Below are 57,671 nucleotides of genomic sequence, written 5' to 3' on the forward strand. Positions count from 1 at the left end.
AGCACGACACCCAGCTGAAGGTACGTACGAAGGTGTTGAGGCTTGACGCTTATGGTGGGTCGGAAAAAGAGTTGGAAGGTTTCACCACCTTCATCGAGGAAATGGAAGAACGGCTTGGTCCTGAGTTCTGCGAACCGGGCAGTCTGTCATCGCACGCTGACGATATCCGCCGGGGTGTGGATGGCCGTCCCGGCCTCGTGGTTCGGTTGGCGACCGATGCGCTGAGCCAGCAGTGTGGCAAATACCGCTTGGAGTGGGATCTCTATAGTCAGTATCTCAACGAACTGGCGGAATCCTCAAAAAAGGACCTTGCGGAAGAGCGGCGCGCGACGAACAAACCGGTTACCGCGGCAGCCGAGGCGCCGATCAGCAAGAAGACACCATTGTGCGGAAAGGACGTTGCGGCGCCGCAGGGCGAGATGAACGGACCGGTTACCGCGGCAGCCAGCGCACCTAGCAGCAAGAAGGCACCCAAGTCCGGAAAGGCCGAAAAACAGGGGCGTGTCGGAGCAACCAGGAACACCAATGCGCCCAACCACCCCTTCGAGTAACTACGACCTCGTTGTGCCGGTTGGCGTTGGCACCGGTCTTGTCGAGGCTTCTTCCAGTCTCTGGAAGCGGGCAGCCGAGCGCGCGTCCGTCAATTTCGGCGATCTGGTGAGATGGGCGTTTGACGAATGGCCTTCACCGCTCAGCTACCCGCATCGAGTCACAGGTCAACTCGCGCTTCACAGGCGATTCGCTGGTATCGATGGAACACGCGCCGTTGCCGAAGTGTATCTCGGGCCACTGGGAAAACTTGTGGCGTCGGGCCGGATAGAGGCGTGTACGCTTCTTCCGTTCGCTGGGCTTTTGAGTGATGAAAAGCTTCTCCGGAGGTATCGTGCCTGGTGTCCCTTATGTCTCGCGTCAATGCTGTCGGGGCCGGGGGCCTATGAGCCTTTGTTGTGGCGCCTCGATGCTGTCACCGTGTGTCCGGTACACGGAATTGATCTCGTTACGGTTTGCCATGTATGCATGGTGCCGCAACAAGCAGTAGTGGGGTGCTTTTCCAGGGTTGGCTGTTGTAACCGTTGCGGTACGTGGATGGGAGCAGAGGGCGCCGCCCGTGGTCTTCGCCGCGCTGACGAATCCGAGGTGAGGGTGGCACGCGCTATCATGAGCTTGCTGGCATGGACTGCGGAGTTCGAGAGTTACGGTCACGACGGGCATTTTACATTTAAAGAATTATTAAGGATACGGGGAGTGCGCCATCTTTTGATATCGGAGGTTGGCCTTTCGCCGGAAACAGTCTCGGCGTACGCTTACGCATCACAGCTACCAAAGCTGGATTGCCTGGCAACGGTAGCTGCCATTTCGCGACAACCCCTGCATAGGATCATTCTGGGGAAGCTTGGGCCTTGGCGTGGCGGGAAAGCTGCTCACATAGATACATCGACGGTACCTAGGAAACGTGACTGGGTTGCTCTTGAGCGCGAGTTTGAATTGCTTGCAAATAGTGATACCTTCATCAACCAGAAAAATGCCTGTGCGAAATTGGGTATAAGCGTGATGGGCGCGAAAACGCACTTTCCCGATTTGGTCGATCGAATCGTTCAGCGAGGAAAACTCATAAGATCAGAAAGCTTGGAAGCGAGAAAGCTGGCGATGTTAGAAAGAATGCGCGGTGCGTTTAGACAGCTACACGCAGCCGGGATGTATCCGTCAATCGCGAAAATTGTCAAGCTTTCCGGCGTCGACATGTGGAAGCTCAACAAGGTCTACAAAAATGTGATCGAGGAAGAGTGGCTTCGCGTTGGTGGAAGACCAAATTGAGATCTGGGCGACGTCCTTAGATTCTATCTGTCAATCGATTACGGTCGCAATAAGGCCCTCGCATTCATCGGGTGCACGTGCGCCAATCATTTAAATTCGCACCACAAGTCCGCGATCAAAGTTCCGATTTGTGACTCTTCCAAGCCTTCGATTTCGTTTATATCCTGCCGGGTTGGCAACAACCCGGCAGCCGCCCCGCGTGCAATCACAGCGCTCATGTATGTGACCATGAATCCAGAGATCTGCCCATCTCAGCAATCGCTCGAAGTCGCTCGCGAAGATGCAACTGCTTTCCCGCACGCCCTGATAGACCAAGCGACATAGGGTGGGGTGCATGGTGTGTAACCACAACGGCGTTACCATGGAACGGTTGACGAATCTTCGTCTCCAGCCATTCAACTGATTCGCGGTGCGTCCTCCTGATGTAGGCAGCTCTGAGGCTTCTATTTCTGCCATTAAAAATGACCTTTTGGTCGGACGCGTAGCCCTGGCGTAGGTCATCGCAGCTCCCGCCATCCCGTGCGGAGCATGGTCGCTCCACACGTAGCATCCGAGGAAGCGGGACGTGTTCCTGCTGTTCTTGGAGGAAGTGGATGCTCGGTCGCACATACTGTTCCTTCGCATGCCGAAGCGCCACGGCCTAGTCCCGATGATACAACTCATGGTTCCCGTGAACATACACGACGAGGACCGGTCAGTCGGAGAAAAGCCCAGCGACCCTTTCTAGGCGGTCGATATCTGCTGCCAGCACAAGCACGTTGCTTCACCCCATCCAGAAGCACGTCAGGCGTCAGTGCAGTTTCCAGTCGTCCAGACGCTGATCTGGATGCCATTTGCAGAAGCATGCGCTTCTCCTGGCAGTCGCGTGTATGCATCAATTTCTTGCATTTATTATGATCGTGTAATATCGTAAATCAACATTTTATGTTGCAAGATGGGCCGCATGGATATCGAGATGGCCACCGAAGTTGGCGGACGTGCAGAGCAACTCAGTAGCTTCGCGCTGAGATGCGCGGAGCGCCTGTCCGTTCCATTTCGCGACTTCTATCGCGAACTTGTTGCGCCGCTCGTCTATGAAGGACGACGCTTGCCAGACGTGCCGAAAATCCCTCTCCGTGGAACAGTGGACGGCATGCTGCAGGTCGCGGATCTTTGGGCGAAGGCGATGAACTCGCTCATGAACCGCTCAGATCTGCGGCGATTGACGCTTCTGCCGTGGCGTCAATCGCTCGCACCAAGGGCTTTGGTGCGGACACACCGCGCATGGTGTCCTGTCTGTCTTTATGAATTCGCGGGTCAGGGGGGGATGGTGTACGAGCCCCTTGTATGGCGGGTCTGGGATGTGGTCGTTTGCCCGCATCATCGCGTGCATCTTGAGATTGAGTGTCCGTATTGCGGGCGGGGCCGCCAGCCATCATTCGGGAACTGTGCCAGAGTTGGCTGCTGTCGCGGATGCGGAAAGTGGCTAGGGAGAATGATTCCGGAGGAGTCAACGTCTATCGGCGAGATGGACATGTTTCTTTCGCGCACCGTTGAAGATGCATTGTCGCTGTCCAACGTCAGAGACAACATCAATATCATCTCCTCGGACGTGGCAGTTCATGCGCTAAGGGATATCTTTTTTTGCGGTTCCTCTGCGCAGATGGGGCGCGCATTAGGAGTCGCGCAGAGGCAGGTCGGACACTTTGCCGATGGTAGATATCCGGCCCCGCTACAACTGTTCGTTCGTGCAAGCTACGCGACGGGGGCGACCATGGAGCAGATCTTTGTCACTAACAAGTTTGACGTGGGGGCCGGTGTGAGGAAAGAACCGCATTTTGAGGTTAAACAAACCGTCTCGCGACGGCTGCAGTTGGGTGTTGATCTTGTGACGCGGCTTAACGATGCACTTGCAGAGGGGGGGGAGTTGTCAGTAGCTGCAGTAGCGGAGGGGCTGAGTATAACAGCGACGACAGCCTGGAGGCGCGAGCGAGAGTTGGCTTCACGTCTTGCGCAGATGCATGCGGAATATATGCGCATGGAGGCGTTGGCTATGCGAGAAAAATACCAGACCAAAGTTTTCGCATTCGTCGCGGCATGTACGGCACGCGGCATCACACCGACAATACTGCAGGTCGATATGGAGTGCGGAACCGAGGGAAGTGTCTCTAGCTACAGGAAGCGCGAGATCATCAAAGCCGCAATCGCCCGAGCCGCTATGCTGGCGCAACGAACGTAGGTCTAGGGAGTTCGCCACTTTGACCGAAGGGTCGGCCGGCCAAACGCTGGCGGCCGACATGACAGCGCGTGCCTGGCTTCATCAGTCATTGCGGTGCGACGCGCAGTCGATTCGGCCGTGCCTGATGCCCGTGCGGCGTTGATTCAGCGCGATCAACCGAAGACCACTTGCCTTAAGTGGTTTACCGTTTGCGTCCCAACTGCTCGCACATCTCAAACCGAAGACCACTTGCCTTAAGTGGTTTACCGTTTGCGTCCCAACTGCTCGCACATCTCAATCACCCAACGACGGACAAATTCACGATTTTCTGGGTTGAGTTTTTTCAGCATTGCCGCGATCTCAAGCCCGTCGTCTGCCGCACGATTGGTTGTTCCGCGAACAAGGTTGTCAAGCGGAATATCAAAGACATCAGCCAACTGGATCAGTCGCTGAAGTGGTGGCAGCACAGCGCCCCTCTCAAACCGGCTTATCGTTTCCTGCTGCACGCCTATAGCTTGAGCCAACTCTTCCTGAGTGAGCCCCAAGGCTGTGCGTTCTCTCGCAATCGCTTTGCCCAAGCGTTCTTCTACTGTACTGGTGTACTTTGACATTGCCACTCGTTTTGTCTCTTTTCCACATAAAGTGTCGAGCCGCGCGCACTCGTTTGTGAAGGATGCAAGGTGATGTAAAGCGACATGCCATGAATAATTGGCGGCAATGGCAGTCCTAATGCCGACGAGCCCACGCCCCAGATTTGTCTCCGGTGGTGCCTGTGAGCCCCTCCTGGGCGCGGACTGTCGCGATCCGTCCTGATTCGGCGGAACAACGCGTTGCGCTCAAGATTACCCAGCTACCGAACACGAAATGTTCGGGCGCTGGCGGGGGTGCGATTTGATTATTTGGACGCATAGACACTTCCGGGTTCGATACCAGCATCTTTGCGCTTCAGCTCGCTTCTTCGTGTGTTCCTCAACGCCATAGTTCTCAAACGTTCGCATCTCAGTAACCGACGCGTCGGCAGCATTCACTTGCTGGGGCGGAGAAGAGCCCTTGTGCGCTTTGAGTAGCGGGAATATGTCAGGAAAGCAAAATGAAATTTTACAGTAATGTCCTACGCACTGGCATGGTGCGATTCTGCCCTCGGACAGCAAAAAGGAAGCATTTAACTCCGAACTTATAGTTTTATGGTTCCCGCGCCATGAGGCGTGGTTTTATGCTGTCTTAGCTTACTGGCGCATGAGCGCCATCATCGCGCCGAAGCCGACGAACACGCCGCCCGTCACGCGGTTGAACGCCTTTGCCACGCGACGGCTCTTGAGCGTCGCACCGATGCGCGTGCCAAAACTCGCATAGACCAGATACCAGCTCACCTCGCATACCGCGAAGGTCGTCACCAGCACGCCGAACTGGGGCAGCGTGGGACGGCTCGCGTCGATGAACTGCGGCAGCAGTGCGGCTGCGAACAGGATGGCTTTGGGGTTGCTGCCGCCGACGAGGAAGCCGTTGCGAAACAGCGCGCCCGGCGAACGCGAAATACGAGTAGCGGGTGCTTCGGTCATGGCGTCGCTGGCGCCGGCGCTGCTTTCGCTCACCGGCGAGCGCCACGCCTTCACGCCCAGATAGACCAGATAGGCCGCGCCAACGATGCGCAGCGCATTGAACAGGGTCGGCCACGCCTGGAGGACCGCGCCCAGGCCGGCGGCCGAAACGGCCAGCATCAGCACGAGTGCGGAGAGGCAGCCGCCCATGGTCGCGCTCGTGCGGCGCAGGCCGTATTGCGCGCCGTGCGACATGATCAGCAGCATATTGGGGCCAGGAATGGCGCAGACGACGAAGACAGTAGCGAGGAACAGCCACCAGGTATGGAGACTCATAGCGACAACCGGCTTAAAAAGCAAAACCTGAATTATGCCAGCCCTCGTGGACTGAAAGGGCGCAAGCGGTTAAATGATTTTGTATTCGAGACGTAGGCAAGAAGAAAAAAACGAAAGTATCGTAAGTAATTCGAAGCATTATCAACCGTTAACCATTGTCAGTTCTTGAGCGATATGATTGCCGTGCGTACCGCGCGAGCCCAGAATGCATCAACGCCCGCTGCTCTGGGCATGCAGCCTGGATGCAGGCAAGCAGCGCGCGGCAGCAACGGCCTTTAACCAGGCAAAGCCTGGCAATTTCAGGCAAACGCACTGCAATCAACCGGAGGAATCAAATGGGCATTCTTGATGAAGTGGGCAAGGTCGCGGGCGCGATTGCGGCGGTGGAAGCAACGGAAAAGGTCGACGCCGATGCCGGCTTCCTGACCAAGGCGGCCGCGGCGATCGCTGGCTTCGAGGGCGCGGGGGCGCTCGAGAAAATGGTCGAGAAGAAAGAGGACGAGAAGCAGGCCGACGACACCCAGCAAGCCGATGCAGGCGATGCGGCACAGGATTCGCAAACCTGAGTGCAACGCTCGTCGTGATTCCCGCGTGTGCCGCCTGAGTAAGCGGCACACGCGGTCGATAAGCATCGCAGAAAGCTTCTACCGCGGTCCGATGACCGCGGTTTTTTTTCGCCGTTCGAATGCTCCGACCCGGTTCATGCACCCGTTTTGCCGATTGCGTCGAGCCGCGCGAGCACTTCGCCGTTCAGTTCGAGCGTTTGCGCCTGCATGTTCTCGCGCAGATGCGCGAGCGACGACGTGCCCGGGATCAGCAGGATATTGGGCGCGCGATGCAGGAGCCACGCGAGCGCGACCGTCATCGGCGCGACGTCGAGCGACTGCGCGATCTGCGCGAGCGCCGTCGACTGGATCGGCGTGAAGCCGCCGAGCGGAAAGAACGGCACGTAGGCAATGCCACGCGTGGCAAGCGAGTCGATCAGCGCGTCGTCGGCGCGGTTCACCAGGTTGTAGTGGTTCTGCACGCAGACAATCGGGGCAATGCGCCCGGCCTCGTCGATCTGCTTCGCCGTCGCGTTGGAGATGCCGATATGGCGCACGAGGCCGCGTTCCCGCAGCGCGGCGAGCGCTTCCATTTGCTTCTCGAGAGGACCTTCGGCGGGCTTGTGGACGTCGCCCATGATGCGCAGATTGACCACGTCGAGCGTATCCAGACCCAGATTGCGCAAATTGTCCTGCACGGCACGCTCGATATCGGCGGGCTCCTGAGCGGGCAGCCACGCGCCCGTGGCATCGCGCACCGCGCCCACCTTCGTGACGATCGTGAGATCTGCGGCATAGGGATGGAGCGCCTCACGGATGATCTGGTTCGTTACGTGCGGGCCGTAGAAGTCGCTGGTGTCGAGATGGTTCACGCCGAGCGCGAGCGCCTCGCGCAGCACGGCAAGCGCCGCCGCGCGGTCCCTGGGCGGACCGAATACGCCGGGGCCGGCGAGTTGCATGGCGCCGTAGCCCATGCGGTTGACGGTGCGGCCCGCGAACGCGAACGTGCGGGAAGGTTGGCTGGACGATTGGGGCATGTCGTGCTCCTCGTGAACGGATGGCGCCAGTATGGGCGCGTTCGCGTTGTTGGATAATCCCGCCTGATCCGCACGGGTTGTTCGAAATTCCGCACAATGCGTTATGGACCCCTCGCATGGACCCCTCCGCCCGCACCCAAACCGACATGACCCACGAGAACCCTCTGCCCGCGAATCCCTCACCCGCCGCGTTCGAAATGAACGATCTGGCCGCCTTCGCCGCCGTTGCGCGCGCGGGCGGCTTTCGCGACGCGGCGCGCGCGGGTGGCGTCTCGGCTTCGAGCCTGAGCACGGCGGTGCGCCGGCTCGAGGCGAAGCTCGGCCTGCGCCTCCTGAACCGCACCACGCGCAGTGTCGCCCCCACTGAAGCGGGCCAGCGCCTGCTCGAATCGATTACGCCGCTGTTCGCCGAAATGAAAGCCGCGCTCGATGTCCTGAACGGCTATCGCGACCGTCCGGCGGGCGTGCTGCGCCTGAACGTGCCCGCCAATGTGGCGCGCAGCATTCTGCCGCCGATCCTCACGCGGTTCGTGGCTGCGTACCCCGAGATTCGCGTGGAAGTGGTGGTGGAGGATGGCTTCGTCGACGTGCTACAGGCGGGTTGCGACGCGGGCATTCGCTATGACGAGCGGCTCGAGCAGGACATGATCGCGATTCCGATCGGCCGGCGCGTGCAGCGCTTCGCGACGGCGGCGTCGCCCGCGTATCTCGCCGTGCATGGCAGGCCCACGCATCCGCGCGACCTGCTCGGGCACGTTTGTTTGCGCGTGCGTTTTTCGGGAGGCGCGATGGCGGTCTGGGAATACGCGCGCGATGGCGAGACGCTGCGCGTCGACCCGCCCGGCGCGCTCGTGGTGAAACCCGCAGCGGCGCTCGATCTCGCGATGGAGATGGCGTTGCGCGGCGCGGGCGTGATCGCACTATTCGAGGACATGCTCAAGCCGCATTTTGCAAGCGGCGCGCTGGAACCGCTGCTGCCCGACTGGTGGCCGCAGTTTTCCGGGCCGTTTCTCTACTATCCGGGCCGGCGCCATTTGCCCGCGCCGCTTCGGGCGTTTGTCGATTTCCTGAAGGCGGACGACAGCGCGCAAGCTTAGGCGACTTGGTGTGTTTTTGCCGGAGCCGTATCAGGCGAGCGCGTGCGGATAACCCTGCGCGACGAGCCACTGGCGAATCGTGTGGGCGGCGTCGGCATCGAGGGATTTAAGCGCTTCGTGCGCGCTCTCATGTGGATTTTCACGCGCGTTCTCGTGCATGAGCGCCTGAACGATGGGCGCGAGCGGCACGCCCTGGAGATGCCAGACGCCAAGTGGTTGATCGGGGCACACGACGACGTCGGCCTCGGCGATGAGATCGCCGTCGATCACCGGCGCGCGGGCGATGGCAAGCTGGCCGAAATCGGGAACCTGATGCGTGCGCTCGTCGTCCGGCCATTGGCTGCGCGCCTGCCAGAAGGGGGCTGCGCCAAAGCGCTGCTCGAGCGCGTAGACGTCGCGGCCGGTGCGGGCGAAGTGCCTGAACAGGTGCTCGATGCGTTGTTGGTGAAAGCGCAGTGCGAGATCGGCGCGCTCGGGGCGGCTAATGAGCGTGTGAATCACGGCGGGCGCCTGCAAGGCCGATGAGAGCGACTGCAAGATGCCGTTGCCCGCGAGCGGATCGACGGCCATCGCGGCGTCGCCCACACGCAACCAGTTGCGCGCGCCGGCGCGCCCGCACAGCGTGGCTGTGCTGCTGCGCGCATGAAGCCGTGCGTGCGCGCCCGTATCGCTGGCGAAAAACGCGCTCGCGAGCGGCGAGCGCCGCTTGCGAGCGCAGAATGCGAGCAGCTCGTCGCGTTGCGGCAGCTCCGCGCACGCGACGTCGAGTGTCATCTGCCAATAGCAGCGGCCGTCCGGCAGGCGCGCCATCCACGCCCAGCCGTCCTGCAGGCTTTCCACGGCCGAGCCGGTACTAGCGGCAGAGGCGGCCGCGCCTTGCCAGACGTTGAGCAGGCTCAGCGTTTGCGGGCCGCGCGTGGCGTCGCGCATGAGCGGCGCAAGCCGGCCGCGTGCCTCGACGAGAAAGTCGGCATTCAGCGAGAGCGGCCCGTCGGCGGTCTCGATCATCAGGTCGTGCGTGTGCGCCGTGGTTTGTACCGAACGCACCGCGGCCTCCACGATTTCGACGCCTGCTTCACGCAGATCGTCGCGCAGGGCCGCATCGAACGCGTGCCGGTCGACCAGAAAGTCCGCGTTGGCCGTCTGCATGGCGCCGTTCCAGAGCGTGGTGCGCACGCTCGGTCCTTGTGCGCACAGGGCGGCACGCAACAGGCCAGCACGGCGCAGTCCGCCGAGCGCGTGCAGGGAGAGGCTTTCCACAGCGTCGAAACGGCGCCGTTCGCTCACCACGGTGACCGCGTAGCCGAGCGTGGCGAGCGCGCGCGCCACGCTGGCGCCCGCCGGCCCCGCGCCAAGCACGACGATTTGCGGGGCCGTCATGACGCGAGCGGGCGCGGTTCCGCGCAGAGGCTTTCGCCAATTTGATTAGACATGCAAAGCATGTGCAAAGGATCTGGAAGCACGGCTCCGGGAGGAAGAACGTCTTGCATGCTGTCCCCCTTGAGAATGGTTGGAGTTCCGCACCTGGAAAGGTGGCGTGCGCGATAGCGCCCGTTCAATCTCGCACAGAAGCAAGGGCGAATCCATCCGGTGAACAACGCATATTGGAAAATTGACGGGAGTGTTTTCCCTGTGTTTTGACCAGGTTTTACAGTTGCGCATTCACGCTGAATAGGGCGCGAAGCGCATGATCGTTCGTTCGCGTTCGGCTCGGTATGGCATGAGCGCAGCACGATCATTCGTACTGCTGCGTTAGATGGCGTGAGGAGCGTGGCCCCGATCTATCGCCGGGTCAGTTGTTGGCCGAGCCGCCTGTTTCGTCGGCGTTTTCTAGCGCCTTGCGCTCGCGCCGTTCCTCGTTGCCGCGGCGCGCGCGCATGCGCTGGCGCGAGAGGACGTGGATGACCTCGCCCGTGCTGGCATTCTCGGGAATTTCGTTGCGGATCACGTTGGCGACCATTGGCAGGCCCTGGCGCTGGCGTCGCAGCGCGCGGGCAATTGCGCCACGGCAGACCGGTCCGTGGCAATCCCACTCGTCGCGCATTTTTCCGCAGTAACGGCATGTGTCCATGAGTTGCAGTTTAACTGGAATCGCATGACGTTTTAGGGGCACGATTCGGAGCGAAGGCCAGAGTGGACGCGTTCATGCAAGCGCGTCGTTCGGGGCGGTCAAGCCTGCTGCGCAGGCTGATCTCGGCTGCCTCCGCAACTGGCCGCCGTGCCGCACGAAACGATTCTTCGTTGACGACGGCGAGGCGAACGTGCAAGGCGCGCAGGCCGCGGGCTTGCATGCGTGCCGTTTGGTTGATGTCGGAACACTCGCGCAAGACCTGCATCGCTATGGCGCGATTGATGCGTGAGCGGACGCATGAGGATGTGACGGCCATGTGAAAAATGCATTCGGCTCCCGGCGGATAAGATAAGTGCGATCCGCTTGAATGGGGAGTCTGCGATGAAAGGTTATCGAAGCGTGTGCGTTGTGCTATGTGTGGGCTTGGGGCTCGGCGTGGCTGCGCCGGCGCTGTTCGCACAGACGAACGGCCCAGCCGCAAGCGTGCCCGCGCTGGCGCCGATCGTCTACGTGAGCGATTTTGAGCTCGACGCAGGCAGCGCGACAGCCGACCAGAATCCCGTGGATAACGCGCGCCACCTCGCGGGCAGCCTGCTGCCCCGGCCGCTCGCGCGCCGCGACGACTCGCAGGCGCATGCGCGTCAGATCGTCGAGCAGATGGCCAATACGCTGGTCGCGGACTTGCGCAAGGCGGGCGTCGATGCACGGCGCTTGCCCGCCGGCGTCGCGCCGCCCGCGCAGGGCTGGCTCGTGCGTGGCGTATTTCTCGACGTCGACGAAGGCAACCGCTTGCGCCGCACGATGGTGGGCCATGGCGCGGGTGCGGTCGAGATCGATCTGGCGGTTGCCATCGACGATCTCGCGAAGCAGGCGCCCGCGCCGCTTTACCAGGTGATCGAAACGCATTCGAGCGAGAACAAGCACGGTGCTGGCGCGGCCATTGCACTCAATCCCTACGTGGCCGCCGCAAAATTCGTGCTTGCGCGCGGCGATCAGCGCATGAGCGTCGAGCATGCGGCGGGCGAGGTCTCGGACGCCGTGTTGGCGCGCGTGAAACCCGCCCGTTAAGACCGTTTCATGACCGTTGCGCGCGCATCAATTGCGTGCGGGAATCTCCAGTCCGCGCTTGACAGCCGGACGCGCGAGGAACGCGTCGAGCGCACGCGCGACGTGACGGAAATCCTTGAAGCCGACCAGATCGCCGGCCTCGTAGAAGCCGATGAGATTGCGCACCCAGGGGAACGTCGCCATGTCGGCGATCGTATAGTGCTCGCCCATGATCCACTGGCGATTCGCGAGATGCTGATCGAGCACGCCGATGAGGCGGCGCGATTCGGCCACGTAGCGATCGCGCGGGCGCTTGTCCTCGTACTCCTTGCCGGCGAACTTGTGGAAGAAACCCACCTGGCCGAACATCGGCCCGATGCCGCCCATCTGGAACATCAGCCACTGAATCGTCTCGTAGCGCTCGCGGCCTTCGCGCGCGAGAAACTGACCGCATTTGTCGGCGAGGTAGATCAGGATCGCGCCCGACTCGAACAGCGGCAACGGTGCGCCGCCGGGGCCGTTGGGATCTATGATCGCGGGAATCTTGTTGTTCGGATTGAGCGAGAGGAATTCCGGCGAGATCTGGTCATTCGTGTCGAAGCGAACCAGATGCGGCTCGTACGGCAGCCCCGTTTCCTCGAGCATGATCGACACCTTGACGCCGTTGGGCGTGGGCAGCGAATAGAGCTGGATGCGGTCGGGATGTTGCGCGGGCCATTTAGCGTTGATGGGGAAGGCGGAAAGATCGTTCATGCGAAGTCCTGTTGCAAGGCGCCGAGGTGCGGGCGGCGTGGCGGCGCCACGGCGCATGGGCTGTGCCCGGGCGCGAGAATTTAGGGGAAACGCCGCGCGCTTAGCGCTGCGTCCACAACGTGCGGCCCCAGAACGTGAGCGTGCGATCCCACGCGCGCTGCGACCAGACCGGATCGAACTGCGTGTGCGCGATGCGGCCGGGGCCGACGGCGGTCTCGTTCGCGAATCCGTGGTAAGCCAGATAGCGGTGGAACTCGACGTTCACGCCGCCGTCGCGCAGCTTCTTTTCGAGCTCGTCGACGGTCTCGATCTTGAAGAAGCCGTCCTGCGTGCCCCAATGGCCCAGCACCGGCGCGGTGATCTTGCTCGCGTCGAGATATTCGAGCGGCGGAAAGCCGTACCACACCACGACGCCCGCGAGGTCCGGAATCATGTTCGCGGCGAGCAGCGTGAGCGCACCGCCCATGCAGTAGCCGCTCACGCCGACACGATCGGTCAGCGTCTTGAGGTGATCGACCGCGCCACGGATGTCCTGCGAGGCGGCATCGGCGAAATCGAGGCCCGTCATCAGGTGGTGTGCCTCTTCCTCTTCGACGGTGCTCTTGCCGCGGTAGAGGTCGGGCACGAGCGCGTAGTAGCCCGCTTGTGCGAGGCGGTCGGCCACGCCGCGAATCTGGTCGTTCAAGCCCCACCATTCCTGGATCACGACGATGGCGGGCGCGCCCTCGGTCTTCGCGGGCGTGGCGAGATAGCCCTGGAGCGATTGGCCATCGGGGCGATTGAAGCTGATCATGGAGCCGGCGGGGTGTGTCATGGGGTTCCTCGATGTATGGATTGAAATGCGTTGGCGAGCAACGGGCAGCCCGTAGCATAGCGCCTGGCCGTGCGCTTTGCTTGCACGTCCCATCGCACATGCTGGTAGCATACCGGCCTTGCCGCCGCCCTGGCGGCCGACGTTAGACGACTTTGTATGGGACCAGCGTCAGTGCTGAAGCACTCACTCTGGCCGGCACAGGAGAACCCAGTTGAACCTCACCCGTTTCGCGAAAGCGCGCCATGCCACCAAGGCTTTCGATTCCGCCCGCAAGATTCCGGCCGCCGTTATCGATGAACTCAAGGAACTGATCCGCTTCAGCCCCTCTTCGGTGAACTCGCAGCCGTGGCACTTCGTGGTGGCCGAAAGCGACGCGGCGCGTGCGCGCGTGGCGAAGTCCATGCAGCCGGGCTACGCCTATAACGAACCGAAGGTGATGCGCGCTTCGCACGTTCTCGTGTTGTGCGTGCGCACCGACATGGACGAGGCGCATCTGAACGCCGTGCTCGCGCAGGAAGAGGCCGATGGCCGCTTCGCGACCGCCGAGGCGAAAGCGGGCCAGCAGAACACGCGCGCCTTCTACGTGAACCTGCATCGCGAGCGCGCGGATCTGCCGGCGTGGATGGAGAAGCAGGCTTACCTTGCGCTCGGCACGCTGTTGATCGGCGCATCGACGCTCGAAATCGACGCCTGCCCGATGGAAGGCTTCGATGCGAAAGCGCTCGACGAAGAACTCGGGCTGGCCGCGAAGGGACTGACTGCGCTCGTCGTGATCGGCCTTGGCTACCGCAGCGCCGACGATTTCAACGCGAAGCTGCCGAAATCGCGTCTGGCTGCGCAAGCGGTTTTCACCGAGCTGGCGTAAGCGTTCAGCATCGCATGTCGTGCACGGCGGCGTGCGATGTCACGGGCTTGGCGACTGCCCTGGTTTGTTGGGGTTTGCGGGTGCCGTAGCATTGGGCGCGGCGGCGGTATCCACGCTTGCTGCCGCAGTCTGATTGGATGCTGGATTCGCCGCCGCCCGATCGGGATGGCGGGGATCGTGCAGCACGCCCGTCCATCCGCCGCCCAGGTCGCCGATCAGCGCCGCCGCATTGAGCAGCCGCTGCTGCTGCACGTTGAGCGAATTTTGTTGCGTACTCAACTGGGTGGCTTGCGCTGTCACTACCGTGGTGTAGTCGACCGTGCCCGCCTCATACTCATTCAGCGCTATCTGCGCGCCGCGGATCGAATCGCGCACGGCGGCGTCCAGCCGCTCGCTCTGCTGCGCGAGAATGCGCAGCCCCGAGAGATCGTTCTCGACGTTCTGGAACGCCGTGAGCACGGTGCCGCGATAGTTGGCCACCGCCGCATCGTAGCTCGCGCGCGCCGCCGCCACTTCGCCGCTGCGCGCGCCGCCGTCGAAGATCGTCTGCGTTGCGCTCGCGCCGAGCGACCACACATAGTTGCTGATGTGCAGCAGGCCCGAAAGCGGCGCCTGCGTGAAGCCGTCGAACGCCGAAAGCGAGATGTTCGGGTAATACGCGGCCACGGCCACGCCGATGGACGCATTCGCCGAGGCTATCTGGCGCTCCGCCGTGGCGATGTCGGGGCGCCGCTGCAGCAGCGTGGACGGCACGCCAGCGGGAATCGCCGGCAGCACCGGGAGCCGCGCGCTGTGCGGGATCGTCATGTCCTCGGGATTGCGGCCCACCAGCACCGCGATGGCATGCTCGTACTGCGCGCGCGCGACGCCCAGCGCGATCAGGCCGGCCTGGGCGTTCTCCAGCTGCGTGCGTGCCGTGATGAGGTCGGAAGGCGGGATCGTGCCCGCGCTGTCCTGGTTGCTCACCACGCGCAGCGAAGCCTCGTAGGCCGCCACGGTTTGCGTGAGCAGATCGATGTCGGCATCCGTCACGCGCAGGCCGATCACGGCATTGGCGAGCGAAATCTGTTCGGATAGCTGAGCATTGGCGAGCATGGCTTCGCTGGCCTGCGCGGTGGCCGATTGTTCCTCGATCTGGCGGCGCACCTTGCCCCAGAAGTCCGGTTCCCAGCTCACGCTGGCTTCCAGCGAGCCCGAGTTGACAATGAGCGCCCGGTTGCTTTGCGTGGCGCGGGACGAACGCTCACGCGTGGCGGAGCCCGTCACGCCCAGCGCGGGAAAGAGGCTCGCGCGCGCGATGCGCACTTCGGCCAGTGCCTGCTGGTAGTTCGCGTAGCTTTGCCGCACGGTCTGGTTCGAGACGGCCACGAGCGGCTCGAGTTCGTCGAGCAGCGGATCCTGGAACGCGGTCCACCATTCGCCCTTCGGTCCTTCGGCGTCGGCGGGCTCGGCCTGGGTCCAGCCGGGCAGTTCCTTCCATTGCGTGGGCACGGCGACTTGCGGGCGCTGGTAGTCGGGGCCCACCATGCAGCCGCTCGCGAGGAACGTGAGGGATGCGGCCAGCGCAAGCGGCAGCAATCGGCCTGTTGCGCGCATGCGCGGCACGAATTCAAGCGAGGCTTTGCGCCGCCCCCGGCGGTGAATCGTCTTCATGGTGCACTCTCATCGGCCTGGCGGCGGTTCCAGGGCAGGCGCGCGGCCCAGCGTGCGAGGCGTGCGCGCAGGCGGTCGAGGAACAGATAGATCACGGGCGTGGTGTAAAGAGTGAAAAGCTGGGAGAGGAGCAGGCCGCCCATCACGGTCACGCCAAGCGGCTGGCGCAGCGAGGCGCCCTGGCCAATGCCCACGGCAAGCGGTGCCGCGCCCAGCACGGCGGCGAAGGTCGTCATCATGATCGGGCGCAGCCGCACCACGGCGGCTTCGTGAATCGCGTCGCGCGCGTTACGGCCTTCGCTGCGCTGCAACTGGATCGCCACGTCCACCATCATGATGCCGTTCTTCTTCACGATGCCGATCAGCAGGATGATGCCGATCATCGCAATGACCGAGAACGGCGTGCCGAAGATCAGCATCGCCAGAATCGCGCCGATGCCGGCCGAAGGCAGCGTCGAAAGAATCGTGAGCGGGTGGATGGTGTTCTCGTAGAGCACGCCCAGCACGATATAGACCACGCCGAGCGCCGCGAGAATGATCAGCGGCACCGTGCCCATCGATTGCGCGTAGGCCTGCGCCGCGCCCGCGAACTCGCCGTGGATGGAAGCGGGCATGCCGATGTCGCGCTTGGCCTGCTCGATGATCTTGCCCGCCTCGGAGAGCGAGCCGCCCTTGGGCAGGTTGAACGAGATCGTGCCCGCCACCTCGCCGCTCTGGTGATTGACCTGGGTGGCCGTGTGGCCGGTGGTCCAGTTCATGAGCGCGGTGAGGGGCACCATGGTTTCCGCGGCGGTGCTGTTCGCGCTGCCGCTCGAACTGCCTCCCTTGCTGTTGGCGATCGAGTTGTTCTGCACGTTGGCCACGGCGTTGGCGTTGCGTTCATTGGTATTGCTGACGGTGGTGCTGGCGGCGGCGATCGCGCTATAGGGTTTGACGCCCGACATCGTCGTGCCCGGCATTTGCGTGGTGGCCGCGCCGCTCGCGTTGCCTGCCGCCGTGCTCAGGAAGATGTGGTTGAACGACTGCGGATACTGCCAGTACTGCGGCGCCACCTCCATCACCACGAAGTACTGGTTGATGGGGTTGTAGATGGTGGAGACGGCGCGCTGTCCGAACGCGTCATAGAGCACGTTGTCGATCTGGTTCGGATCGAAGCCGTAGCGCTTGGCCGTCGCGCGGTTCACCGTGACATAGGTTTGCAGGCCGTTTTGCTGCAAGTCCGAGTTCACGTCGGTAAGGGTGCCGTGGTGCTTGTTCAGCTCGTCGATGAGCCTGGGCGTCCATTTGAAGAGCGCGTCGGCGTCGTCGCTCGTGAGCGTGTACTGATATTCGGCTGCCGATTGCCGCCCGCCGATCTGCAGATCCTGCTGCGCCTGGAGGAACAGGCGCGCGCCCGACACCGCGTTGAGCTTGGGCCGCAAGCGGTTCACGACTTCGGTGGCGGAAAGCTTGCGTTGCGCGAGCGGCTTGAGCTCGATGAAGACCGTGGCCGAGTTGAGCGCGCGTCCGCCCGTGAAGCCCGCGACCGATTCCACGGCCGGATCTTTCTGCACGATGTCCTGCAATTGCGCGAGCTTCTTTTCCATCGCCGTGAACGAGATGCTCTGGTCGGCGATGATCTGGCCGATCAGGATGCCCGTGTCCTGCTCCGGAAAGAAGGTGCCGGGGAGCAGGCGCGCAAGAAACACATTGCCGACCAGCAAGGCGAACAGGATGAAGATCGTGAGCCGAGCATGATTGAGCGCGACGTCGAGCGTGCGCGAATAGAACTGCTTGAAATGTTCGAACTGCGCGTTGATCCACTGGGCCGAGCGCGAGGGCTTGCGCTCCTTGCGCTCGCGCTCGAGCACATAGGCGCACATGGCCGGCGTGACGGTGAGCGAGACCACGAGCGAAATGACGATCGCGATGGAGAGCGTCATCGCGAACTCATGAAAGAGCAGGCCGACGATGCCCGGCATCAGCAGGATCGGCAGGAACACGGCGATCAGCGATAGGCTCATCGAGAGCACTGTGAAGCCCACTTCGCCCGCGCCGCGCAGCGCGGCTTCCTTGGGATCGAGCCCGGCCTCGATATGGCGCACGATGTTTTCGAGCACCACCACGGCGTCGTCCACCACGAAGCCGGTGCCGATGGTGAGCGCCATCAGCGAGAGCGAGTCGATGCTGTAGCCGAGCAGGTACATCGGCCCGAACGAGCCCACGATGGACAGCGGCAGCGCCACGGCCGGAATGAGCGTCGCGCGCGGCGAGAGCAGGAACACGAACACCACGCCGATCACGAGCAGTACGGCGATAAACAGCGTGCGCTCGGTGTCGGCCACCGAGTCGCGCACCGCCTGGGAGCGGTCGATCGCCACGTTCACCTTGATCGTGCCGGGCAGCGCGGCCTCGATATAGGGCAGGCGCGCCTGGATCTGCTGCACGGTCTTCACGACGTTGCTGCCCGGCATCGGGTAGACGATCACGAGCACCGCCGACTTGCTGTTGAAGAGACCGGCATTGCGGATGTTCTCGTTGGAGTCGTTCACGGCGCCCACGTCGCGCAGATACACGGGCGCGCCGTTGCGGTAGGCGATGACGATGTCGCGAAACGGCGCGGCGTTGCTGATCTGGTCGTTCGATGTCACCACGAAGCGCTGCTCGCCCTGATCGATATGGCCTTTTGCGCTGTTCGCATTGGCCGCGCCGATGGCGGCGCGCACGTCTTCGAGCCCGATGCCGTAGCTATTGAGCTTGCCGGGCTCCAGCTCCACGCGCACCGAAGGCAGCGCGCCGCCGCCCAGCGTGATCTGGCCCACGCCGTCCACCTGCGAGAGCTGCTGCATGATGACCGAATCGGCGGAGTCGTAGAGCTGGGCCTTGGTGAGCGTATCGGAGGTGAGCGCGAGCACCATGATCGGCGCGCTCGCGGGGTTGTACTGCCGGTAGGTGGGGTTGCTGCGCAGCGTGGTGGGCAGATCGGCGCGGGCGGCCTGGATGGCCGCTTCCACGTCGCGCGCCGCGCCGTTGATATCGCGGTTCAGGCCGAACACCACGACGATCAGTGAGGATCCCGTATTGTTGATCGAAGTGAGCTGGCTCACGTCGGCGATGGTGCCCAGGCGCCGTTCGAGCGGCTCGGCGACCGTGGCCGCCATGGTCTCGGGGCTCGCGCCCGCCATATTGGCCTGCACCACGATCACCGGAAAGGCGATGTTGGGCAGCGGCGCCACGGGCAGCCGGAAAAACGCCAGCGTGCCGGCGAGCAGGATCGCGATCGCGAGAAGCGAGGTCGCGACCGGCCGCCGGATGAAGAGCGCCGAGAGATTCACGGCGTGCCCTCGGGCGCGGGCGGTGCGCCGCCGCCATCTGCGCCGCCTGCTTCATCGCCGCTTGTGCCGCGCTTGCGCTTGCGCCCGAAGCGCTCGGCGAGCCGGTCGAAGAACAGATAGATCACGGGCGTCGTAAACAGCGTGAGCAGTTGCGACACCGTCAGCCCGCCGATGATCGCGAGGCCGAGCGGGCGGCGCAGCTCGGAGCCCGTGCCGGTGCCGAGCAGCATCGGCAGCGCGCCGAGCATGGCGGCGAGCGTGGTCATGAGGATCGGCCGGAAGCGCAGCAGCGATGCCTCGAAGATCGCCTCGCGCGGCGGCTTGCCGTGCACGCGTTCGGCTTCGAGCGCGAAGTCCACCATCATGATGGCGTTCTTTTTCACAATGCCGATCAGCAGCACGATGCCGATGATGCCGATCACGTCGAGGTCTTTGCCCGCGATCATCAGCGCGAGCAGCGCCCCGATGCCGGCCGAAGGCAGCGTCGAAAGAATCGTCACCGGATGGACATAGCTCTCGTAGAGCACGCCCAGCACGATATACACGGCCACGATTGCCGCGATCAGCAGATAGATCTCGCTGGAGAGCGAATCTTCGAACGCCTGCGCCGCGCCCTGGAACGACGAGGTGATCGAGGGCGGCAGCTGCACGGCGGCCTCGGCCTTGCGGATGTCGCGCACGGCGGCGGAGAGCGACGCGCCATCGGCGAGATTGAACGAGATCGTGACCGAGGGGAATTGCGCAAGGTGGCTGATCATCAGCGGCGAGCGCGTGATGTCGATCGTCGCGATGCCTTTGAGCGGCACCTGGCCCGAGGCGGCGGTCTGGCTCGGCAGATAGATGTCGCCGATCGATTCCACCGTGGGCAGCGACTCGGGCTTGGCCACGAGAATCACGCGGTACTGGTCCGACTGCTGGAAGATGGTCGAGACGATGCGCTGGCCGAGCGCGTCGTAGAGCGCGTTGTCGATGGTCGCCGCCGTGATGCCGTAGCGCGCCGCGAGCTGGCGGTTCACCTGCACGTTCACGGACAGGCCGTCGGTGTTCAGGTTGCTCGTGACGTCGGCAATCGAGGGAATCTGCTTCATGCGCGCGATGAGGGCCGGCACGTATTGCTCGAACGCCTGCTGGTTCGGTCCGCGCAGCACGAAGTTGTACTGGTTGCGCGAGACCGTGGTGTCGAGCGTGAGATCCTGCTCGGGCTGCAGATAGAGGCGGATGCCCGGTACTTTCGCGACCGACTGCTGGATGCGCCGCGCGATCTCCTCGGCAGTTTCGGCGCGGTCGTCATGCGGCTTCAGGTTGATCAGGAAACGCCCGTTGTTGAGCGTGTTGTTGATGCCGTCGATGCCCACGTACGAGGTGAGCGAAACCACATCGGGGTCCTTGAGAATTTCTTCGGCGAGCGCGGACTGGCGGCGCACCATCGCCTGATACGAGACCGAGTTGTCGGCCACGCTGATGCCCTGGATCACGCCCACGTCCTGCACCGGGAAGAGACCCTTGGGAATCGCCACGTAGAGCAGGCCCGTGAGCACGACCGTGGCCACCGCCACGGCGAGCGTGAGCGTCTGGTGATCGAGCACCCAGCGCAGGCCGCGCTCATAGGCGGCGAGCGTCTTGTTGAAGAGGCCTTCGCTGACGCGCTCGAAGCGGCTCGGATGGCGCTCGGCCTGGGCGCGCAGGATGCGCGCGCACAGCATCGGCACGACGGTGAGCGAGACCACGGCCGAGAGCACGATGGTCACCGCGAGCGTGACCGCGAATTCGCTGAAGAGCCGGCCGATCACGCCGCCCATGAACAGCAGCGGAATCAGCACCGCGATCAGCGAGATCGTGAGGGACAGAATGGTGAAGCCGATCTGCCCCGCGCCCTTGAGGGCCGCCTGCAAGGGTTTGTCGCCTTCTTCCAGATAGCGCACGATGTTCTCGATCATCACGATCGAGTCGTCGACCACGAAGCCCGTGGCGATGATGAGCGCCATCAGCGAGAGGTTGTCGATCGAGTAGCCGAGCTCGTACATGAGCGCGAGCGTGCCGATCAACGAGACCGGCACCGAGATGCTCGGAATGATCGTGGCGGGCAGATTGCGCAGGAACACGAAAATCACGGCCACCACGAGCGCCACGGCGAGCACGAGTTCGAACGCCGCGTCGTTGACCGAGGCCTGGATCGCCCCCACGCTGTTGGAGACCACCGTGACCTTCATGCCGGCGGGCAGCGTGGCTTCGAGCTGCGGCAACTGGCGCATGATCTGGTTGACGGTGGCGATCACGTTCGCGCCCGGCTGGCGCTGCACGTTCAGCACGATGGCGGGCGCTTTGTTGTACCACGCGCCGCGCTCGACATCCTGGGCCGCCGTGGACACGCGCGCGACGTCGCGCATGAACACGGGCGCGCCGTTCTGGTAGGCGATGACCGTGTGTTCGTAATCCTTGGGGTCCGAGATCTGGTCGTTCGAGTTGATCGTGTAGTCGAGCTCGGGACCGTCGAAGTTGCCCTTCGGCGCGCTGATGTTGACGTTGGCGAGCAGCGTGCGCAGATCGTCGATATTCAGGCCGTAGCCGGCAAGCTTTTGCGGGTCGGCTTCCACGCGCACGGCGGGCACGTGGCCGCCCGCCGTGCTCACGAGACCCACGCCCTGCACCTGGGAAATCTTCATCGCGAGCCGGTTGTTGGCCGCGTCCTGCAACTGCGTGAGCGACATCGACTTCGAGGTCAGCGCGAGCGTGAGAATGGGCTGGTCGGCGGGATTCACCTTGGCGTAGGTGGGCGGCGCGGGCAGGCCGCTCGGCAAGTAGCTGTTGGCCGCGTTGATGGCCTGCTGCACGTTCTGCTGCGCCACGTCGAGGTTGAGCGAGAGATCGAACTGCAGCGTGATGACCGAGGCGCCCTCGGAACTGTACGAGACCATCTGCTGCAGGCCCGGAATCTCGCCGAGCTGCACTTCGAGCGGCGCCGTGACCGTGGTGGCCATGACGGTCGGGCTCGCTCCGGGGTAGAAGGTTTGCACCTGGATGGTCGGGTAGTCGACCGAAGGCAGCGACGACACCGGCAGGAACTTCATCGCCAGCAGGCCGACCAGCACCAGCGCGATCATCAGCAACGAAGTCGCGACCGGCCGCAGGATGAAAAGACGCGAAATATTCATCGGCGCAAGGGCGGGGGATCAGGACGCTTCTGAGGCGGGTGCTGCTTGAGAGGCGGCCGGTGGCGCTGCGGCGCCCACGGTGCTCGCGCCCGATGCCGGCGGCAGCGGTCTCGAAAGCGGATGCGCAGGGTTGCCCATGCGCGCCGCGCTCGCGCCGTGCGGCGCGCCAGTTGCACCTGGTTTTGCCTCGGAAGGCTGGATTTTCGCGCCGTCGTTGAGGCGGTCGAGCCCGTCGGTCACCACGCGCTGGCCCGCCGCGAGGCCCGCGACGATCACCGTATGCCGGCCGTCGCCCGGGCCCAGCGTGACCTTGTGGACCGACACGGTGTTGTCGGCATTCACGAGATACACATAGTCGCCGGGTGCGCCGTTTTGCACGGCGGGCGTGGGCACGAGCACGGCGTTTTCCATCGTGTCCACCAGCAGCCGCACGTTTACGAACTCGTTGGGAAACAGCGCCTCGTCGTCGTTGGGCACGCTTGCGCGCAGCGTGACCGTGCCGGTGGCCGTGGCCATCTGGTTGCTGATCGCGTAGAGCATGCCGGTGGCGAGCTCGCGGGTGTTGTCGCTGCTATAGATCGTGACCGGCAGTTTCGCGCCGGCGTTCACGCGCTGGAGCACGCTCGACAGCGCGTTTTGCGGCACCGTGAATTGCACCGTGGTGGGCTTCATCTGCGTGATGACGGCGATGCCGGTCGAGCTCGACGCCGTTACGTAATTGCCCGGATCGACGAGGCGCAAGCCCACGCGCCCCGATACAGGCGCGGTGATGTGGCAGTAGGCGAGATCGAGCTCGAACTGCTTGATGTTGGCGAGATCGGCCTTCACGGCGGCCTCGTCCTGGGCCACAAGGAACTTCTGGTCGGTATAGGTTTGCTCGGCAACCGACTGCTTTTCGTGGAGCTGCGTGTAGCGCGCGAGGTCGGCGCGGGCCTGCGCGAGCGACGCGCGGTCCTTGGCGAGTTGCGCCTCGGCCTGCTCCTTGCTGATTTCATATTGGCGCGGATCGATCTGCGCGAGGAACTGGCCTTTCACGACCTCCTGGCCTTCGCGGTAGCCGACTTGGGTGAGGTAGCCGCTCAGTTGCGGCAGCACCGTGACGGTGGCGACCGGTGTGACGGTGCCGAGCGCGTCGAGCGTCACCGGCATCGAGCCGAGCGTGGCGGGCGCAACGGTCACGACCTGCGCGGGCGCGGCGTGCTCGGGCTTCTTGCCGCGCAGCACGTGCATGACGACGAGCGCGATCAGCACCAGCACGATCAGCGCGAGAATCCAGCGCCCGCGGCGCTTGCGCGGCGGCGGCGCGTCGGGTGCCTTGGACGTGGGCGGCGTGGGGGGAGTTGGGACTTGCGGGGCAGCGGGGTGGTTTGGCGTGTCGCTCATGCCAGTCTCCCAGTGGTGCCGACGGGATGCGCAGCGCGAATGCGGGGGGCATGAGCGGACCGCGGCGCCTGTACCGCGCCGGGCCGGTTATCGTCGGATTGCATACGCATAATCTTGGTTGTTGTGTGCCGCCGATGCTGGGCGCGGTCGGGCTGAGAGGGCCGGACCGCGAAGCCTGGAAACTCGCAGTCTAACCAACTCATGCGTTAATTTATAAACGTCAGGTATTTGAAAGATTTATTGCCATTACAAGGGGCGGATTTTGTCATCCGGCTTTACGTGACATTGAGCGGCTTTACCGGCAGCGGGTTTGCGCGGGGAGCGACAAGCAATGGAAAGCAGCGGCAACATGCAGTGCGCACGCTACCTGGGGATTCTTGCAAAAAGCTTTCGTGCGGTGAGAAGCTCTGCGCTAGCGCAATGGCGGGGGCGCATAGGGTTTCGATCGCGCAGAGCGTGGCGTTGCGGGTCAGCCGGCCGTACCCGCATAGGCCGCTCTCAGCGCGGCGACGTCGAACTTCACCATCGACATCATGGCTTTGGCCACGCGGGCGGCCTTGACCGGGTCGGAATCGGCCATCATGCGCATGAGATCGTCGGGGACGATCTGCCATGCGATGCCGAAGCGGTCTTTCAGCCAGCCGCACTCGAGTGGCGCGCCGCCATCTTCGAGCAGGGCGTTCCAGTACCGGTCGACCTCGGCTTGATCTGCGCAGTCGACCATGAGCGAGATCGAGAGGTTGAACGCCTCGGGCTGCCCGGAGCCCATGGCAATAAAGGGCTGCCCAAAGAGTTCGAAGTCGACTACCTTGGTATCGCCGGCGCTCGTAATCGGCGTGACGCGGACGATGCGCGAGTCCGGGAAGATTGTCGTGTAAAAGGCCGCGGCTTCCTCGACCTGCGCGGCGGAATACCAGAGAAAAGGCGTGATTTTTTGAATCGCCATGACGCATCTCCTGTTGATGTCTGCACCGATGTGCGGGCGGCCGAAAGTAACGCATGTTGCCATCGATAGGGCGAATGCAGGCTAACAAAATAGATACCCGGCGCCGAAAAGTCTCGATTTTTTGCGCCAGTCTGGCGTGATATTCTCGAAGCCCCTTTCCCCAAGGCCAGCCGGTTCGTCATGAAGATCATTCGTAGCAGGCGCCTTACTGCTGACCGCCCTTGGGGCGCGCTCGATATTGCCAATATGCGCGGCATTACCACGAGGCTGCACTGGACGAATGAACCTTATCGATGGCACGTCAACGATGGCGAAGAGGTGTTTGTCGTGCTCGATGGCCGGGTCGACATGCGCTACCGCGAAGCGGGTATCGAGCAATCGGTGATCCTGGAAACAGGCGATATTTTTTATGCGTCCGTTGGGACCGAGCATGTGGCGCATCCGCTTGGCGAGGCGCGCATTCTCGTGGTTGAAACGGAGGGTAGTGTGTAAGGCCGGCGTGGCCTCCGGGCTGGCGGGCAACTATCCGAAAACCCGAGCCCAAACCGCACGAATGCGCCGCGCGCGATCTTCAAGGAGATATGAAGCGATCAGTGCGAGCAGCCCTGAGAGGATTCCCGTCATGATGTGCTCGACAACGGGAATACGGTAGTGGCTTTTGTGCGAGTAGGCATCGCCCAGCGTCGTCAGGCAGCCGACAATGAGTGCATTGCCGTATCGATGCGCGTAGAGTTTTGCAGCCGGCGTGAAAGTTAGCAGTACGGCCAGAATTCCGGTGAGCAGTCCGGTATGGAGGGCAATCGTCCAGTGGGCGAGACTCATGATATTGCCCCAGCTTCCCGGCATGCAGGTCATGCAGGCGCTGGTGGGCTGCCAGAAACGCTGGACGAACAGCCGGGCGCGGCGCTTCCATTCTCCTGACATGATGTGTTCCCCGTTGGGATCCCGTCATCGACATCCTCTTGACGTCACGCCAGCGTACTCTTGAGCTTCAAGGGCTGCATCGAGTGATTCGATGGTGAACGTTGATCGGACGGTGCCAGGCACCCCCCGTCAAACCCACTGGTCGTTCGCAACCGTGCGTTCGCTTGCGGCGTTCTCTCCGGTATTCACAACGCCGCGCGGCTCGATCAGCAGCACTTTCACTTCGCCCTGAGCGCAGGGTTTGTGCTCGACGCCTTTGGGCACGACCGCCATTTGACCGGCGTGCAGCACGATCGAGCCGTCGCCCTGTGGGCCACCGCGAAAATCGATGCGCAGTTCGCCGTCGAGCACGATAAAAGTTTCATCGGTCTCGCTGTGCTGGTGCCAGACGAAGTCGCCCTCGAGCTTGACGACCTTGAATTGGTAGTCGTTCATTTCCGCGACCACCCGCGGCTGCCAGTGGCCCTCGATCAGCGCGATCTTGCCAGCCAGGTCGATCGCTTCGCATTGGCCGCGCGCGGCGGGTGCAGTCTGGGAAGGCGTTGATGCGGACATCGTTCTCTCCGTGCAGGTGTGGATGTCTTGCCGAGAATATGCAACAGCCGCGGCTGCGCCTGCACAAGGCGCGAGCCAGGGCACCGAGAATGCCACATTTGCGCGCCGCGCGCCGCCGCGCTTGCAGCCGCGCTTGAACAGCACCCTCAAACAAAAAAAGCCGCTCCAGAGAGCGGCTTTCGTCCGGAAGGAAGGCGCCGGTTCGAAATCCACGGGCGCGCATCCAGCCTCAATCGTCGAGCAGCGAAAGGTCCCGCACCGCGCCCTTATCCGCCGACATCACCAGCTTGGCATAAGCCTTGAGCGCCGCCGACACCTTGCGCGGACGCGCCTTCGCCGGCTTCCAGCCCTTGGCGTTCTGCTCTTCGCGACGGCGCGCCAGTTCCTCGTCGGACACGAGCACGTTGATCGTGCGATTCGGAATGTCGATGCGGATCTTGTCGCCATCGCGCACGAGGCCGATCGCGCCGCCCGCCGCCGCTTCAGGCGAGCAGTGGCCGATGGACAGCCCCGAGGTGCCGCCCGAGAAGCGGCCGTCGGTCAGCAGCGCGCAAGCCTTGCCCAGGCCCTTCGACTTGATATAGCTCGTCGGGTAAAGCATTTCCTGCATGCCCGGGCCGCCCTTGGGGCCTTCATAGCGCACGATCACCACGTCGCCGGCCTTGACCTTGTCGGCGAGGATGTTTTCAACCGCTTCGTCCTGCGATTCGGTCACGTGCGCCGTGCCTTCGAACACGAGAATGCTGTCGTCCACGCCGGCGGTTTTCACCACGCAGCCGTCGAGCGCGATATTGCCCGTGAGCACCGCGAGGCCGCCTTCCTTCGAGAAAGCGTGCTCGTTCGAGCGGATGCAGCCTTCGGCGCGGTCCAGATCGAGGCTCGGCCAGCGCGTGTTCTGGCTGAAGGCCACCTGCGTCGGCACGCCTGCGGGGCCGGCCATGTAGAACGTCTTCACCGCATCGTCGACATTGCGGACGATGTCCCACTGGTCCAGCGCATGCTTGAGCGAGGGCGCGTGCACGGTCGGCACGTCGGTGTGCAGCTTGCCGGCGCGGTCGAGCTCGCCGAGGATCGCCATGATGCCGCCCGCGCGATGCACGTCTTCGATGTGGTACTTGTTGGTGTTGGGCGCCACTTTGCACAGCTGCGGCACGACGCGCGAGAGGCGGTCGATGTCGGCCATGGTGAATTCGATGCCCGCTTCCTGCGCGATCGCCAGCAGGTGCAGGATCGTGTTGGTCGAGCCGCCCATGGCGATGTCCAGTGTCATCGCGTTCTCGAACGCCTTGAAGCCCACCGAGCGCGGCAGCACGCGCTCGTCTTCCTGTTCGTAGTACTGGCGCGCGAGTTCGACGATGCGGTGGCCGGCGCGCTTGAACAGCTGCTCGCGGTCGGCGTGCGTGGCGACGACGGTGCCGTTGCCCGGCAGCGAGAGGCCCAGCGCCTCGGTCAGGCAGTTCATGGAATTGGCCGTGAACATGCCCGAGCACGAGCCGCAAGTCGGGCAGGCCGAGCGTTCCACTTCGGCCACTTCGGCGTCGGAGTACTTGCTGTCCGCGGCGATCACCATGGCGTCGATCAGGTCGAGCTTCTTGACTTCGATGGCCTTGGTGACGGGGTTGGCCAGGCGCGTCTTGCCGGCTTCCATCGGGCCGCCCGAGACGAAGATCACGGGGATGTTCAGGCGCATGGCGGCCATCAGCATGCCCGGGGTGATCTTGTCGCAGTTGGAGATGCACACCATGGCGTCGGCGCAGTGCGCGTTGACCATGTATTCGACCGAATCCGCGATGATGTCGCGGCTCGGCAGCGAATACAGCATGCCGTCGTGGCCCATGGCGATGCCGTCGTCCACGGCAATGGTGTTGAATTCCTTGGCCACGCCGCCCGCGGCCTCGATTTCGCGCGCAACGAGCTGGCCGAGGTCTTTCAGGTGCACGTGGCCCGGCACGAACTGGGTGAACGAGTTGACCACCGCGATGATCGGCTTGGAAAAGTCGTCGTCTTTCATGCCGGTGGCGCGCCACAGCGAGCGCGCGCCGGCCATGTTGCGGCCGGCGGTGGAGGTCTTGGAACGGTATGCGGGCATCGTGGTTGCTTGAGAGTGATTGTCGGGGCCTGTTCACACTAATAACAGGCTCGCGAACGTGCCTTTCCGGTCGCAGTGCGAGGAGCAAGGAGCGTCGTATGGCCGAGCCATACAAGCGACGCGCGACGCCGCAATGCGGCCGGAAAGACACGTTCCCCAAATTAAGAATTTCATTACGCGGGCTGGCCGCTAGAAGGGCCTGTTATTAGTGTGAACAGGCCCCAGGTAGCGGGCCGCGGGATTGAAGGCCCCCTGAGCCCGTGCGAACAACCTCTTGAGCTGCACTCTGGGCAAGCGGCGATTATCCCACACCCGCTCCGATCAGAAGATGTGGCGCATGCCGGCTGCCACACCGGTCTGGTTGTTGCGGCCGGGGAAGTCGGCCCTTGCCGCGCCCGAGCCGTGCGCGTAGTCGACCGTGCCGTAGATCTGCGTGCGCTTGGACAGCGCGTATTCGGCCAGCACGACAGCCGTGTAGCGAATGCCGGTGCTCAGCGTCGCGCCGTCCGCGTTCAGCGCGTTGCTGGCGTGGTCGTAGTAGTAGGCGGCCGTGAGCGTGAGCGGCGAGGTGACCTGCCACACGGCGCCGGCGTAGAGACCGTTGTCGATGCGGTTGGTCTTTGCCACGGGACCCGCGAAGCTGGCCGCCGGCGAGTTGGCCGAGGCCATATACAGGTCGACGAAACCGGTGTTGTCCTGGCCCCAGAGCCAGCCGGCCAGCGCCTTGACCGGGCCGATCTGGTAGACGCCGCTCACGTTGACCACGCGGTACTTGTTGTTGTGCAGGTCGCTGTTCTGCTGGTAGCCGACGTCGAGCGAGGCCGGGCCCCAGGTGTACGCCGCGGTGAAGCCGTACATGTTGTTCGCGCCGGTGCTGCCCGGCACGCCGCCGAAGCTGTACATGCCTTCGAGTTCGAGGCCGCCGAAGTGGCCGTCGTACTTGACCGAGTTGTTCTGGCGCAGGCCGTAGCCGAGCGCGCCAGGCAGCCAGCCGTCCTGGTCGAAGTTGCCGACGGTCAGCGGGTCGTACACGTTGCCGAGTTGGTCGAACAGCGGCGTGTTCTGGCGGCCGAACGTGAGCGCGCCGTACTGGTTGCTCTGCAGGCCGACGTATGCCATCCGGTTGAACAGGGTGTTCTGGCTGGCCATCTGGCCGTTCCAGAGGTTGAAGCCGCTTTCGAGGCGGAATACCGTCGAGAGGCCGCCGCCCAGGTCTTCGGAGCCTTTCAGGCCCCAGCGGCTGCCGGTGACCGGGCCGACGCCCATTTGCACCTGGCTGTCGTTGTTGGCGTTGGCGTTGGTCAGGTAGCGGACGCTCGTATCGACGATGCCGTACAGCGTGACCGAGTTTTGCGCGAAGGCGGATTGCGCGGAAATCGCGAGCAAGGCGGCGCCGAGCGCTGCGGTGGTCTTCTTCATGTGTTCCCTGTTTTTTAGTCGTTTGGCCTGCATCGCACGGGGGCGTGGGGACCGTCCCGCGCGCGAACGCGGGCCATAATATTGCGAACCGTTCACATTCCTGCAACAACTTTGTCGGTGTGTCGCAGTGCTGCAACATTGGTTGACACCGGCTGCCGCAGGTCGCCGGGCGACCGCCGTGCGCCGCCCGGCGGGTAAGATGGTCAGTTCCTTCAACGGGTTGTGACCGCGCCCTTTTTGCCAATGAACGCTTCCCCTCTCGCAGTTCACGACGACGGCCCCGAGGGCGTCTACACGCGCGGTGCGGGCGAGATGCGCGAATGGTGGCGCGTTTCGCTCTCCGAGCGCGCCAACCTGTTCCGCATCGAGCATGGCCACGGCGACGCGGCCACCGGCAAGGTCGATATCGATACGGTGGTCGACCTCGATAATCTCGATGCGAAGCTTCTGAAGTGGCGTCGCGAGGGCTTCGCGGCCGACGCGGGCCGCGAGGACGAAGCACGGGCCGCCGAGGCGGGCAGCCGGTTTGGCGCCGAGTTGCGGCTCGCGGCGGCATCGGCGCGGGCCGCGCGCAGAGGGGCTCATGGAGCCGGCAGTGAAGTGCGGACCGTGCGCATCGGCACGGTCGATGTGCCGGTCGCGCAAGCCGCGTTGAACGGCGCGCCGGCCTCCCAAGCGCGGGTGCCGCGCATCAACGATGCGTATCTCTTCACGGCGCGCACCGACGACATCGCCATGGACATCGTCGAAAACCGGCGCGTGATGCTGATCGGCCACATGGGCTCGGGCAAGACCAGTTTCGTCGAGCAGATCGCCGCGCGCACGGGCCACGGCGTGCTGCGCGCGAACATGAACGGCCAGACCACCATCGGCGACTTTGTCGGTTTCTGGACCGTGAAGGGCGGCGAGACGGTATGGGTGGATGGCGTGCTGCCCATTGCGATGCGCGAAGGCGCCTGGCTCATCATCGATGAGCTCGATTTTGCAGAGCCGTCCATTCTCGCGGTGCTGACCGCCGTGCTCGAACCGGAGGGCAGGCTGCTGCTCAAGGAGCGCGGCAACGAGATCGTGACGCCGCATCCCGAGTTTCGCCTCTTTGCCACGGCGAACGCGGCGGGCGCGATGAGCGCGTATCGGCACCTGTATCAGGGCGCGAATCTGCTCAACGAGGCTTTTCTCGACCGCTGGCGGGTGTATTTGTTCGATTACCTGTCGAAAGATGAGGAAGCCGAAGTATTGCGGCGGACCTTGCCGCAACTTCCGCCCGCGCTCGCGCCGACGCTCGCCGCCATTGCCGCCGACTGCCGTGCCGCGTTCGCGCGCGAGGACCTGGCGAGCGCGTTCTCCACGCGACGCCTGATCGACTGGGCCGAGCTGATGCTGCGCACGGGCGACGCGGAGCGCGCCGCCGGCCCGTCGATCTACGCGAAAGTGAGCGCGGAGGACGCGGCGCTCATTCGCAGCATCATCCGCCATCACGCGATCTTTGACGCCGATCAGGGCGCGCGCTAGAGACGGGCCAGCCATCATGGACAGCGCACGGACCGACGATCTGGAAGCGCGCCTCGGCAAGCTCGCGCGCGCGTTGACGGGCGAGCCGCGCCTTGGTGTGTCGATCGGCGCGGGCGGGCCGCGCGTGGAGCGGGGACGCTTCGTGTTGCCTTCGCACGCGGCTGAATCTGTCGAAGCCGATGAAGACTTGCTGATCGGCTACCTCGATTTGCTCGCGGCGCGCTGGCGGCATAGCGCGCAGCCCCGGCTCGACGCCGCCCAGGCGGGGGTGACGGGGCGCATTGCCCAGGCCGTCGAGGACCGGCGCGTGCTTGCCCGGCTCGTGGCGGCCTATCCGGGTGCGCACCGTTATGTCGAGCGCTTGCGCGCGCAGTTCGCACGCGATGCGGCGCGGCGCTGGAGCGCACTCGCCTGGCGGGAGCGGCTCGTGTGGGCCATCGAGCGTGCGCTGTGGGACGAAGCCCCTGGCACGCGCGAGCAAGACGCGGCTTCGCTGGCGGCCGCGTTGCGCGCGTTGGGTGACTGCGGTGACCGCGGTGGCCGCAACGGGCCGCTTGCGTTGGCGCGCGCGAGCCGGTCGACCGGCGAGAGCGTGCGGGCCGCGCAGGCCATCGTCGCGGCTGTGCGCTCGCTGGCTTCGCGCGGCGCGAACACTATGATGCAGACGGCGCGCCCGCTCGACACCCTCGACGAGGAAACGCTCGCACGCGAACTCGACGACTTCGGCGCGCACGACGACATCGATTTTGCGTCGACGCCAGACGATGCCGATGCAGCCGCCGCCGAGGCCGCGGGCTATCCCGGCGCGCCGGCGCTGGAAGCCGCAAGCGAGGCGCCCGGCGATGCGGCTTCGGCGCCCGGCGCCACGCTCTCCGAGGCCGATACCGTGCCGCCACGCGTAGCTCCTGGCGAAGCGCCGCGCGCGAAGCCGGTCCGCTCGATCCCGCTCACTACGGCGTTTGATGTCGTGACCGACCTCACCGGCAGCGGCGACGCCACGGCGTGGCGCAAGCTGCGGGCGCTGGCGCGCGCGGAGACGGGGGCGCTCAAGACCCAGCTGGAACGCGTGCTGAAAGCCGACGAACTCACGCACTGGAAGCGCGAGCAGGAGCGCGGCGAGATCGACCGTGGCGCGCTCGCCCGCCTTGCGGCCTCGCGCGGCTATCGCACGCCGTTCCGCGTCGCCAAGCACGCGCGTGGCCGCGACGCGGCCATGACGTTGCTGCTCGACCTCAGCGGATCGATGGCGGGGCGCAAGATCGAACTCGCGCGGCTGTGCGCGGCCGCACTGGCCGACGCGCTCATGCAGCTTGGTTTCGACTGCGAAGTGCTCGGTTACAGCTCGGTCGAGTCGCCCGACATGCGTGCGCAATTCGAGCGCGCCCGCGCGGCGGGCGCGGACCTGCGCGGCTACAACCGCTTCGTCGAGCGGCTCGATTTGCGGGTTTTCAAGCGCTTCGATGCGCTCGGCTCAAGCGATGCGAGCGGTCTGGCGGCGATCGAATGCGGCTACGAGAACCCCGACGGCGAGGCGCTCGCGTGGGCCGCTGCGCGGCTCGCCGCACGCAAGGCGCGGCGGCGCCTGCTGTTCGTGCTCTCGGACGGCTACCCTGCCACGAGCGACGGCGATCCCGCAGTCTTGCACAGCGACTTGCATGCGCGCGTGGCGGAAGCGGTCGAGCAGGGCATCGAGCTCGTTGGCATCGGCATTCAGGACGATGCCGTCGAGGCGTTCTATCCGCACGCCGTGGTCGTGCACAAGCTGCACGAACTGCCTGCCGTGGCGTTCGCGACGCTGAGCCGGATGCTGGCGCAGCGCGCGCGCCGAGGTTGAGCGCATCCGCCGCGATTCTTGCCGCGAGCGCCCGCGTGTTATACCTTTTCCGATAACACCGCCAACCGCACGGCGCAGTTGCTCAACTCAACGACTCAAGCACTTCACGGAATCGACACTCCGGTCATGCCCGCCTCCGACCCAAGGAACCGAGAAGATTACGACCGTCTCTATTACCGGCTCGATCTCGAGCCCGGGGCCAGCGCGGCCGATATCAAGCACAACTACCGGCAGCTGGCGCAGATCTTTCATCCAGACAAATGGCGGCATCCGAGCCCGGCGTCGCTGCACTGGTCCTCCGAGCAGTTCAAGAAGATCAAGGAAGCGCGCGAGGTGCTGGAGGCATACTGGCACGTGCACGACGAAGCGCCCGCGAGCCGTGTGGCACAGAGCGATGCGCATATTGCCCGCGTGCGCGAGCAGGTGCGCGAACTCCAGTTGAATCGCGAGCGGCTGCGCAGCGAACTCGATGCGTTGCAAAGCGCAAAGCTGCGTGGACTTGCCGAGTTCGCGCGCATGCAGACCGAGCGCGAACGCCTGATCGGCGAACTCGTGCGCTTGCGCGAGGACGCTACACGTGAGCGTGCGAGCGCCGCGGAGCGGCGCGAGCAGGCTCAGGCGGCCGGCTCCGCCAGTCCCGCCGGTTCCGCGAATGGCAACGGGAGCCACGCAAGCCATCATGATGCGGACCTCGCGCTGCCCGAACGGCACCCCGTGCGCGACTTCTTCTACTCGCGTTTCGACGACCCCGCACGCGGCTGGCTGATGACGTTGAGCGGTATTGTTGTGATGTGCATCGTCATTTTTGTGGTGGCGCACAAGATCGTATTCAGCATATTCGACGCGGGCGGTTCGTGGCGCTGGCTCGGCGAAACGCTGCAAGGCCTGCTGATTGCTGTGGGCGTGGTGCTGGCAGGCGGTTATGCGTGGGCGCAGCGGACCTTCTATCGCGCCGATCGTGCGGGGCGCGAGCATGGCATGCCGCTGCCCGCGCATGCAACGTGGCTGCGTGTGTGCGCCGCGCTGCGCGGCACGGGCCGGCATGGCGCGCAATGGAGCATCGAGACGCTCAAGCAATTGCCCGGCGACACGGGCTTCGAACTGCGCGCGGTCCTGCGCTATTCCACGGCGCGGCCAGGGCAGAGCGAGAGGGAAGCGCACCAGGCCGTGATCTTCCTCTGCCGCGCGCGCGCCGTGAGCGCGGGCGAGACGCGCATCGCCTGGGGCTTCGGCGTGTATGCGCCGGCGTGGTGGCTTTTGCCGGCGGCGAAAGTCGTGCGCGATTTGCGCAGACGGATCGAGATGGACCTCGCGGCGCGGCTATGAGATTTCTTTGTGCCGCGCGCTTTGTTCAGAAGAATTGACGGAACACCCAATAGAGCAGCGCAGAAAGCGCAATCGACGCGGGCAGCGTGAGCAGCCACGCAAGCGCGAGATTGCGCACGGTTCCCCATTGCAGGCCCGAGCCATTGGCGGCCATCGTGCCGGCAACGCCGGAAGCGAGCACGTGCGTGGTCGAAACGGGCAGGCCGTAGGCGTCGGCCATGCCGATGGTCAGCATGGCCACGGCTTCGGCGCAAGCGCCTTGCCCGTAGGTCAGATGCTGCTTGCCGATTTTTTCGCCCACGGTCACTACCACGCGCCTCCAGCCCACCATCGTCCCCAGCCCGAGCGCGATGGCCACCGCCACCTTCACCCAGGTGGGGATGAACTTGGTGGCGTGGTCCATCTGCTTGCGGAAGGCGTCCAGCGTGGCGGCGTCGGCGGCCGAGAAGGCGGGCTCGTGCGCTTTCTCCATCAGCCGGATGGCCTCGGAAGCGACATACATGTTGTTGCGCACGTTGTCGACGATCGCTTGCGGCACCTGCGCCATCGAGCCGGAGCTGCTCACCTGGTCGCCGATGGTGTCGGTGAGCGCGCGCAGCGCAGGCAGCGTGGCGGGGCGCAGGCGGTGCGTGCTCACGTAGGCTTCGACTTCCGCGCGCGGATTCGCGGGCAGCGCCTCGCGCGGCCCTTCAGGCACGTAGCGCGCGAGCGTGGCCGAAGCCGTGCGCGCGGCGGCCACGAAGGTCACGGTCTGCTCGGGCGTGACGGCCTTGTTGAGCGCATAGGCGGTGGGCACCACGCCGATCAGGATGAGCATGATGAGGCCCATGCCTTTCTGCCCGTCGTTGGAGCCGTGCGCGAACGAGACGCCCGTGCAGGTGAGAATCAGCAACGCGCGGATCCAGAGCGGCGGCCGCTCGTTCGACGGCGGCTCGCGATAAAGGCGCGGCGCGCGCACGAACAGCTTCAACGCGAGCAGCACGAGCGCGGAGAGCACGAAACCTGCCATGGGAGAAAACAGCAGCGCCTTGCCCACGCCCAGCGCCTGGGTCCAGTCGACCCCGGACGTGCCGGAGGGGCCGCTGATCCACTGGTTCATGATGCCCACGCCGATGATCGAGCCCACGAGCGCATGCGAGCTCGACGAGGGCAGTCCGAAATACCAGGTGCCGAGATTCCAGAGGATGGCCGCGATCAGAAGGGCGAACACCATGGCGAAGCCCGCGTGACTGCCCACCTGGAGGATCAATTCCACGGGCAGCAGCTGCAGGATGCCGAACGCGACCGCGCCGCTCGAAACGAGGACGCCAAGAAAATTCCACGCGCCGGACCAGATCACGGCGGTATGCGGTTCGAGTGAATTCGTGTAGATGACCGTGGCGACGGCGTTGGCGGTGTCGTGAAAGCCGTTCACGAACTCGAAGCCGAGCGCGATGAGGAGCGCGAGGCCGAGCAGGACGAACGGCAGCGCGGACCGGCCTTGCACCGTGCTCAGGTCGACGACGAGATGATCGATAACATAGACCGTGCCTGCTGCGATGACGAGGAAGAAGAGCGCGGCGGCCAGGCCGCGGCTGCGCGGCTGCATGGCGCGCGGCTGGCTGGGCAGGCGCGGCTGGCCCGGCTGGGATAGGGGAACGTCCGGCATGAATGTGCGCTGATGGTTGGGCTCATGAGCCTCGCGCGCAGCCGTGGAAACCTCATGTGCGATGACGCCGCGAACCGATGGCGCCAAGGGTGGCGGACGCGTCGAGCGCGCCAGAACCGGGGCGGCTCGATCGAGACGCGCCAGTGTCTCATAATGATTCGATCATCGGAGCCGGAATGACACCGCTGCGCGCTGCTGCCGTGCACAGACGCCCGCGTGACGCGGGAGCGCCGCGAATCGCGTCGTATAGACGCATGTCGGGCCGCAAACTGCGCGGCCCGACATGGGTGTCCCTACCTGGGTGTCCGCCTTAGAACAACACAGCAATGCCCGCCATGCCGACGAACTGCGAACGCGTGCTCGACGGCGTGCTGTTTTGCGAATCGCCTACGGAGGGGCTCGCATCGACGATGTCGCTCGCGCCGTGTACGCCCAGGGTCTGCCCGCTCGCGTGTTGATAGCCCTCCAGCGCGTAGAGCGAAGTGCGCTTGGAAAGGTGATACGTCTCCTTGAGCGAGATCTGCTGATAGCGTGCGGCGTCGCTGATGCCGTTGGCCCTGGAGGCCAGCGTATATGCATAGCCGCCGCCCACGTCGAACGCGGGCGTGAAGCGCCAGGTGGCAAGCGCGGCCCACGTGTTGAAGACAGCTGTGGAGCCGAACAGCGACTTGCCGCCCGCGAGGTATTCGACGTTGGAATACGACGCTCCCAACATCAGATTGCCGATCGTATAGTTGCCTGCCACCGCCACGTGCTGAACAGCGCGCGCCGAGACGTAGCCGGTGTTCAGCGACGATTTGCCGAAGCTTGCTGTCGACGCGCTGTCGAAGCCGCCCGTGATCGCGGCGTTGTCCATGCGCAGATAGCCCGCGCCGAGCGAGACCGGGCCATTCGTGTAGCGCAGCGCAGCGCTCCATGTCTGGCCTTTGCCGGTACTGCCTGCAATGCCGCCGAACGCATACATGGCGCTTGCCTGCACGCCGTACCAGCTGGGCGACGTGTAAACCGCCGAGTTGTTGATGCGCACGGTGGTGTCGAGTCCGTCGATATCGCCGGGGTGAGCGCCGGTTGCGCCCGTGAGCCAGCTACTGCCCGTGAGCGGCCCCACGAACTGATAGTAGGGCGTGTATTGGCGGCCGAGCGTGAGTTGGCCCGCGCTGCGGTTCTGCAATCCCACATAGGCCTGGCGGTTGAAAATCAGGCCGTTGGTCTGGAGCGCGCCGCTGTTCGGATCGAAGCCGTTCTGCAGGTCGAAGATCGCGAGCGTGCCGCCGCCCAGATCTTCCTTGCCTTGCAGGCCGAACTTCGACGCATAGAGGTTGCCCTGGCGCAGATACACATTCGAGTGGCCGTTCTGGTTGTTGACGTAAGTGATCGCGTCGTCGATTGCGCCGTACAGCGTGACGCTGGATTGCGCAAATGCGGGGCTCGCAATCAGTGCTGCGCCCGCAGCCACGAAAATCCCCGGGCCAAAGCCAGTCTTCTTCATCGTTGTAGATCTCCAATAATCAATAACAACAGGATTGCTTATTTATTGTCTGCGGCGCTGTCCTGGCTCGCCGCCCTTGATCGCTGGCGGGCTTGCGCGGCGAGACGTACTGCGGCGTTTGGCGCGCCGTATCCGTCGTAGCCGCCGCGCCGCTCCACCAGTTCCAGGAAGAAGCGCTGATCGAGTGTTTCGGTGTAAGCGTGCAGGAACTCGCCGCCTTGCTCGTCGCGGTCGTACAGAAGGTTGTGCTGGCGCAGCGCGTCGAGGAATTCAGCGGGTAGTGCGTGGCGCGCGTCCAGATCGTCGTAGTAGTTGGCCGGCACGCGCAGCAGCGGCACGCCGGCCGCTTCGAACTCCGTCACCGCGCGGAAGATGTCGGCGGTGCTGAAGGCCACGTGGTTCAGGCCGGTGCCGTGATAGGCGCGCACGGTCTCGGCGGTGGCGGTGTGCGGATCGACCGACGCATTGAGCACCATGCGCAAGCCACGGTCCGCGCTGAAGAGCGCGCGACTGCGCACGAGGCCATACGGATCGGGCAGCAGGACGGCGGCGCTCGCCTGCAGGCCGAACACCGCTTTCAAAAACAGCACCCACGCATCGAACGAACCGGCCGGCAGCGAAAGGCTCACGTGATCGATGCCGGTGATGGGGCCGACCTCCGTGGGACCGTCCACGTCGGTGAGGACGAAATCGGCTTCGAAGAGCGTCGGCTGGCCCGGCTGCTCGTTAACGAAATAGTTAAGACTTCCGTCCGGTGCCTGCACGGCCGGCACGACGCGCTCGTTAGGGCCGACGCGGCCCGAAAACGGTTGATAGCCAAAGCCCGCTGCGCGTTCGAGCGCGAGGCGCGCGTCGTCCACGCGCAATGCCGAGGCGCATAGCGAAAGCCCGTGGCGCTGGAAAAACGCATCGGCGAACGAATCGGGTTCGGCGTTCAGCACGATGGCCGCCGAGCCATGCCGATAGAGCGTCACGTCCTTCGATCGATGCTGCCCCGCGAGGCGGAAATGGAGTTTTTCGAGCCAGTCGGCTACGCGCCGGCGTGCGCCGTCGTCCACCGCGAACTCGAGGAATTGCCATCCCGCATGCGCCGGCGGCGCGCTCGGGTGGTAGAGCGGCGCGGCTTTGTCCGCGCTGTGCAGTGCCTCACGCGTGAGCGCTTCGAGCAGCAGCAGCGAGCGATGGCCATCCGTTGCCGTGGCCGCCGGCGGCGCGCCTCGAAAGCCGTCGTTGAAGATTTCCAGCGAGAGCGGGCCCGTGTAGCCGCTCTTCACCACCTGCGCCGTGAAGTCCGCGAGCGCGAAATCGCCCTGGCCCGGAAAGCAGCGGTAATGGCGGCTCCATTCGAGCACGTCCATGTTCATCTTCGGCGCGTCGGCGATCTGCACGAAGCCGATGCGCTCGCCGGGAATCGTTGCGATGGCATCGGGCGTGTCGTCGAGCGAGAGCGTGTGGAAGCTGTCGAGCGCAAGCGTGAGATGCGGATGATTCACGGCGTTCACGAGCTGCCATGCATGGCGGTACGTGCGCACGTGGCGGCCCCAGGCGAGCGCTTCGTAGCAGGTCACCACGCCTGCCTGCCCGGCGGCCTGCGCGAGCTGGCCAAGCTGATCGATGGCGAGCGCGTCGTCGCCAATCGTGTCGGGCGAGACGTTGCTGCACACCAGCAGCCGCTGCGTGCCCAGTTCGTGCATCACGTCGAACTTGCGCTTCACGCGCTCCAGATTGCGGGCGAGCCGTTCAGGGCTCACGCCCTCGAAATCGCGAAACGGCTGATACAGCACGATCGCGAGCCCGAGGTCGGCGGCCATGCGGCGCACATCGGCGGGCGAGCCTTCGAAATAGAGCAGGTCGTTTTCGAAGATCTCCACGCCCGTGAAACCCGCGGCGCTGATGGCGGCGAGCTTTTCCGCAAGCGTGCCGCTGATCGAAACGGTCGCGATGGAGCGGCACAACGGAGCGAGAGTGGGACTTTGAGGCAGCTTGGACATGGCGTGGCGCGGCAGCGGATGAACGATAACCAGGGGACCGGCAGGCCGGCGGTGCCGGCAAGACTGGAACACGCAAGCGCCGCCGGAGTGCTGCAAGGATAATAAAACTAACTAGTTAGTACAAATTCTCGAAAACCCCAGGGTGACCCGCGCGCATGAGCGGGGCACACTGGCGGCCATGCGTGGGGTGAGCGTATTTGCAGCAGTGCGGGCGAATGCGCCTGCAAATGCCTCGCCACCCGCGTTGTTGCAAAGCCGTTTTCGAGTTGTCGTTGTGTATTCTGGAGCGCCTGATGCTATTGCCGTCGGTACTGGTCCTGAACGGGCCGAATCTCAATCTGCTGGGAACGCGGGAGCCCGCGATATATGGGTCCGAAACGCTCGATGACGTCGAGCGCTTGTGCCGCGAAGCCGCCGAGCGGCTTCACATCGAAGTCGACTTCCGCCAGTCGAACGCCGAGCATCAGTTGATCGACTGGCTGCACGAGGCGCGCACGCGCATCGACGGCGTCGTCATCAACCCCGCTGCCTATACGCACACTTCGGTTGCGATTGCCGATGCGCTTTCCGCCATCGACAAGCCCGTGATCGAGGTCCATATCTCGAACGTCCACAAGCGCGAGGCGTTCCGGCACCATTCGTTCGTCTCGCCGATTGCCGAGGCGATCATCATCGGTTGCGGCACCCAGGGCTATGTGCTCGCGCTCGAACGCATGGCCGCGCTGCTGGCAGCGAAGATGGCAAATAAGGCGGCAACTACAGCTGCGAATAAGGGGGCGAAATGAGCGAGCACTCGAACAAGCCGCGCTCGTTTCTCTGCGGGCTGATCGGCAAGGGCATCGGCGGCTCGCTTACGCCCGCGATGCATGAGAAGGAAGGGCGCGAGCTCGGCTTCAACACCGTGTACCGGCGCATCGATCTCGATGCGCTCGGCCTCACCGTCGACGCGTTGCCCGAGCTGCTGCTCGCGGCGCAGCGCATGGGTTTCGACGGCCTGAACATCACCTATCCGTGCAAGCAGGCCGTGATCCCCCTGCTCGACGAACTCTCCGACGATGCGCGCGCGCTGGGCGCTGTGAACACCGTGTTGTTCCGCGATGGCAGGCGCATCGGCCACAACACCGACTGGTCGGGTTTTGCCGCCGCGTTCGAGCGCGGGCTGCCCGACGTCTCGCTCGAAGCAATCGTGCAACTGGGAGCAGGCGGGGCAGGCGCGGCAGTCGCCCATGCCGCGCTGCAGATGGGGGCTCGCGCGCTCACGCTGTTCGACGTGGACGCCACACGCGCTCAGGCGCTCGCCAGCGAATTGCAGGCACGCTTTCCCGCGGCGCGCGTGAGCGCGGGCAGCGATGGCGATTTGCAGCAGACGCTGGCCGCCGCCACGGGCCTTATTCACGCGACGCCCACCGGCATGGCGAAGCTGCCTGGCTTGCCACTGCCGGCCGAGTATCTGCACGCGCGCCTGTGGGTGGCCGACATCGTCTATTTCCCGATTCGCACGGCGCTGCTCGAAGCGGCCGAGGCGCGCGGCTGCCGTGTCTTGAGCGGCGGCGGGATGGCGGTCTACCAGGCCGTGGACGCGTTCCGGCTGTTCACCGGCCAGGAGCCGGACGCCGAGCGGATGTATGCGCATTTGCAGTCGATGCTGGCGCAGGACGCCGGCCAATAAGTTACCCGCCGCTCGAGCATAACGGCGGCGCTACACGTACATAGATAGTTGGTTTTACATGGGACCAGAGTTAAGCGCCAAACCGCCAACTCTGGTCGACAGGAGAGAGACATGGCACCACCTGTATCGACGGGGCGCGACGCGCCTACCCTTGCCGCCGCGCCCGCAGAAGGCGCGTTGCGGCGCTCGAAGGCGCGCTACCGCATCCTCGGCCTGCTGGCCGTGGGCACCATGATTAATTATCTGGACCGCACGGTGCTCGGCATCGCGGCCCCGCAGCTCACCAAGGAACTGGGCATTAACGCGGCGCTCATGGGGCTGCTGTTTTCGGCGTTTTCGTGGAGCTATGTGGTCGCGCAGATTCCGGGCGGCGTGTTCCTCGACCGCTTCGGCAGCAAGCTCACGTATTACCTCGCCATGACGTTCTGGTCGCTGTGCACGCTCGTGCAGGGCTTCGTGGGCAGCGTGGGCGCGCTCCTCGCGTGTCGGCTGGGGCTCGGGGTGGCGGAGTCGCCGTGCTTCCCCACCAATAGCCGCGTGGTGGCGACCTGGTTCCCGCAGCACGAGCGCGCGTTCGCGACCGGAACCTATACGGTGGGCGAGTATATCGGTCTCGCGTTCTTCAGCCCGTTCCTCTTCGCGCTGATGGGCGCGTACGGCTGGCGCTCGCTGTTCTATGTGGTGGGTGGCGCGGGCATTGTGTTCGGGCTGATCTGGTGGGCGTTTTACCGCGAGCCGCACGATCACCCGGGCGCCAATCGCGCGGAGCTCGACTATATCGAGGCGGGCGGCGGTCTTGCCAGGCACGACGCAGCCGCGGTCGAGGGCCAGCAAGGGGACAAGAAAGCGGGCAAGAAGGCCTTCGACTGGCGCATGGCCGGCAAGCTGCTGCGCAAGCGCCAGCTCGCGGGCATCTGCCTCGGCCAGTTCGCGGGCAACTCCACGCTCGTGTTCTTCCTCACCTGGTTCCCGACCTATCTTGCCACCGAGCGCCACATGGGCTGGCTCAAGATCGGCTTCTTCGCGATCATGCCGTTTATCGCGGCGTCGGTTGGCGTGATGTTCGGCGGCACGTTCTCCGACTGGATGCTGCGCCGGGGCTTCTCGGCCAACGTGGCGCGCAAGCTGCCGATCATCGCCGGCCTGCTGCTCGCATCGTCCATCATTCTCGCGAACTTCGTGCAGAGCAACGTGACGGTGATCGTGATTCTTTCGGTGGCGTTCTTCGCGCAGGGCATGGCCGCACTCGGCTGGACGCTCGTCTCCGATATCGCACCGGCCGGCATGCTCGGCCTCACGGGCGGCATCTTCAACCTGGCGGCCAATCTTGCCGGCATCGTCACGCCGCTCGTGGTCGGGCTGATCGTGGGCGCGACGGGCTCGTTCGTGTGGGCGCTCGCGTTCATCGGCGCGATTGCGCTGGTGGGCGCCGCGTCGTACATCTTCGTGGTCGGCGATATCAAGCGCATCGAGCTGTAAAAGGCACTCGGGCCTGGCGCTCCGGCGGCCCGCGCCGGGTCGCCGGGTCGCCGGGCGGCTCGCCAGACGGGCCGCGAGAAGGCGCAACGAAGGCCCTCAGGGAGGCCGGTCTGGCGCGGGCCGGCCAGCAAGGATGCGCAGAAGCCCATGCTAGAATCGGCCGCATTCCTTCCCACTCGCGTTCCTCAGAAAAATGGCAAGACCGGTGGCTTCGGCCGAAAGCAACGACGCTCAATCCGAAAGCCGGCGCAAGTACGACCCGGAGCAGACCAAGCGCAATATTCTGGAAGTGGCGACCGCCGAATTTTCGGCCATGGGCCTCGCGGGCGCGCGCGTGGATCAGATCGCCGAGCGCACCCACACCACCAAGCGCATGCTCTATTACTACTTCGGCAGCAAGGAAGGGCTGTACGAAGCGGTGCTCGACAAGGTCTACGCCGATATCCGTGCGCTGGAGCAGGACCTGCATATCGACGAGCTCGATCCCGAGGAAGGCTTGAAGCGTCTCGTCGAATTCACCTTCGACTATCACGACCGCCATCGCGACTTCGTGCGTCTCGTGACGATCGAGAACATTCACGGCGCGAAGTACCTCGAGCGGCTCAAGACGTTTCGCAGCCGCAACGCCAGCGTGATCCGCACCATCGAGGATCTGCTCGCGCGCGGCGTGCGCACGGGCGCGTTCCGCGACGACATCGATCCCATCGATCTGCACTTGCTCATCAGCTCGATGTGCTTTCATCGCGTGAGCAACCGCCATACTTTCGGCGCGGCGTTCGGGCGCGATCCTTCGCATCCGCGGCTGCGTGCGCGGCATCGCGAGATGGTGGTGGATGCGGTGGTGAGGTTTGCGCGCAAAGGTGGGTGATATCGCCGGGCGCAAGGGACCGTGCCCGGCTACGAATGCTTCTGCATGTTTTCTACGGCTCTATCGTGGGCGTTCCGAGCGTCCATCATCAGCCTCTACGCCGCGTAGCACCTTTAAATGTTGGCCAGCGTGAGCGGATCGAAGGCGTATTGGGCGCACAAGCGCTATCAGTTACAACCGTGACTGGCCGCGGTCCGATAACAGGTGGTCCCGCCGGGGCCTTTCACTACGCCTTTGCCATTGATAGTTTTCGCCTGCCCGCCACGATTGGTCTGCGTCGTCCGCACGCCATTCTGGTTCGCCTGGGATGTCCAGGCCGTGCCGGTATTGCGGTTATAGCCGCCGGCCGTTTGCCCGTTGCCGCATACCGTTTCACCTCGGGCATTCCTCGCGCATTCTGCGAATGCGTTCGCAGACAATGCCAGGCATGCCAGTATCACCAAAGTCTTCATGACGCTCTCCTGCAGGCGTTTCGTCGGTCTATTGCCCCGTGACGACTGAATCGCGACCGGGCTGCTGGTCCAAGCAGCACCGCTTGCTGGATCATCCCGCCGATCTCGCAGGACCGGTTGATCTTAATCAGCAAGATGGACTCAAAGTGGCTGGCCAGATGCACCGCTTTCAGCTCGTCATGCTGTCTCCGTTGATGTCCACGTGTCAGCCAGTTTCCCGGTGGGAGTTTGAATCTATATGCCGTCGCGCCCATTGGGTATCGGACCTTGGTCCGATCCTCGGGCGACGAATTCCGATGTCTCCCGTCGATGGCGAGCGCAGGCTTCCGATGGCCCCGGCCTCATGTATTCGGTATCCCTGCCGTAATCCCGTTATCCGCGCTGCATAGTGTGGCGTCGGCGCATCCTGTTCTTCCCTCATCCCATAAAAGTGCCGGGACGCATTACACTACGCCCCGGAAGCCCGGCCCACGGGCTTTTGCTGCGGCGTCTGTTCGTTTGCGCACATGGCGCGAGCAACGGGCGTCATTCTTCGTCACCCGGATAAGGCCACGCGTAATGAGCACAGCCATGCCCCGTTCCGGCTCCGCCGGACTGCCGCGCCAGACTCAAGGTCGCTATACCCTTGGAACGCGCATCGTCTTGAGCTTCGGCTTGCTGTTCGTGCTCATGCTCGTGATGGCCGCGATCTCCTACAACCGCCTGCGCACCATCGACGACGAAGCCGTGAGCCTCACGCGCGATTCCGTGCCGGGGCTGTACTATTCGACGGCGCTGCGCGCGTCCACCTCCGACGTGCACGACATCGTCGAGCGCGCCACCTTTGTCGAGCCCGATGCGGCCGGCATGGCGCGCGTGCTCGGCCAGTTGCCCGCCGCCGTCAAGCAGGTCGACGAGAACGGCGCGCACTACGAGGCCACGGTGTTTCGCGGCGACGACCGCGCACAGTACCAGCACTTTCGCGACGCTTACGCGCGCTTTCTGCCGCAACTGATGGCCGTCGCGCGGCAATTGCCGGCGCAACGCGCCGCCGCGCAGGCCGCGTTCCTCCAGATCGATGCCTCGTGGCAAGACGTGCTCACTGCCTCCAATGAGCTCGTCGACGAAAACCGCAGACAGGCCCACGAGTCCGCACAGACCATCCGCGGATCGGTCGCGGGCACCGAAATCACGCTCGCGGCGGCGCTCGCCGTCGTGCTGCTCGCCTCGCTCGTGACCGGCTATGCGCTGCATCGCGCGATCACGCGGCCGATGGCGCGCCTCGTCGAGGTGCACGATTCAATGCGCATGGGCAATCTCTCGCAGCGCCTGCAACTGAACCGTCAGGACGAATTTGGCGTGCTCGAGGACGGTTTCAACCGCATGAGCGACGAGCTCACGAGCCTCGTGGCCCAGGCGCAGAAGTCGTCGCTGCAGGTGAGCACCTCGGTGGCCGAAGTAGCGGCCACCTCGAAGGAGCAGCAGGCCACGGCGAGCGAGACCGCGGCCACCACGACCGAGATCGGCGCGACTTCGCGCGAGATCTTCGCGACCGCGCGCGACCTCGTGCGCACGATGGGCGAAGTGGCGACCGTGGCCGAGCAGTCGGCAGCGCTCGCGAGCACGAGCCAGAGCGGCCTCACGCACATGGAAGACACCATGCGCAGCGTGATGGAGGCGGCGGGCTCGGTGAACGCCAAGCTCTCGATCCTCAACGAGAAGGCCGTGAGCATCAACCAGGTGGTGGCGACCATCACCAAGGTTGCCGACCAGACCAACCTGCTTTCGCTGAACGCCGCCATCGAGGCTGAAAAGGCCGGCGAGTACGGACGCGGCTTCGCCGTGGTGGCGACCGAGATCCGGCGTCTCGCCGACCAGACGGCGGTGGCCACCTACGACATCGAGCAGACCGTCAAGGAGATCCAGTCGGCGGTCTCGGCGGGCGTGATGGGCATGGACAAGTTCGCCGAGGAAGTGCGCCGCGGCATGCACGACGTGCAGGAAGTGGGCGCGCAGCTTTCGCAGATCATCGGCGCGGTGCAGACGCTCGCGCCGCGCTTCCAGGTGGTCAACGACGGCATGCAGGCGCAGGCCACCAGCGCCGAGCAGATCACCCAGGCGCTCACGCAGCTTTCGGAAGCCGCGCAGCAGACGGCGGAGTCGCTGCGCCAGTCGTCGCAGGCCATCGACAACCTCACGCTCGTGGCCAACGAGCTGCGCACCGGCGTGTCGCGCTTCAGGATCGAGGCGTGAGCGGATTGATGCCGATGCTTGCGGGCATAAGTGCGGGTGTGGGCTTGGGCAGCGGCGAGCCTGGCTTGCCGTTTCATTGAACGGAGCCGCGATGCTGTTTCTCGTGTTCGAGCTGGACGGCGAACGTTACGCGCTCGATGCGCGCGACATCGTGCGCGTGCTGCCGCTGCAGCCGGTGCGCGCGTTCGCGGGCACGCCGCTGTATATCGCGGGCGTGATCGATCACGAGGGCGCGCCGGTGCCGGTGATCGACATGGCGATGCTGGCGCTCGGCCGGCCCGCGCGCATGCTGATGTCGACGCGGCTCGTGCTGGTGGACGACAACGCGCCGGCGGCTTCCAATACGCTTTCGGCCACGCCTGCGCTTACCCCCGGCGATGGCGTGCCGCCGCGCCGCATCGCGCTGCTGCTCGAATGCGCGACGCGCACCCAGACACTTTCGCCTGAAGCGTTCGCCGAAGCCGGCATCGCGACGCCCGAGGCGCGCTGGCTCGGCCCGGTGGCAAGCGACCCGCACGGTTTCGTGCAATGGGTGAAGGTCGAGCAGTTGCTCGACGAGCGGGTGCGCGCGCTGCTGTTTCCCGATCCGCCCACCTGGCGCGATGCGGCTTCCGGCAGCGTTTCGCCGACCGGGCGCGCGCCATGATGTCCGCCCCGCAGCAGGTGGACCCGCGCTTCGTGGCCTGGCTCGCGCAGCAGACCGGCATCGACGCCGAATCGCTGGGCGCTCACGCGCTGGCGCGCGCGGTGGCCGCGCGCGCGGCCCTGACCGTGACCGGGCACGACCACGGTGGCAAGACCGCGCCTCACGAGGCGAGCGCTGCGCGCGCAGGTGCGCTGCCGGCGCAATGGGAGGGCGGCGCGGCGCTGCCCGAAGCGGTGTGCGACGCTTATTGGGCGCGTCTGACGACCGATGTCGCCGAGCGCCAGGCGCTCATCGACGCGCTTGTCGTGCCCGAAACCTGGTTCTTCCGCGAGCGCGAAGCATTCGCAGCGCTCGCGCGCGGCGGCGTGCAGCGCCATGCGGCGGCACCCGGCGAACTCGTGCGGGTGCTCAGCGTGCCGTGCTCGACTGGCGAGGAACCCTATTCGGCGGCGATGGCGCTCATGGATGCGGGCCTCGCGCACACGCAGTTCGGCATCGATGCCATCGATATCAGCGCCACCTCGATCGAGGCCGCCACGCGCGGCGTGTATGGGCGCAATGCGTTTCGCGGCGATGCGCCGGCGCCTGGCGGGTTTCGCGAGCGCTACTTTCATGCGGCGCCGGACGGCTGGCAGCTCGCCGACGCCGTGCGGCGCGCCGTGTCGTTCGAGCGCGCGAACCTGTTCGACTGGCTCGCGGCGCATCCGGTGCGCTATGACTTCATCTTCTGCCGCAACGTGCTGATCTATTTCGATCGCGAGGCGCAGGACCGCGCGATCGGCCTGCTGCGCGCGCGCCTTGCCGAGGGCGGCATGATTTTCGTCGGGCCGGCCGAAACGGGGCTCATGATGCGTCATGACTGGATCTCGGCGCAGATTCCGCTGGCGTTTGGCTTTATCGCGCCGGATGAGCGCGCCGTGCGCCGGGCGCATGATTCGGATGCCTTACGGGTTGCCGGGGCGGGGGCAGCTGCTGCGTTGCCGAAGACGTTGCCAAATGCGTTGCCAAATGCGTTGCCCACCGTGGCGCTGCATTCCGCCGTGCAGGCTCCGCCGCTGGCGCGGCATGCGCCGTCCGTTGCGCTGTCCGCGCGCACGAGCGGCGTCGCGGGTGCCGCGGCTGTGGCGGCGGGGAAAGCGTTTTCGGTTGCGCGCGCCGCCGGCGCGCCGCTTGCAAGCTTGGGGGGCGCACGCGCACAGCCGGCGGTACAGGTGAATGGTGCATTCGCCGCGCCGGGCGTCGCTACGCCGGGCGTCGCTACGTCGGGCGTCGCTACGCTGGCGTCCGCGCGCCGCCTCGCCGATTCGGGCGCGCTCGACCAAGCCGCCCGCGCCGCCGCGCAAGTCGCGCAAGCATCCCCGCAAGATGCAGAGGCGTGGTATCTGCTCGGCTTGATCGCCGACGCTCAGGGCCGGCCCGCGCAGGCGCTGGAGCACTATCGCAAGGCGCTGTATCTGGAGCCCGGCCATTACGAGGCGCTCACGCATCTGGCCGCGCTGCTCGAAGTGCAGGGCGACGCGCAGGGTGCGCGCCGCCTGATGCGTCGCGCCGAACGCGCCGCGCCAGCCGTGTCGCGTCGCCACGGAGACGCGGATGCGTGACTCGACCTCCCCATACCTGAACGACATGCAAGCGAACCCGCCAGGGCATGACGCCATGCACGATTCGACTGCGCACGCCGTGCCGCTCGACGATTGCTGGAACCGCATCGGCACGCTCGGCGATGGCTCGTGCGAGCGTCTCGCGCACCATGTGCGCTGCCTGAACTGCCCCGTCTTCGAAGAGGCTGCCGCGCGCATGCTCGATCGCCCGGCACAGCGCGCGTCGCTCGAGACCGAAGCCGGGGACGTCCACACCTTGCAATCGACGGCTCAAACCGGCGCGGCGCGGCGGGAAGGTTCGCTGGTGTTCCGCGTGGGCGCGGAGTGGCTCGCGCTCAGCGCGCAGGCGCTGCGCTACGTGGGCGAGGCGCGGCCGATTCACTCGCTGCCGCACCGGCGCAGTCCGGCGGTGCTCGGCGTCGTGAACGTGCGCGGCGTGCTCACGCTGACGGCGTCGCTCGCCGAGTTGCTGCGGATAGGCGCAGCAGCGCACGCAACGGCCAATCACGCAACGGCAGCGGCCACGCCGCGTCTGCTCGTGGCCGAGTGGGAGGGCGAGACGACGGCGTTTCCCGTCGACGAGGTCGAAGGCGTGGCTTACTTCGGCTCGGGCGATTTGCTGCCCGCGCCCGCCACGCTCGCGCACGCAGCGGGCCGGCACGTGCGCGGCGTGTTCGCCTGGCGCGGGCGTTCGGTGGGCGTGCTCGAACCCGACGCGCTGTTCGGCGCGCTAACCCGGAGCCTGCGATGAGCGACGACGAACTGAGCCGCCGCTCGCTGCTCGACCTGTTTCGCGAGGAAGCGCAGACACAGACGCGCACGCTCTCGGCGGGCCTGCTCGCGCTGGAGTCCGCGCCCGCCGACGCGCCCACGCTCGAAGCGTGCATGCGCGCGACGCACTCGCTCAAGGGCGCGGCGCGCATCGTCGGCTTGCCCGAGGCCGTGGACGTGGCGAGCGCGATGGAGGACTGCTTCGTCGCCGCGCAGCACGGCGAGGTGACGATCGATGCGGCGCGCATCGACGCGCTGCTGGTGGGCATCGATCTGCTGCTGGCGGCAGGCGACGCGTCGGCACCGCCGCTCGCGCGCGAAGTCGTCGACGATTTCGTGGCGCGGCTGGCGGGGGCGGGGAGCGCGGCGGGTTCCGGCGCAGCGCCCGCCGGACTGGCCGACGAGGCGCGCGTGAAGGACGCAGCGCAAGCGGACGCCGCCGCCGAGGCGTTGCTAGCCGCGAGTCTCGCAGGCACGCTGGGGTCGGACGTCGCCACGGTCGAGCCTGCGCAATCCGATGACACCCGCGATGACACCCGCGATGACACCCGCGCTGACACCCGCGCCGACACCCGCGCCGACACCCCCGCCGCTCACCCCAAACACGCCGCCCAGGACCTCGACCGCATGCTGCGCGTGCGCGCCGGCACGCTCGACCGCCTGCTGGGTTTCGCGGGCCAGTCGCTGGTGGAGTCGCGGCGCATGCGCCCGTTTGCGAACCATCTGCTGCGCGCGCGCCGCGCCCAGGGCGAGGTGCTTGCCGCGCTCGGCCATTTCCACGAGCGCCACGCGCAGGCGCTCGGCGCCGAGGCGCGCGCGTCGCTCGCGGGCATTCGCGATCAGCTGGCGGCGCTGGAGCGCCAGCTCGCCGAACGTTTCGACGACCTCGATCGCATCGACCGGCGCGGCACGCAGCTTGCGCAACGGCTCTACGACGAAGCTCTGCAATGCCGCATGCGCCCGTTCGGCGACACGGCGCATGCGTACCCGCGCATCGTGCGCGACCTCGCGCGCTCGCTGGGCAAGCGCGTGCGCCTCGTCATCGAAGGCGAAGCGACCCAGGTGGACCGCGACATCCTCGAAATGCTCGACGCGCCGCTCGGCCACCTGCTGCGCAACGCGCTCGATCATGGCGTCGAGGATCCCGAGACGCGGCGCAGCGCCGGCAAGCCCGAAGAGGCGCAGCTCACGCTCGAAGCGCGCCACAGCGCGGGCAAGCTGCTGATCGCCGTGGCCGACGACGGCGCGGGCGTCGACCTCCCAGCGCTGCGGCGCGCGATCGTCGCGCGCGGCCTCGCGCAGCCCGAGGCCGTGGCGGCCATGTCCGAGCCCGAGCTGCTCGACTTCCTGCTGCTGCCCGGCTTCACGATGCGCGAGCGCGTGACCGACGTGTCCGGGCGCGGCGTGGGGCTCGACGCCGTGCAGAATTTCGCCAAGGCCGTGCGCGGCACGGTGCGCATCGAAAGCGCGGCGGGGCGCGGCACGCGCTTCGTGCTGCAATTGCCGCTCACGCTTTCGGTGGTGCGCAGCCTGATCGTCGAGGTCGCGGGCGAGGCCTACGCGTTCCCGCTCGCGCATGTGCGCCGCGCGTTGCGCGTGCCGCGCGAAGCCATCGAGATGCTGGAGGGCCAGCAGCACATCGTTCACGAAGGGCGGCCCGTGGGGCTTGTCACGGCGCGCCAGCTGCTCGGCGCGAGCGGCGAGCCGGCGAGCGCGGACGATGTGTGCGTCGTGCTCATCAGCGCGGGCCACGGCGCCGACCACGAAGCGGCGCTTTACGGCATCGCGGTGGACCGCTTCGCGGGCGAGCACACGCTGGCGGTGCAGCCGCTCGACGCCCGCCTCGGCAAAGTGCGCAACGTGGCTGCCGCCGCGCTGCTCGAAGACGGCGCGGTGGCGCTGATCGTCGACGTGGAGGATCTCGTGGCCTCGGTCGCGCGCCTCGTGCGCGAAGGGCAGCTCGCAGGCGTGGCGCGCGGCGGCGACACCCAGGCGCGTGAACGCAAGCGCATTCTCGTGGTCGAGGATTCCTTGACCGTGCGGGAGCTGGAGCGCAAGCTCCTCGAAAAACGCGGCTACGCGGTGAGCGTGGCGGTGGACGGCATGGACGGCTGGAACACGCTGCGCAACGGCCAGTACGATCTCGTGATCACCGATGTGGACATGCCGCGCATGGACGGCATCGAACTCGTGACGATGATCCGCAACGATCCGCAGCAGCGCGGCGTGCCGGTCATGATCGTCTCGTACAAGGACCGCGAGGACGACCGGCGCCGCGGCCTCGACGCCGGCGCCGACTACTATCTGACCAAGGGCAGCTTCCACGACGAAGCGCTGCTCGATGCCGTGAACGACCTGATCGGAGAGGCGACCTGATGAACATCGGTATCGCGAACGACATGCCGCTCGCCGTGGAGGCGCTGCGCCACGCCATTGCGGGGCGGCCCGGGCATCGCGTGCTGTGGGTGGCCGCCGACGGCGAGCAGGCCGTGGACTTCTGCGCCGCGCAGCCGCCCGACGTGATCCTGATGGATCTCGTGATGCCGAGGCTGGACGGCGTGGAGGCCACGCGGCGCATCATGGCGCGCTCGCCGTGCCCGATCCTGATCGTCACGAGCAGCGTGGGCGCGAACGCCTGGCGCGTGTACGAGGCGATGGGCGCGGGCGCGCTCGACGCGGTCGACACGCCTACGCTGGCGGGTCCCGCCGCGCGCAGCACGATGGACCTCCTGCTCGCGAAGATCGACCGGATCGGCCGCGTGAACGGCACGCTGGAAACGGCGCGCGCGCCCGAGGTGTTCGCGGCCGGCCCCGATGCGCGCACGCCGCTGGTGGCGATCGGCGCATCGGCGGGCGGCCCCACGGCGCTCGCGGAGGTGTTGGGCGCACTGCCGGCGACCCTGAACGCGGGCATCGTGATCGTGCAGCATGTGGACCAGTCGTTCGCGCGCGGCATGGCGGAGTGGCTCGACGGGCAAACCGCGCTCACGGTGCGCGTAGCGAATGAGGGCGACCGCGTGGTGGCGGGCGAGGCGCTGCTTGCGGCAACCAACGACCATCTGTGCATGATGGCTTCCGGGCGCCTCGCCTACACGCGCGAACCAGCCGAGACGCCGTATCGCCCATCCGTGGACACCTTTTTTCATAGCGTGGTCGAGCATTGGCCGGGCGAGGCGATCGGCGTGCTGCTCACGGGCATGGGGCGCGATGGCGCGATCGGCCTGAAGGCGATGCGCGCCAAGGGCTATTACACGATCGCCCAGGACGAGGCGACGAGCGCCGTCTACGGCATGCCGAAGGCCGCCGCCGCGCTGGGCGCCGCGCGCGCGATCCTGCCGCTTACGGCGATTGCCGGCGAACTGGCGAGCCGCCTGAGCATGGTAGCGATGACGAGCCCGCCGACGCCTTAAAGACTGCCGGCGAAGAAACCATAACTGCCGCCGATGGACGTACAGCCGGCATCGAGCAGACATCAAGCGTTAGAAACACCGACCGTAAAAGTGACAAACACCATGACCGAGAAGCCGAATCCATCGACCGCAGCCGACTCCGCGCTGGCCGAAGGCGGGCCCGACGAGGCATCGCTCGAAAGCGCGCTCGCTGCCGTGCGCACGGCGCTCGCGCAGCCGCTGCCCGGCTTGGAGGCGCCGATGATGGTGCTGCTGGTGGACGATCAGGCGATCGTCGCGGAGGCCGTGCGGCGGGCGCTGTCGAGCGAGCGCGAGATCGACTTCCATTACTGCGCGTATCCCGACCAGGCTGTGCGCATGGCCGAGCAGGTGCGCCCGACCGTGATCCTGCAGGATCTCGTGATGCCGGGCACCGACGGCCTCACGCTGGTGCGCGCCTATCGTGCCAACGACGCCACACGCGACGTGCCCATCATCGTGCTCTCCACCAAGGAGGAGCCGGCGATCAAGAGCGCGGCTTTCGCCTCGGGCGCGAACGACTATCTCGTCAAGCTGCCGGACAGCGTCGAGCTTATCGCGCGAGTCAAATATCATTCGCGATCCTATGTAAACATGCTCCAGCGCGACGAGGCCTATCGCGCGCTGCGCCGCTCGCAGCAGGAACTGCTCAAGGCGAATCTGGAACTGCGCCGCCTCACGCAGTCGGACGGCCTCACGGGGCTCTCGAACCGGCGCTATTTCGACGAATTCCTTGGCGCGGAATGGCGGCGCGCGCAGCGCGAGACCAGCGAAGTCTCGCTGCTGATGATCGATGTTGATTACTTCAAGCCCTATAACGACACCTATGGCCACGTGGCGGGCGACAACGTGCTGCGCTCCGTGGCCACCACGATCCGCCGCGAGGTGAACCAGCCGCGCGATCTCGTGGCGCGCTTCGGCGGCGAGGAGTTCGCCGTCGTGCTGCCGGGCGCGGGCAGCGCGCTTGCGCGCCTGCTGGCCGAGAAAATGCGCCGCGACGTGGCGGAGCTGGCGCTGCCGCATAGCGGTTCCGCGGTGAGCGAGCATCTCACGATCAGCGTGGGCGTGGCCACGCTCACGCCCACTGAAACGCTCGCCGAAACCGCGCTGATCGAAGAGGCCGATGCGGCGCTTTATCGGGCCAAGCGCGAAGGGCGTAATCGTGTGGCGTATTCGACGGCGGTGACGGGGCGGGGGGGAGATCACCCGTAACCCCCGCTGACTGCTGCCCCCCTTGACGTGATCGAAGTCATCTAAGCGCCGAAGTCGGCGCATTGAACGCGGCCGTCGCTCCGCGTATCGAGAAATTGCGTCCCCGCATGGAATAAGCGGCAAAGCACGCGTGTTAGTCCATCGTCCCCAACTCACGCGGTGGCCAATCATGGCGTTGCAGGGGCCGCGCGACGAGCGGCCGGTGTCCGAAGGCGATATCCACGCCTATACCGATGGCGCGCTCGCCAGCGAGCGGGTCGCGCGCGTGCGCCGCTATCTGGCGGTGCGCCCGGGCGAATGGCATCGGATCCTGTTTTATCGTCGGCTCAATGTCGAGCTTCGTCATGCGTTCCCGGAGTCCGGGGCCGAAGCCGAGGCCGCCATCCGTCGGCCCGCGTCGCTGCGCCGTGATCGGACCGGGCCCTATGGCGGCGGGCGCTACCGCAGCGCCGTGCTTGCGCTCGCGGGTATGCTGGCCGGCGCGGCGCTGGCGTGGTTCGCCGTTTCCGGGCCCTGTGTCCAGGTTCTCGACGACGCGGCGGTCATGGCGTTCATGGAGGCCGGCAACGGCGCTTCGGCGGCTTCGCCCGCGTCGTCCGTGCAGTTCACGCCGTTGCTGGCTGCGCCGCTACCCGATGAACGCGTGCCGCCGACGCCGGCCAGCATCTCCGCGCCGTTTGATTTCTCGCCGGCGGGCTTGCGGCTCGTGGCTTCCGGCACGGTCGAACTCGGGCCGTTTGTGCGGGTGCGGCGCTGGGTCTATGAAAACAGCGAGGGGAAACCGGTCGTGCTGCTCGCGTCGCGCGCGTGGTTCGCGCGCGCCGGGCGGCAATGGAGCGCGCGCCGCGCCGGCAATCTGCGCCTGCTCGGATGGAGCGGGCATGGCGAGCGCTGGGTGCTCGCGGGCGATGCGCGCACGCGCGGGTTGATGCGCGCGGCGGACCTCGCCACCCAGGAGCCGGCGGCACGCGTGGACGAGGCAGGCAATGCGGAGCAGCAGCGATGAGCACCCACGATGAACGGGCAGACGAGAATGGCGAGGACCGCGAGGATGGAACATGGATTTCCGTGACGAGCTGATAGAACACGTGCCGCGCCTGAGGCGCTATGCCCGCGCGCTGATCAACAACCGGGAACTCGCGGATGACCTCGTGCAGGACACGCTCGAGCGCGCACTCGCGCGCACGGCGCTGTTTCAGGCGGGTACGGATTTGCGCGCCTGGCTCTTCACGATCATGCACAACCTGTTCGTGAATCAGGTGCGCAAATCGGCGGCGCGCGGCACCCATGTGAGCGTCGACGACGAGAGCGTGCCCGAGACCGATTACGCGGTGCCGGCCACCCAGTCCGGCACCCTGGAAGTGCGCGATCTCGACTTCGCGCTGCAGCGGCTGCCGCTCGAGCAGCGCGAGGTGGTGCTGCTGGTCGGGCTGGAGGAAATGAGTTACGCCGACGTGGCGCTGGCGCTGGACATCCCCATCGGCACGGTGATGTCGCGGCTTTCGCGGGGACGTGAGCGACTGCGCGCGCTCATGGCCGGTGTCGTCCCGCGTGCGAATCTGAAGGTGGTGCGATGAGCGAGCAACGTAATCCCGTGACCGAAGACGAAATCCACGCTTACGTGGACGGCACGCTGGCGCAGGCGCGCCGCGCCGACGTCGAGCGCGAGCTCGAACGCAATCCCGATCTTGCTGCGCGCACGAGCGATTTCTTCGCGCTGAACAACCTGCTGCACGAGCGTTACGATCGTGTGCTGAGCGAGCCTGTGCCCGCGCGACTGCGCATCGAACCGGCCAGCCGCTCCGGTGCTTCGGACACCCTCGGCAATTCCGGCGAGCCGGCACGGCGGGGCGCGCGCGAAGCTGCGAACTGGCCGAAGTTCGCGGGTCTTGCGGCGGCACTGGTGCTGGGCGTGGGCATTGGCTGGGGCACGCATTATGGCGCGGACATGCTGGACGGCGCGGCGGGCCGCGGCGATCAGCATGCGAATCTATCCACGGCGAGCGCGGACTCGACCATGAACTTCGTGCACGAGGCCGCGCTCGCGCACGTGGTCTATATGCCCGAGGTGGATCGCCCCGACACGATGGGCGCGCGCCGGGAGCAGGATTTCGCGCAGTGGCTCGCGAACCGGCTCGGCACCAACGTGCATGCGCCGATGCTGGCAAAGAGCGGCTTCGAGCTCCAGGGCGGGCGTTTGCTGCCCGGCGCGAATGGCGACGTTGCGCAGTTCATGTATCACAACGCGCAAGGCGAGCGCGTGACGCTGTGCATCTCGCACCGCAAGGCAAGCAGCAATACGACTGCGTTCAAGCTCTACCAGGACGGCCCGGTGAATGTGTTCTACTGGATCGACGGCGATTTTGGCTATGCGCTGTCCGGCGGCATCGATCGCAGGGTGCTGCTGCAGCTCGCGCACGACGTCTATGCGCAGTTGACGCCAACGCCGGCGCCGCACTAGACGCGTTCGCGATATCCGCTTGCCAACGCCGAGCCCCGCTTTTCATGAGCGGGGTATTGGCGTTGCACGCTGTGGACGTTTGGGCTTCAACCACTCATTGTGCGCGCGTGCCCTCACTGGAGCTTCACCGCAACGAAGCTGCGCGCATGGTTTCTCTGGATCAGCACGTCCATGCTCCTCGTCGCCTTGGCCTCGAGCTCGGCGGCCTGGTCCTCGGTTTCGACCAGCATTTCGTTGAGCGTCAGCACGACGTCGCCGCGCCGCACGCCGGCTTTCGCGGCGGGGCCGGTCGAGTCTTCCACCATCAGCCCGAGCGGCAGCCCGGTCGAGCGCTTTTCGTCATCGGTCAGCGAGTGCGTGATGAGGCCGAGGCGATCCGCGGTATGGCGGGGCGCCTGGGCGTCTGGCGGAACCGGTGGTTTGGCGGGCGGTTGGACGGCCGCTTGCGTCATGGCCGTCTTCACGGCCTTGACGTCGTTCACCTGTGCCGTATTGGCGACGGCCGGGGTGGCGGCTGCGGCGGCCACGGCAGGCGCCGCAACCGCTGCTGCTGGCGCGGGCGCTGCCGCTAGTGCAGGGGCAGGGGCAGGGGCAGGCGCCGCCGCTAGCGCCGGTGCGGGTGCAGGAACCGCATGCACATCAGTTGCCGCATTGGGTGCATTGGCCGCCTGCGTCCCGGCGGCGGCCGCGTTCGTGAAGTGCGCCTGCGCCGGCTGCCGGTTGCGGATCACCGACAGTGGGATTTTCGTCGCGGGCGGCACGGCGGCGAGCTGCTCGGCGAGCGCAGCGGCACGGTCGACCGGTTTGTCACCCACCCCCACGATGACGTCGCCCGGGTTCACGCCCGCCGCTGCGGCGGGCGAGCCCGGTTCGACGGCGTCGACGAGCGCGCCGCTCGCGTGCGGCAAGCCGAGCGCCGCGGCGATCCCGACGCTCACATCTTCGACGCGCATGCCGAAGGTGCGGGTCGCGTGCGTGCTGCCGGCGCGGCCCGCGCCTGGGTTCGCGTCGGCGTCGGCATTGGCGTCGGCATTGGCGGCGTGCGCTGCCGCGTGCGCGGCCTGCAACTGTGCGCGGAACTGGTTCGCGGCTTCGATCGGAATCGCGAAGGTCAGGCCTTCGTAGTGGCCGCTATCGGCGTACAGCTGCACGTCGATGCCGATCACCTCACCCGCGCGATTGAACAGCGGTCCGCCGGAGTTGTCGGGATTGACTGCCACATCGGTCTGCAGAAACGGGAACGCCTTGCCATCGGGCAGCGTGCGCGAGGTTGCGCTGACGATGCCCGTCGTCACGGTGTTCTGGAAGCTGTCGGGCGAGCCGATCGAGAGCACCGGTTCGCCCGCGCGCAGCTTCGACGAGGCGCCGAGCTTCACGAATGGCAGATTGCGCGCGCCGTCGATCTGCAGCACCGCGACGTCGCTCTGCGGGTCGACGGCCACCACCTGGGCCTTGAATTCGCGCTTGTCGGTCAGCCGCACGATCACTTCGTCGGCTTTGTC

At 65.5% G+C, this 57,671-nt stretch carries 46 protein-coding genes and 1 pseudogene (2 of these 47 only partly in view); 26 read left to right on the top strand and 21 right to left on the bottom strand.

Features of this window, described 5'->3' with window-relative positions:
* From P5W99_RS31575 to P5W99_RS31590, 4 genes and pseudogenes are all read left to right on the top strand, one after another.
* On the top strand, positions 1-551 hold the end of the coding sequence (locus P5W99_RS31575; RefSeq protein ID WP_434666252.1) for a hypothetical protein. 646 nt of this gene lie to the left of the window's left edge; only the last 551 of its 1,197 coding nucleotides appear in the window; its start codon lies off the left edge, out of view; it ends in the stop codon at positions 549-551.
* A pseudogene (locus P5W99_RS31580) lies at positions 526-984 on the top strand (TniQ family protein); the annotation flags it as partial. The gene P5W99_RS31575 and the pseudogene P5W99_RS31580, both read left to right, overlap by 26 nt.
* A gap of 174 nt (positions 985-1,158) precedes the next feature.
* The gene (locus tag P5W99_RS31585; protein ID WP_434666643.1) at positions 1,159-1,815 is read left to right on the top strand and encodes a hypothetical protein; all 657 of its coding nucleotides are present in this window, start codon (positions 1,159-1,161) and stop codon (positions 1,813-1,815) included.
* A 943-nt stretch (positions 1,816-2,758) separates the two neighbouring features.
* The gene (locus P5W99_RS31590; protein ID WP_434666255.1) at positions 2,759-4,033 is read left to right on the top strand and encodes a TniQ family protein; all 1,275 of its coding nucleotides are present in this window, start codon (positions 2,759-2,761) and stop codon (positions 4,031-4,033) included.
* Positions 4,034-4,275: 242 nt separating this feature from the next.
* Here the strand turns inward: P5W99_RS31590 and P5W99_RS31595 are convergent, their stop codons facing one another.
* Entirely contained in the window at positions 4,276-4,623 is a 348-nt protein-coding gene (locus P5W99_RS31595) for a helix-turn-helix domain-containing protein (protein ID WP_434666257.1), read from the bottom strand.
* 615 nt (positions 4,624-5,238) lie between these two features.
* On the bottom strand, positions 5,239-5,886 hold the full coding sequence (locus tag P5W99_RS31600) for a LysE family translocator (RefSeq protein WP_421028501.1): 648 nt from the start codon (positions 5,884-5,886) through the stop codon (positions 5,239-5,241).
* Positions 5,887-6,221: 335 nt separating this feature from the next.
* On the opposite strand from P5W99_RS31600, the gene P5W99_RS31605 reads away from it, so the two are divergent.
* The gene (locus tag P5W99_RS31605; protein WP_421028781.1) at positions 6,222-6,452 is read left to right on the top strand and encodes a hypothetical protein; all 231 of its coding nucleotides are present in this window, start codon (positions 6,222-6,224) and stop codon (positions 6,450-6,452) included.
* Positions 6,453-6,586: 134 nt separating this feature from the next.
* On the opposite strand, the gene P5W99_RS31610 is transcribed toward P5W99_RS31605, so the two are convergent.
* The gene (locus tag P5W99_RS31610) at positions 6,587-7,468 is read right to left on the bottom strand and encodes an aldo/keto reductase family oxidoreductase (protein ID WP_421028502.1); all 882 of its coding nucleotides are present in this window, start codon (positions 7,466-7,468) and stop codon (positions 6,587-6,589) included.
* 146 nt (positions 7,469-7,614) lie between these two features.
* On the opposite strand from P5W99_RS31610, the gene P5W99_RS31615 reads away from it, so the two are divergent.
* Complete coding sequence (locus P5W99_RS31615; protein WP_421028782.1) at positions 7,615-8,565, top strand: LysR family transcriptional regulator; 951 nt, start codon at positions 7,615-7,617, stop codon at positions 8,563-8,565.
* 30 nt (positions 8,566-8,595) lie between these two features.
* On the opposite strand, the gene qhpG is transcribed toward P5W99_RS31615, so the two are convergent.
* A complete protein-coding gene (gene qhpG / locus P5W99_RS31620) occupies positions 8,596-9,945 on the bottom strand; it encodes a flavin-dependent monooxygenase QhpG (protein WP_421028503.1) in 1,350 nt (449 codons plus the stop codon).
* 412 nt (positions 9,946-10,357) lie between these two features.
* On the bottom strand, positions 10,358-10,636 hold the full coding sequence (locus P5W99_RS31625; protein ID WP_421028504.1) for a hypothetical protein: 279 nt from the start codon (positions 10,634-10,636) through the stop codon (positions 10,358-10,360).
* A gap of 381 nt (positions 10,637-11,017) precedes the next feature.
* Here P5W99_RS31625 and P5W99_RS31630 point away from each other — a divergent pair, with 381 nt between their 5' ends.
* Positions 11,018-11,704: a DUF4410 domain-containing protein gene (locus P5W99_RS31630; protein WP_421028505.1), complete on the top strand. Its 687-nt coding sequence runs from the start codon at positions 11,018-11,020 to the stop codon at positions 11,702-11,704.
* Positions 11,705-11,731: 27 nt separating this feature from the next.
* On the opposite strand, the gene P5W99_RS31635 is transcribed toward P5W99_RS31630, so the two are convergent.
* Both P5W99_RS31635 and P5W99_RS31640 read right to left on the bottom strand, forming a co-directional pair.
* A complete protein-coding gene (locus P5W99_RS31635) occupies positions 11,732-12,436 on the bottom strand; it encodes a glutathione S-transferase N-terminal domain-containing protein (RefSeq protein ID WP_421028506.1) in 705 nt (234 codons plus the stop codon).
* A 100-nt stretch (positions 12,437-12,536) separates the two neighbouring features.
* Positions 12,537-13,250 carry a dienelactone hydrolase family protein gene (locus tag P5W99_RS31640; protein WP_421028507.1) on the bottom strand — a complete coding sequence of 238 codons (714 nt, stop codon included), beginning with the start codon at positions 13,248-13,250 and terminating at the stop codon, positions 12,537-12,539.
* A gap of 211 nt (positions 13,251-13,461) precedes the next feature.
* Between P5W99_RS31640 and nfsB the strand changes: the two genes are divergently transcribed.
* Positions 13,462-14,115 carry an oxygen-insensitive NAD(P)H nitroreductase gene (gene nfsB, locus P5W99_RS31645; protein ID WP_421028508.1) on the top strand — a complete coding sequence of 218 codons (654 nt, stop codon included), beginning with the start codon at positions 13,462-13,464 and terminating at the stop codon, positions 14,113-14,115.
* Positions 14,116-14,154: 39 nt separating this feature from the next.
* On the opposite strand, the gene P5W99_RS31650 is transcribed toward nfsB, so the two are convergent.
* The 5 genes from P5W99_RS31650 to P5W99_RS31670 form a co-directional block, all read right to left on the bottom strand.
* Complete coding sequence (locus P5W99_RS31650) at positions 14,155-15,711, bottom strand: efflux transporter outer membrane subunit (protein ID WP_421028783.1); 1,557 nt, start codon at positions 15,709-15,711, stop codon at positions 14,155-14,157.
* A 53-nt stretch (positions 15,712-15,764) separates the two neighbouring features.
* On the bottom strand, positions 15,765-19,082 hold the full coding sequence (locus tag P5W99_RS31655) for an efflux RND transporter permease subunit (protein ID WP_421028509.1): 3,318 nt from the start codon (positions 19,080-19,082) through the stop codon (positions 15,765-15,767).
* Positions 19,079-22,234: an efflux RND transporter permease subunit gene (locus P5W99_RS31660; protein WP_434666264.1), complete on the bottom strand. Its 3,156-nt coding sequence runs from the start codon at positions 22,232-22,234 to the stop codon at positions 19,079-19,081. Before P5W99_RS31660 ends, P5W99_RS31655 begins: the two co-directional genes overlap by 4 nt.
* A gap of 18 nt (positions 22,235-22,252) precedes the next feature.
* A complete protein-coding gene (locus P5W99_RS31665; RefSeq protein ID WP_434666267.1) occupies positions 22,253-23,617 on the bottom strand; it encodes an efflux RND transporter periplasmic adaptor subunit in 1,365 nt (454 codons plus the stop codon).
* A gap of 469 nt (positions 23,618-24,086) precedes the next feature.
* Positions 24,087-24,563, bottom strand: coding sequence for a VOC family protein (locus tag P5W99_RS31670; protein ID WP_421028784.1), 477 nt, complete (start codon positions 24,561-24,563; stop codon positions 24,087-24,089).
* 180 nt (positions 24,564-24,743) lie between these two features.
* On the opposite strand from P5W99_RS31670, the gene P5W99_RS31675 reads away from it, so the two are divergent.
* Positions 24,744-25,055 (top strand): cupin domain-containing protein, encoded by a 312-nt coding sequence (locus P5W99_RS31675; RefSeq protein WP_421028512.1) that lies wholly within the window; start codon positions 24,744-24,746, stop codon positions 25,053-25,055.
* Between the two features lie 30 nt (positions 25,056-25,085).
* On the opposite strand, the gene P5W99_RS31680 is transcribed toward P5W99_RS31675, so the two are convergent.
* The 4 genes from P5W99_RS31680 to P5W99_RS31695 all read right to left on the bottom strand — a co-directional run bounded on the left by P5W99_RS31680 (position 25,086) and on the right by P5W99_RS31695 (position 29,550).
* Positions 25,086-25,487 carry a hypothetical protein gene (locus P5W99_RS31680; RefSeq protein ID WP_421047254.1) on the bottom strand — a complete coding sequence of 134 codons (402 nt, stop codon included), beginning with the start codon at positions 25,485-25,487 and terminating at the stop codon, positions 25,086-25,088.
* Positions 25,488-25,616: 129 nt separating this feature from the next.
* A complete protein-coding gene (locus P5W99_RS31685) occupies positions 25,617-26,042 on the bottom strand; it encodes a cupin domain-containing protein (RefSeq protein ID WP_421028514.1) in 426 nt (141 codons plus the stop codon).
* Positions 26,043-26,271: 229 nt separating this feature from the next.
* Positions 26,272-28,131: a dihydroxy-acid dehydratase gene (gene ilvD / locus P5W99_RS31690; protein ID WP_421028515.1), complete on the bottom strand. Its 1,860-nt coding sequence runs from the start codon at positions 28,129-28,131 to the stop codon at positions 26,272-26,274.
* Positions 28,132-28,452: 321 nt separating this feature from the next.
* A complete protein-coding gene (locus tag P5W99_RS31695; RefSeq protein WP_421028516.1) occupies positions 28,453-29,550 on the bottom strand; it encodes a porin in 1,098 nt (365 codons plus the stop codon).
* A gap of 243 nt (positions 29,551-29,793) precedes the next feature.
* Here P5W99_RS31695 and P5W99_RS31700 point away from each other — a divergent pair, with 243 nt between their 5' ends.
* From P5W99_RS31700 to P5W99_RS31710, 3 genes are all read left to right on the top strand, one after another.
* Entirely contained in the window at positions 29,794-31,062 is a 1,269-nt protein-coding gene (locus tag P5W99_RS31700) for an AAA family ATPase (RefSeq protein ID WP_434666273.1), read from the top strand.
* A gap of 16 nt (positions 31,063-31,078) precedes the next feature.
* Positions 31,079-32,896: a cobaltochelatase CobT-related protein gene (locus P5W99_RS31705; protein WP_421028518.1), complete on the top strand. Its 1,818-nt coding sequence runs from the start codon at positions 31,079-31,081 to the stop codon at positions 32,894-32,896.
* Positions 32,897-33,022: 126 nt separating this feature from the next.
* Positions 33,023-34,222 carry a J domain-containing protein gene (locus P5W99_RS31710; RefSeq protein ID WP_434666276.1) on the top strand — a complete coding sequence of 400 codons (1,200 nt, stop codon included), beginning with the start codon at positions 33,023-33,025 and terminating at the stop codon, positions 34,220-34,222.
* Between the two features lie 25 nt (positions 34,223-34,247).
* Here P5W99_RS31710 and P5W99_RS31715 read toward each other — a convergent pair whose 3' ends face one another.
* The 3 genes from P5W99_RS31715 to P5W99_RS31725 form a co-directional block, all read right to left on the bottom strand.
* Entirely contained in the window at positions 34,248-35,810 is a 1,563-nt protein-coding gene (locus tag P5W99_RS31715; RefSeq protein ID WP_421028785.1) for an inorganic phosphate transporter, read from the bottom strand.
* Positions 35,811-36,180: 370 nt separating this feature from the next.
* A complete protein-coding gene (locus tag P5W99_RS31720) occupies positions 36,181-37,359 on the bottom strand; it encodes a porin (RefSeq protein ID WP_421028520.1) in 1,179 nt (392 codons plus the stop codon).
* A 38-nt stretch (positions 37,360-37,397) separates the two neighbouring features.
* Positions 37,398-39,314, bottom strand: a complete 1,917-nt coding sequence (locus P5W99_RS31725) for a bifunctional sugar phosphate isomerase/epimerase/4-hydroxyphenylpyruvate dioxygenase family protein (protein WP_421028786.1) — start codon at positions 39,312-39,314, stop codon at positions 37,398-37,400.
* Positions 39,315-39,643: 329 nt separating this feature from the next.
* Here P5W99_RS31725 and aroQ point away from each other — a divergent pair, with 329 nt between their 5' ends.
* The 4 genes from aroQ (at position 39,644) to P5W99_RS31745 (ending at position 43,366) form a co-directional block, all read left to right on the top strand.
* Entirely contained in the window at positions 39,644-40,135 is a 492-nt protein-coding gene (aroQ, locus tag P5W99_RS31730) for a type II 3-dehydroquinate dehydratase (RefSeq protein WP_421028521.1), read from the top strand.
* Positions 40,132-41,019 carry a shikimate dehydrogenase gene (locus P5W99_RS31735; RefSeq protein ID WP_421028522.1) on the top strand — a complete coding sequence of 296 codons (888 nt, stop codon included), beginning with the start codon at positions 40,132-40,134 and terminating at the stop codon, positions 41,017-41,019. Before aroQ ends, P5W99_RS31735 begins: the two co-directional genes overlap by 4 nt.
* 111 nt (positions 41,020-41,130) lie before the next feature.
* Positions 41,131-42,498 carry an MFS transporter gene (locus P5W99_RS31740; RefSeq protein ID WP_421028523.1) on the top strand — a complete coding sequence of 456 codons (1,368 nt, stop codon included), beginning with the start codon at positions 41,131-41,133 and terminating at the stop codon, positions 42,496-42,498.
* Between the two features lie 193 nt (positions 42,499-42,691).
* Entirely contained in the window at positions 42,692-43,366 is a 675-nt protein-coding gene (locus P5W99_RS31745) for a TetR/AcrR family transcriptional regulator (RefSeq protein ID WP_421028524.1), read from the top strand.
* A 167-nt stretch (positions 43,367-43,533) separates the two neighbouring features.
* On the opposite strand, the gene P5W99_RS31750 is transcribed toward P5W99_RS31745, so the two are convergent.
* The gene (locus P5W99_RS31750) at positions 43,534-43,818 is read right to left on the bottom strand and encodes a hypothetical protein (RefSeq protein ID WP_421028525.1); all 285 of its coding nucleotides are present in this window, start codon (positions 43,816-43,818) and stop codon (positions 43,534-43,536) included.
* A 558-nt stretch (positions 43,819-44,376) separates the two neighbouring features.
* Between P5W99_RS31750 and P5W99_RS31755 the strand changes: the two genes are divergently transcribed.
* From P5W99_RS31755 to P5W99_RS31800, 10 genes are all read left to right on the top strand, one after another.
* Positions 44,377-46,050: a methyl-accepting chemotaxis protein gene (locus P5W99_RS31755; protein WP_421028526.1), complete on the top strand. Its 1,674-nt coding sequence runs from the start codon at positions 44,377-44,379 to the stop codon at positions 46,048-46,050.
* A gap of 91 nt (positions 46,051-46,141) precedes the next feature.
* Positions 46,142-46,696: a chemotaxis protein CheW gene (locus P5W99_RS31760; protein WP_434666283.1), complete on the top strand. Its 555-nt coding sequence runs from the start codon at positions 46,142-46,144 to the stop codon at positions 46,694-46,696.
* The gene (locus P5W99_RS31765; RefSeq protein ID WP_421028528.1) at positions 46,693-48,297 is read left to right on the top strand and encodes a CheR family methyltransferase; all 1,605 of its coding nucleotides are present in this window, start codon (positions 46,693-46,695) and stop codon (positions 48,295-48,297) included. The genes P5W99_RS31760 and P5W99_RS31765 overlap by 4 nt, the downstream gene beginning before the upstream one ends.
* 55 nt (positions 48,298-48,352) lie before the next feature.
* Positions 48,353-49,048 (top strand): chemotaxis protein CheW, encoded by a 696-nt coding sequence (locus P5W99_RS31770; protein WP_421028787.1) that lies wholly within the window; start codon positions 48,353-48,355, stop codon positions 49,046-49,048.
* On the top strand, positions 49,045-51,444 hold the full coding sequence (locus tag P5W99_RS31775; protein ID WP_421028529.1) for a hybrid sensor histidine kinase/response regulator: 2,400 nt from the start codon (positions 49,045-49,047) through the stop codon (positions 51,442-51,444). Before P5W99_RS31770 ends, P5W99_RS31775 begins: the two co-directional genes overlap by 4 nt.
* A complete protein-coding gene (locus tag P5W99_RS31780) occupies positions 51,444-52,478 on the top strand; it encodes a chemotaxis response regulator protein-glutamate methylesterase (protein ID WP_421028530.1) in 1,035 nt (344 codons plus the stop codon). Before P5W99_RS31775 ends, P5W99_RS31780 begins: the two co-directional genes overlap by 1 nt.
* Positions 52,479-52,580: 102 nt before the next feature.
* Positions 52,581-53,708: a diguanylate cyclase gene (locus P5W99_RS31785; protein WP_421028531.1), complete on the top strand. Its 1,128-nt coding sequence runs from the start codon at positions 52,581-52,583 to the stop codon at positions 53,706-53,708.
* 169 nt (positions 53,709-53,877) lie between these two features.
* Positions 53,878-54,714, top strand: a complete 837-nt coding sequence (locus P5W99_RS31790) for a transcriptional regulator (RefSeq protein ID WP_421028532.1) — start codon at positions 53,878-53,880, stop codon at positions 54,712-54,714.
* Positions 54,715-54,766: 52 nt separating this feature from the next.
* Complete coding sequence (locus P5W99_RS31795) at positions 54,767-55,285, top strand: sigma-70 family RNA polymerase sigma factor (protein WP_421028533.1); 519 nt, start codon at positions 54,767-54,769, stop codon at positions 55,283-55,285.
* Entirely contained in the window at positions 55,282-56,169 is an 888-nt protein-coding gene (locus P5W99_RS31800; RefSeq protein WP_421028534.1) for an anti-sigma factor family protein, read from the top strand. Before P5W99_RS31795 ends, P5W99_RS31800 begins: the two co-directional genes overlap by 4 nt.
* 113 nt (positions 56,170-56,282) lie before the next feature.
* Here P5W99_RS31800 and P5W99_RS31805 read toward each other — a convergent pair whose 3' ends face one another.
* Positions 56,283-57,671: the 3' portion of a trypsin-like peptidase domain-containing protein gene (locus P5W99_RS31805; RefSeq protein ID WP_434666288.1), read on the bottom strand. It continues 468 nt past the right edge of the window; only the last 1,389 of its 1,857 coding nucleotides appear in the window; the start codon falls outside the window, past its right edge; its stop codon occupies positions 56,283-56,285.

This window comes from Paraburkholderia sp. A3BS-1L, assembly GCF_051125215.1.
GTDB lineage: Bacteria > Pseudomonadota > Gammaproteobacteria > Burkholderiales > Burkholderiaceae > Paraburkholderia.

Bases quoted from the DNA above. Each gene is read 5' to 3' on its own strand.
- P5W99_RS31770 (WP_421028787.1), top strand. From the start codon at position 48,353: ATGCACGATTCGACTGCGCACGCCGTGCCGCTCGACGATTGCTGGAAC.
- P5W99_RS31630 (WP_421028505.1), top strand. From the start codon at position 11,018: ATGAAAGGTTATCGAAGCGTGTGCGTTGTGCTATGTGTGGGCTTGGGG.
- ilvD (WP_421028515.1), bottom strand. From the start codon at position 28,131: ATGCCCGCATACCGTTCCAAGACCTCCACCGCCGGCCGCAACATGGCC.
- P5W99_RS31650 (WP_421028783.1), bottom strand. From the start codon at position 15,711: ATGCGCGCAACAGGCCGATTGCTGCCGCTTGCGCTGGCCGCATCCCTC.
- P5W99_RS31610 (WP_421028502.1), bottom strand. From the start codon at position 7,468: ATGCCCCAATCGTCCAGCCAACCTTCCCGCACGTTCGCGTTCGCGGGC.
- P5W99_RS31785 (WP_421028531.1), top strand. From the start codon at position 52,581: ATGACCGAGAAGCCGAATCCATCGACCGCAGCCGACTCCGCGCTGGCC.
- P5W99_RS31590 (WP_434666255.1), top strand. From the start codon at position 2,759: ATGGATATCGAGATGGCCACCGAAGTTGGCGGACGTGCAGAGCAACTC.
- P5W99_RS31800 (WP_421028534.1), top strand. From the start codon at position 55,282: ATGAGCGAGCAACGTAATCCCGTGACCGAAGACGAAATCCACGCTTAC.
- P5W99_RS31585 (WP_434666643.1), top strand. From the start codon at position 1,159: ATGAGCTTGCTGGCATGGACTGCGGAGTTCGAGAGTTACGGTCACGAC.
- P5W99_RS31740 (WP_421028523.1), top strand. From the start codon at position 41,131: ATGGCACCACCTGTATCGACGGGGCGCGACGCGCCTACCCTTGCCGCC.
- P5W99_RS31750 (WP_421028525.1), bottom strand. From the start codon at position 43,818: ATGAAGACTTTGGTGATACTGGCATGCCTGGCATTGTCTGCGAACGCA.
- P5W99_RS31700 (WP_434666273.1), top strand. From the start codon at position 29,794: ATGAACGCTTCCCCTCTCGCAGTTCACGACGACGGCCCCGAGGGCGTC.
- P5W99_RS31640 (WP_421028507.1), bottom strand. From the start codon at position 13,250: ATGACACACCCCGCCGGCTCCATGATCAGCTTCAATCGCCCCGATGGC.
- P5W99_RS31600 (WP_421028501.1), bottom strand. From the start codon at position 5,886: ATGAGTCTCCATACCTGGTGGCTGTTCCTCGCTACTGTCTTCGTCGTC.
- P5W99_RS31720 (WP_421028520.1), bottom strand. From the start codon at position 37,359: ATGAAGAAGACTGGCTTTGGCCCGGGGATTTTCGTGGCTGCGGGCGCA.
- P5W99_RS31615 (WP_421028782.1), top strand. From the start codon at position 7,615: ATGACCCACGAGAACCCTCTGCCCGCGAATCCCTCACCCGCCGCGTTC.
- P5W99_RS31695 (WP_421028516.1), bottom strand. From the start codon at position 29,550: ATGAAGAAGACCACCGCAGCGCTCGGCGCCGCCTTGCTCGCGATTTCC.
- P5W99_RS31660 (WP_434666264.1), bottom strand. From the start codon at position 22,234: ATGAATATTTCGCGTCTTTTCATCCTGCGGCCGGTCGCGACTTCGTTG.
- P5W99_RS31605 (WP_421028781.1), top strand. From the start codon at position 6,222: ATGGGCATTCTTGATGAAGTGGGCAAGGTCGCGGGCGCGATTGCGGCG.
- P5W99_RS31775 (WP_421028529.1), top strand. From the start codon at position 49,045: ATGAGCGACGACGAACTGAGCCGCCGCTCGCTGCTCGACCTGTTTCGC.
- P5W99_RS31625 (WP_421028504.1), bottom strand. From the start codon at position 10,636: ATGGACACATGCCGTTACTGCGGAAAAATGCGCGACGAGTGGGATTGC.
- P5W99_RS31680 (WP_421047254.1), bottom strand. From the start codon at position 25,487: ATGTCAGGAGAATGGAAGCGCCGCGCCCGGCTGTTCGTCCAGCGTTTC.
- P5W99_RS31760 (WP_434666283.1), top strand. From the start codon at position 46,142: ATGCTGTTTCTCGTGTTCGAGCTGGACGGCGAACGTTACGCGCTCGAT.
- P5W99_RS31795 (WP_421028533.1), top strand. From the start codon at position 54,767: ATGGATTTCCGTGACGAGCTGATAGAACACGTGCCGCGCCTGAGGCGC.
- P5W99_RS31595 (WP_434666257.1), bottom strand. From the start codon at position 4,623: ATGTCAAAGTACACCAGTACAGTAGAAGAACGCTTGGGCAAAGCGATT.
- qhpG (WP_421028503.1), bottom strand. From the start codon at position 9,945: ATGACGGCCCCGCAAATCGTCGTGCTTGGCGCGGGGCCGGCGGGCGCC.
- P5W99_RS31790 (WP_421028532.1), top strand. From the start codon at position 53,878: ATGGCGTTGCAGGGGCCGCGCGACGAGCGGCCGGTGTCCGAAGGCGAT.
- P5W99_RS31685 (WP_421028514.1), bottom strand. From the start codon at position 26,042: ATGTCCGCATCAACGCCTTCCCAGACTGCACCCGCCGCGCGCGGCCAA.
- P5W99_RS31675 (WP_421028512.1), top strand. From the start codon at position 24,744: ATGAAGATCATTCGTAGCAGGCGCCTTACTGCTGACCGCCCTTGGGGC.
- P5W99_RS31765 (WP_421028528.1), top strand. From the start codon at position 46,693: ATGATGTCCGCCCCGCAGCAGGTGGACCCGCGCTTCGTGGCCTGGCTC.
- P5W99_RS31745 (WP_421028524.1), top strand. From the start codon at position 42,692: ATGGCAAGACCGGTGGCTTCGGCCGAAAGCAACGACGCTCAATCCGAA.
- P5W99_RS31755 (WP_421028526.1), top strand. From the start codon at position 44,377: ATGAGCACAGCCATGCCCCGTTCCGGCTCCGCCGGACTGCCGCGCCAG.
- P5W99_RS31635 (WP_421028506.1), bottom strand. From the start codon at position 12,436: ATGAACGATCTTTCCGCCTTCCCCATCAACGCTAAATGGCCCGCGCAA.
- P5W99_RS31665 (WP_434666267.1), bottom strand. From the start codon at position 23,617: ATGAGCGACACGCCAAACCACCCCGCTGCCCCGCAAGTCCCAACTCCC.
- P5W99_RS31710 (WP_434666276.1), top strand. From the start codon at position 33,023: ATGCCCGCCTCCGACCCAAGGAACCGAGAAGATTACGACCGTCTCTAT.
- P5W99_RS31705 (WP_421028518.1), top strand. From the start codon at position 31,079: ATGGACAGCGCACGGACCGACGATCTGGAAGCGCGCCTCGGCAAGCTC.
- P5W99_RS31780 (WP_421028530.1), top strand. From the start codon at position 51,444: ATGAACATCGGTATCGCGAACGACATGCCGCTCGCCGTGGAGGCGCTG.
- P5W99_RS31735 (WP_421028522.1), top strand. From the start codon at position 40,132: ATGAGCGAGCACTCGAACAAGCCGCGCTCGTTTCTCTGCGGGCTGATC.
- P5W99_RS31670 (WP_421028784.1), bottom strand. From the start codon at position 24,563: ATGGCGATTCAAAAAATCACGCCTTTTCTCTGGTATTCCGCCGCGCAG.
- aroQ (WP_421028521.1), top strand. From the start codon at position 39,644: ATGCTATTGCCGTCGGTACTGGTCCTGAACGGGCCGAATCTCAATCTG.
- P5W99_RS31715 (WP_421028785.1), bottom strand. From the start codon at position 35,810: ATGCAGCCGCGCAGCCGCGGCCTGGCCGCCGCGCTCTTCTTCCTCGTC.